The sequence below is a fragment of the Bacillus sp. SH5-2 genome, from assembly GCF_008368905.1.
Classification (GTDB): domain Bacteria; phylum Bacillota; class Bacilli; order Bacillales; family Bacillaceae_G; genus Bacillus_A; species Bacillus_A luti.
In genome coordinates, this window is sequence record NZ_QOSD01000031.1 from 1 (window position 1) to 52,072 (window position 52,072).

A 52,072-nucleotide genomic window follows, 5' to 3' on the forward strand; every position below is an offset into this window, starting at 1 on the left:
TCAAAGGTTCTCCTTCGTCTGTTTAACCTCCTACAGCACAACGGACGAAAATCTCATCGATATGAGAAAAAGACAGTCTTTGATATTTTGGGTGTTGTTTATGAGTATACCACTTCTACTCATCAGGTAGCATAGTAAAAAAATTGAGGCCCGTCAGGGTTTATTTGATATGCCCACTTTTATAAAATCTATAAAAGATAATAAAAAACTATATGGAAAGACCGCATTTTGTATAAAAATATACCTTAAGTTGATGGATGTGTGGCGCTACCCCATTAAGACAAGAATAGGAGAGAATTAAAATGTACCCTATAGAATAGACACTTAAAAAAATCTATTCTATAGGGTACAGATTAATCTATCGCCTTTTTTATTTTTTATCAAAAAATAAATTTAAATCAGTTTTATCCGTATCATAAGCTAAGGCTTCAGCAATACAATCTTGAATAATTTCCAATTTAGCTTTTTCAAAGAATGGTACTGAAAAAATATAATCCGATCCTGCCCTTTGAATAATCAATACATTTTGCAAACCACTACCTAAAATACCAATTCCGATTAATAGTAAAATAAGTCCGAATATAAAGTTACTTCCTATGGTATTAAAGGAAAAAAGAAGAATAATCAATCCTAATATAATGGGTTTTATTCTATACTGAGAAGAAATCATTGTAGAACTAATATTTTTTAAAGGAATGTTTTGATTATCTTTTCCAGCAGGAATAAACCCTAATATAGTGTTTCCGGTGGATACTTTTACAAATCTTGAATCAACTGAAACAAATCCTTTAATCCAAAAAAACAAAAGTGACAAAGAAAAATCTGTTTTTTTCTCCATTTTATCCTCCTAAAATGTAAAATATTCAATTTATGAAAATAGTATATCAAATTTTCCGTAAATTGGGAATGGTGCAATTTATTCTTTGTAGGTAACACTTTTTTCTTTGTTGCTGGTTCCTTCAACCTTTTCACTGTTTGTTTTTTTGTTAATATTCTATTTATGAAAAAGATTATATTTAATAGAATTCTTCCAACGAAAACGGAAACTTCTTTTATCTTCCAATTATTTATTAGGATTGCATAAAGGATTGGAAGTAGTATAAGGGCCAAAATTCTGATTTTTTTCTATCTCTCCGTCTCAAAAAACTCAATCCACTCTCCATCAGGACCAGCGAAGAATATGTAACGTGTTCCATCTGGTAATGTTTCGATTTCTTCTCCTAGTAAAAAGGTTACGCCGTGTTTCTGTAGTCTTTTAATTTCATCTTCTAACGAATCTACTTTAAAGCAAATGTGATGTACTTTTCCTTCTGCCGGAAGGGAAGAGTTGTAGCCTTCAATTAATTCGAGTATCGTCTCTTTTGATTCTTCCACACCTAAAAAAGCGAGTTTTAAGTCTGGATTCGGGTGCCCCATTCGCTTAATGAGCTGTAAGCCGACTACTTCTTCATAAAATGAGATGGATGTTTCTAAGTTTGCGACCATAAGTCCTACGTGTTCAATCCTTCTAACTGGCATGTAGATTCCTTCTTTCTGAAAATTATATATAAAATAATATTGAAAATTAAGAAAATAAGCAAGATATAATTGTTACAATTTTTAGGGCGTTATATGGTATAGTGAGAAAGTATGTTTGGGGAGAAGGAAGGAGATTATACGATGAATACACCTACTCAAACTCCTTCATTATCGGAAACGATGAAAGAGTGGCATTATGCATTAGCGTATGAAATTAAACATTGGAAAACGATAGGTGGTAGTAAGATTTCTATCATGAACGGTCGTTTTTTATATACAGATTATGAGAATACAGTATACGTATTTCAGCTTATTTCGGAAGTAAGCTTACCTGAAGGTTCACCAATTCGAATTGAGTTCGATGGTGAGGAAGCGACAGGGGAAGTATTATCTGTACATGGATTAGAAATTGAACTGAAATTAAATGATTATATACAAGGTGAAATACGAGAAGCGGTTTTATATAGTGAACCGTGGCAATTGCTTGAACAGCTGCAAGAGCGATTAAAAGAAGCGCGTCAAGATAAGCAAAGACGTCAAAGAATTAAACGTTTAGTAGACGGGACGAGTAGTCCGAAGCATCTTGAAAAAATGAAAAATACGAAAAATGAATTGGCGTATCGTTCATTTTACAATCCGACAACGTACGTGTGGGGACCACCTGGAACAGGGAAGTCTTACAATTTATCACGTATTATTTCGGCTCATTATCAAAAAGGGAAATCGGTACTTGTGTTAGCTCATAGTAACGCAGCTGTTGACGTATTAATGAGTGAAGTAACGAAGCAAATTGAAAAGAAAAAGAAATGGACGCCTGGTGAAATTGTTCGTTACGGTTATAGTCAACATGAACATATACGAAATCATGAAACGTTACTTGCGTCGAAGTTAGTAGAAACGACGAACGGATCATGGGGAGAAGAAAGACTTTATTTAGAAGAAACACGCCAAGAGCTTCGTGAAAAGATTTTATCATATAAAGCGACGTCTGCTGATAAGAAGCGTATACAAGAGATTGAAAGTGATCTTCGAAAGCAGAAAGCAAAAATTAAAGAAGTAGAAAAAGAATACATTGAAAATGCGAAAGTAATCGGCGCGACTTTATCGAAATGTGCTATTGATGCGCTTATTTATGAGCGTACATTTGATTTAGTTGTCGTAGATGAAGTGAGTATGGCGTTCGTTCCACAAATCGCATTAGCTGCTTCACTTGGAAAACGTATTGTCGTTTGTGGTGACTTTTTACAGTTACCTCCAATTGCGATGGCAAACCATGAACTCGTTCGCAAATGGCTTGGCGAAGATATGTTTTACCATGCCGGGATTGTTGAGTCTGTTAATAAATCAGAAGCACATCCGAACCTTTTTATGTTGCAGGAACAAAGACGTATGCATGCGGATATATCTAAGTTTACAAACTCATTTATTTATAAAAATAGAGTATACGATCATCCGTCAGTTTCAGAACGGAAAGAACTTGCGCGATTGCAGCCGTTCGCAAATGAAGCAAGTGTTTTATTTGATACGAGTTTAATGGGAGCATTTTCATTAAAAGACGCTGCTTCTGGTTCTCGTTTTAATATTATGTCTGGTTTAGTAGCGATGCAAATGATGTTAATCGGACTGTTAGACGGTGTTCAATCGATCGGTGTCGTTACACCTTACAGAGCACAGTCTCGTTTTTTATCAACGTGTATTAGAGAAATGTTGCAGAAAACGAAGTATCGACACATACCAGTTTTAGCGGCGACAGTTCATAAGTTCCAAGGTTCTGAAAGAGATATGATGATCTTTGATACGGTGGATAGTTATCCGCAAGAACGACCTGGCGTGTTATTCTTTGACCATAAAAACCATCGTCTCGTTAATGTAGCAGTAACGAGAGCGAGAGGGAAGTTCATTCAATTATCAGATTGCCACTACATGCGTAAAAACTTATCGAGAAAACAAGCGTTGTCACAATTAACAGCTCATATAGAACGTCACGGAGATGTGTATGATCGCACGACATCAAGACAATTGTGGGAACGGAAAATCTCGAAACGATTACGCTGGTTTATGGAAATGAATCTTGAAGAACCGAAAGGGTTATTGAAAGATATTTTATCTGCGAAACGAAAAATCGTTATTTCACTTCCAAGCACAAAGCAAGTGGATAAACGAGTATGGCAAGCGTTAATGCGTACAAATGCGCAAATAACAGTGTATAGTGATGGACCAGTTCCATTGAAGAATGTAAAGTTACAAAGACAAAATAAAGCATTCCCGTTTATCGTAATTGATGATGAAATCTTCTGGGCAGGCGCACCGCTCACATCTCAAATGATGTTTGAAGGTAGTACGGAATTTCCGTACGTATGTGCAAGACTGCAAGCACCAGAAACAATCGGTGTATTAAAAGGATTTTTAGATATTCGGTAAATTCGGATAGGAATTCCTTGACTTTTGCTTGGAATGAACTTAGAATGAAAATAATTTAATATAATTTTATGAAAATTCTTATCACGAGAGGTGGAGGGACTGGCCCTACGAGACCTCGGCAGCGGATTCTTTATGAATACTGTGCCAATTCCAGCAAGGTAACTTGAAAGATAAGAAAGAAGCTCATTTTGACTGTATATGCAGAAGCCTCTTTCTATCTTTTAGAAAGAGGCTTTTTTACGTGAAAATAAAAGGAGGAAGAAAAATGGGAGCGACTGGAGTAACGTCACAAAGAAAAACAATTGAAGAGAGTATAGAAAGAAATAAGGAAAAGTACATAGAAACGAGTCATAATATTCATGCGAATCCGGAGATTGGTAATCAAGAGTTTTACGCATCAAGAACGTTAAGTTTATTGCTAGGAAGTGCAGGATTCCAATTGCAGCACAATATTGCTGGACATGAAACAGGATTTATCGCGCGAAAAAGCTCAGGAAAACAAGGGCCAGTTATCGCATTTTTAGCGGAGTATGACGCTTTACCAGGAATCGGCCATGCGTGTGGTCACAATTTAATTGGGACAATTAGCGTAGCGGCAGCAATTGCATTATCAGAAACGCTTGAAGAAATCGGCGGGGAAGTTGTCGTATTCGGAACACCGGCTGAAGAAGGAGGACCAAACGGTAGTGCGAAAGCGAGCTATGTAAAAGCAGGTTTATTTAAAAATATTGATGCGGCGCTTATGATTCATCCGAGCGGAAAAACAGCGACAACGAGTCCATCACTAGCAGTCGATCCACTTGATTTTCATTTTTACGGAAAAACAGCTCACGCCGCAGCTTCACCAGAAGAAGGGATTAATGCATTAGATGCGGTGATTCAGCTGTACAACAGTATTAACGCACTTCGCCAACAACTTCCGTCAGATGTAAGAATTCATGGTGTTATTACAGAGGGCGGAAAAGCACCTAACATTATTCCTGACTACGCCGCAGCAAGATTCTTCATCCGCGCAGCAACGAGAAAAAGATGTGCGGAAGTAACAGAAAAAGTAAGAAATATCGCACAGGGAGCAGCATTAGCAACAGGTACGAAAGTAAAAATTCATCAATTCCAAAATGAAATCGATGAACTACTCGTAACAAAAACATATAACGACGTCGTAGCAGAAGAATTAGAATTACAAGGTGAAGACGTAAACCGTAAAGAAAGAGTGGGCATTGGTTCAACAGACGCAGGAAACGTAAGCCAAGTCGTACCGACCATTCATCCGTACATTAAAATCGGCCCAGATGACTTAATTGCGCATACGAATGAATTTAGAGAAGCAGCGCGTTCAGAACTAGGAGATAAAGCATTAATTACATCGGCAAAAGCATTAGCGAATACAGCGTATCGATTAATTACAGAAGAAGGGTTGTTAGAGAAGGTGAAGGAGGAGTTTAAGGAGGCGCAGAGGAATCAGGGGTAGATGGTTAAAGGGAGTGGGGGATCCACTCCCTTTTCTTTTTTGAGTAAATCTGATGCCTATTGATTTAAATAAAGTGTTCATTTTCACATTGAGATGCCAATTCTCTTATTCCTTTATCAGAACGACAATTTCTCCTCAAACTCACTCTTTAAAACAATTAAAGGAGACGATAATCCGAATTGCATTAAAGAGTCTAAAAATGTAGCGAGAGAATCCATCGAATCGCTCATGACCTTCATCATATAATTAAATTCCCCGCTAATTCGATATAAATCAGTTACTTCAGGAGCGGCATTACAAAATTGGATAAAATCAGAGCATTGGCTCGTTTTAAACATGATAAATGCTTGAATGTTTTTATTAATTTTGGAAGGCTCAAATTTCGTTCGGTAAGCTGCTATAACTCCTTGATCTTCAAGTTTATTTATACGCTCTTTTACAGCAGGTTGCGTCATGGATATAATTCGTCCTATTTCTGAAACAGAAATTCTCGCATTTTCATACAACAAGTTCATAATTTTATGATCGATTTCATCCAGTTTTACTGCGTTTTGCATTGTGTAGCCTCCTTATTTTATTTTTTTAAGTAAATCACAGATTATAACTATAATATCATAAGTGAATGAACTAAATTACCTATAAATCTATATTTAAAATTATTGGTGTTTGCATGAAAATATAAGTATAGCATTCATCAAACGGAAATTTAGGAAGGATGGAAAAAATGAAGAATCTTGATGGGAAAGTAGCGTTAGTAACAGGGGCGAGTCGCGGTATTGGTCGGGCGATTGCGATGAGATTGGCAAAAGACGGTGCATTAGTTGCGATTCACTACGGCCGAAATAAGGCAGCTGCAGAGGAAACAATTAGTGAGATTGAATCTAATGGAGGAAAGGCATTCTTAATTGAAGCTGATCTCAATTCAATTGATGGTGTCAAAAAGTTAGTAGTACAATTAAAGAATGAATTGCACATAAGAATTGGTACATCAGAGATTGATATTTTAGTAAACAATGCAGGGATAGGTACACAAGGAACAATTGAAAATACGACAGAAGAAGTTTTTGATGAAATTATGTCTGTAAATATTAAAGCACCATTCTTCCTAATTCAGCAAACATTACCGTTACTACGAGCAGAGGGGCGCGTTATTAACATTTCATCAGCTGAAGTAAGACTTGGTTTTACAGGGTCTATTGCATATGGTTTAAGTAAAGGTGCACTAAATACGATGACACTTCCTCTAGCTAAACATCTCGGAGAAAGAGGTATAACAGTGAATACAATTATGCCTGGATATACGAAGACAGATATTAATGCGAAATTGCTAGATAATCCAGAAATACGAAATTTTGCTACGAATTCATCTGTTTTCGGGCGAATAGGGCAAGTTGAAGATATTGCAGATGCAGTAGCATTCCTTGCTTCTTCTGATAGCCGCTGGGTAACAGGGCAGATTTTAGATGTTTCTGGTGGGTTTTGTTTGTAGGGGCACTACTCAATACCCATCAAGCTAATCAAGTAAATTACTAGTTATGAAATGATCCTTGTTTCATATCTGGTAATTTATAGAAAGGTAGGCGTGCTAAAGAAACCTATTAAAACGTGATTTTTTTGCTAGGAAACTTGAATAAGGGAGCTATTTTTAATTATTCGTAATCTAAAATAATCAAATTTTATTTTACAGTAACAATAAAACAAAATTATTGACCATGCGGTACAAAAAAGAGTATTCTATTAATGTTATCTTTAAAATGAGAGGAGGATACGATTGAATAAACGCGGCAGACCCCGAGAGTTTGATTATTCCTCAATTGTAGATGTTGCAATGAAAACATTTTGGTTAAGAGGATATGAAGGGTGTTCTACACAAGATTTATGCAGTGATACAGGACTTGGAAAAGGAAGTTTATACAATACTTTCGGTAGTAAACATGAACTGTATAAACAAGTATTAGAACGCTACCATGAAATTGGGATTAGGGAACAAAAGAAATTGTTAGATACTCCAATTCCAGTTAAAGAACGATTAAGTAATTTTTTTGAATGGGCATTGAAAGAAGACTTTGAGAATATTGATCAAAAAGGATGTTTATTGATTAATGCCAGTATAGAACGTGCCAAAAACGATTTAATGGTACAAGAAATTTTCTCGAAGCATGTTGAACTTCTTAAACAAGCTATTGAAACAGTGATGGAGGAAGGATTGCAAACAGGTGAAATTTCAAAGAAGCAATCAGCTGAGGAATTAGCTAGTCTACTTTTAAGCAGTTATTACGGATTCCGTGTTCTTAATGTATCGATGCAAAATCGGATGTTGTCTGAACAAGTTATCAAAGGAACAATTGAGTCTATTTGTGGCGCTTAGTGCGCTCTTTTTTTACACCATTTTTGTACCGGTCATTACAATAATGAATAAGGAGTGTTTTTATGCCATCGATTATTTATTTATTAGCTTTAGCAATCTTTTGTATGACTACATCAGAATTTATGGTTGCAGGTATGATGAATGAACTTGCTCTTGCATTCCAGGTTTCTGTATCATCTATTGGATATTTAATTTCAGCTTATGCAGGAGCAATGGTAATAGGAGGCCCCATTTTAACTGCAATCCTCTTACGAATGCGCAGCAAACAAGCATTATTGTTTTTAATTTTCGTATTTTTAATTGGTCAATCGCTCGGAGCTATTGCTTGGAACTATGATATTATGATGATTTCACGTATTATAACTGGTATTGCTTCAGCTTCAGCTTTTGGAGTTGCGATTTCCTTTTCTGCAACATTGGTTCACTCTGATTCAAGGGGAAAAGCTGCATCAATTGTACTTGCAGGTTTAATGTTCGCAACTGTATTAGGTTTACCTATAACAACCGTTATTTCGCAATATTTTGGCTGGCGTATTAGTTTTGGGGCTGTTTCTGTTCTTGTGCTAGTATCAGGGATTATGATTCAACGGTTGTTACCATCATCTTCAAATAAAGAGCAATTAAATTGGAAAGACGAACTTCTGCGATTTAAGAATATTCATCTTTGGGCAGCGTACGTAACAAGTATGTTCATTATTGGTGGTACGTTTGCAGCATTTAGTTATTTCACTCCGATCTTTACAAATGTCACAGGCTTTTCAAGTGCAAGTATCCCATATTTACTTGCTCTCTATGGTAGTGCGACGGTAATTGGCAATATAATAATTGGCAAGTTCGCTGATAAATTTACAATGAAAATACTTATGGGTGGATTAATTATATTAATCATAGCATTGTCTTTATTTGCTTTAAGTGCAGAGAATAAATACATTGCAGTTATTTCTACGATTTTTATTGGTTTAACTGGTGTAGCATTGAATCCAGCTATGGTTGCGAGGGTGATGAAAACAGCTAGTAATGGAATAATGATAAATACCGTTCATAGTTCTTTTATTACGCTAGGTATTGTTATTGGTTCGTCACTAGGTGGTCTTGGGATCAGTAAAGGATATGGTTTTGTATCTCCGCTATGGATTGGAGCTTGTTTAGCTATCCTTGGGGTAATTTCGTTATTCCCATATTTACATAAAGGAAAGGCAGATTAAGATGTTTAAAATTTCTTTATATGGGGGAGCACCACATCACCATCAAGCTAATATTTTCATATCCCCCTAAATTAAAATTTTCTTTCTCTACAGATAGTTATTCTGAGAAGTCGCTCATTTTTTCGTTTTGGGGCATTTCTTTTTCTTAAGTTGATGGGCATGGTCCACATGGACAGCTTATTTACATAATTCTCGTTATAGGAAGGAAATATCAATCACTGAGCATTAACATTCTTTAACTAAGTAACAGTTCCAAAACTGATTTTTAATAGAAAAAAAGGGTTACAGATTCAATTGTAACCCTTTTTCCAAATGTTTTTTGTTTTATACGATTTCTATAATGATTATAGGACTGAAGTATGGTTCGAAATAGCGTTGATTATATGATCCCAATCGTCACAGTGAATCTCGTGACCTGATCCTTCTAGGGTTAGTAACAAAGCATGCGAAATTTCATTAACAAGAGCAAGAGCATGCTCGTATGGAAGTACTGTATCTTCTGTACCATGAATAACCAAAGTAGGTGTATTTATCCCTTTTAACTTCCCCTCATAAGAATCATCGCCTTTAAGAAGGGAATGATTAAACATACTGAGTAGGTTATTTGCTCGTTTTATTTCTTTTTCTACTTGCTTATAAACCCTCTTCTCATCGAATTTATGCTTTGAACCACAGAGTAAAGCTGATCCTGCAACCAAATAATTTGCAACAGATTCTTCATGCGACCAATTTAGTTTGGTCGCATTAGCATGGTAAGCGAGTATCTTCTCATCGATCGGAGGCAAATTTCGATTGTTGTCTTCAGAACCAAAAATACCTGATGCAATCAAAGTTATACTTAGAACTCTCTGAGGGTTCCTTAAAGCTAGAATTTGAGCAATCATTCCGCCCAATGACATTCCAACAATATGTGCTTCGTCAATATGATATGCATCGAGTACCCCAATCGCATCATCAGCCATATCTACCACAGTATAGTGGGAACTCCCTGGCTCATAAGTAGTTGACCGTCCGACATCTCTATTATCATAACGAATAACATATCGGCCTGTATCAGCTAATTGTTGACAAAATTCCTCATCCCAATAAACCATTGAACACATGGCTCCCATAATCAGTAAGACTGTTGGATTTGCTGAATTGCCAAAGCTCTCTGTACATATATCAATTTCATTAATTTTAATAATCTTTTCAGTCATGATTAACTCCTCATTTCATTCGTATTTTGTTAATAAAAAAAGACACAATCAAATAAACCCATATATTTTGAAAAAAAAGTTGGGCATAACGAATTGTGTTTTAAAATTAACGTAAACGAATGAACTTGATAATCATGTTAAACACTCTCCTATAAAAAGGGAATAAGGGTAAAACCCTTATTTTGATTATAACATAGCTCTATCAGTAGTAATATAGGTTCACTTTTTCTTATTTTATAATTTAAAAAATAATTCTTATTGTATGAATTTGCACTCTTAGTTGAAGAAAAGACGATGTATACAATATCCAAACCTAATTAACATAACGTATCATTATCGGTAGCAAGTTTTTCATAGAATCCTTGTTTTTACTAAATTTTTTGTCTCTATTTCTATCTATCTCTTATACAAGATTTTATACATCATTGATATAGCGGGGATTCTAGGGATCTTCGCTATTCTTTTTTGCATAAAATCTTGTATAAAAAAGTAGTTAGACTAATGTGTTTTACTCTGGTTCATTTCAAAATATAATTGAAAATTCATCTTTAAATTAAAAAAGAAGGTATTACCTTTATATATTAATAACTTCGAAATATTGTATAACATCTAATTTTTATGCATTATTGATTAGCATTGCTTATTGTGCTAACGGATCAGGATTGTGTGGCGACCGACCGACTAAATAGTTGCTTATCCTCAATTATTAGAAGGAAAGTTCTATCATTTCGCGAATTTATTAGACATAGACGAATGCTATAATTTTCTATATCTCCATAAAGAGGTGACAACGCATGAATCAAAGACCGTCAGAAGAAGAATACGCCGGGAGCTCCGGCGTATATATCCGTTTGGTGCCGGAAGGTAACATCATCGACATTCTGCTCGCCCAGGAAAAGCAAATGACCGAGCTCCTGGCATCGTTGACCGAAAGCCAGGCCGCGTATCGGTATGCGGAAGGAAAATGGACGCTGAAAGAAGTCGTGGGCCACATCGCAGACGCGGAACGCGTCATGACCTACCGCCTGCTCCGGTTCGCAAGAGGGGACCAGACGCCTCTGACCGGTTTCGATCAGGAATTGTTCATGCCGCCTTTTGGAAGCTGGACAACCGCACAATTGGCCGAAGACTATCGGGCCGTACGGCAATCAACGATCACATTGCTGAGCGGGCTACCGGCGGAGGCGTGGACCCGCAAGGGCACAGCCAACAACCTAAGCATTACGGCGCGCGCCCTCGCGTACGGCATCGCGGGACACGAACTTCATCACATGGGGGTCATCCGAAATCGGTACTTGAGTTAATCGTCGGCTGAGGCCTTTGGAATTGAACTAACGGGTAACTTTAACAAAATAAGGAATACAATTAAATAGCCTAAAATATGCAAATTTTTATACATAACTGCTTGTGTATTATGGAGTGAATCCAAATGCTATTAAAGCAATGAATGAAGTGAATATCGATATAACAAATCAAACATCAGATATGATTGATGCAAACATTTTAAATAGTGTTGATTTAGTCGTTACTCTTTGTAATTATACGGGTTATATGTGCCCAACTATACCCTCACAAGTGATGATCCGATAGGAAAAAGAGTGGTCTGAGTTTCAATGTATGAAACAATTTTTATAAATAAAGGAAAGAGCCAATCTTCTATTGCATAGGAGATTGGCTCTTTTTTACTATACATAAGCAAGACTGCATTGATTTACAAAAACTACCGAAATAAATAGAGAATATTCTGATAAAATGATAAAATGATAAAGTTAGAATAGAGTGGTTTCAGAAAGGTGGTTTAACTTATGATTTCTGAATTAAGCAAGAATGATTTTTATAAATGTAGCGGTTTAATAAATGAACACGGTCAATTAGAAGTCAAAGCTGTAATTGCAGGAGTGAATCCTGGTCGTATATTTGTAGATAATGTGACTTCTCCTAATTCGGGACTCATTTGGTTAGGTAATAATGATGGCTTCTTCTTTATTGGAGATGCCAAAAATACAGAATTTAATAATGCAATAAATGATTTTATCGATAAAATGATAGTACCTGAAGCAAAGAAGGTTGGACTCAATTGTTTTGAAGCAATTGGTAATCATTCAAAGTGGAACAAAACAATTGAAAGAATATTTCAGCACCGTAACTTAAAGAGTTGGAATCAAAGAGTGTATACGCTAAGAAAAGAGGATTATGAAAATCATCATGAGCCCAAATTTGAACAGGGATATACTGTGCTGAAAATGAGTAAAGCTCTCTATGAAAATAATAATAATACATTTAAGAACATTGATTTTTTACAATCAAAAATTTTAGAGTTTTGGTCTTCACCGGATTGTTTTTTCAATGAGGGAATCGGTTATTGCATTGTTTATGACGATTTAATTGTGAGTGTTTGTTTTTCAGGGTTTGTATTTGAAAATATACACTGTATAGATATTGAAACAATAGAGGGGCACCAAGGGAGAAAATTAGCTCAAAAGATAGCTCATAGTTTGGTGAAAGATTGTTTGGAGAATGACATTATTCCATATTGGGACTGTATGGAATTGAACAAGCCTTCTGTTGCAGTTGTGGAAAATGTAGGGTTTACAAATGTTTTTAATTATGTAGGATATTATTTTCTATTTGAATAATTTGTTGAATATAGAAGTGGCTTTCTGAATTCGTACACCTAAGAAAGGAGAATATTATGAAGTACATACCGATACAAGGATTGGATACTATTACGATTACAGAAGCGATTGAATCTCATCATTGGGATTATTCAGCGGAACTCATTTCTAGTGATATAGAATTTATTAACACGAAAGAATTAGTTATGATAAAGAATCCAAAAATAAATAGTATACATGCTAATAAAGTAGTGCGTTTTAAGTTTCAAAATAATTTAGAGGAAGCACTGAAAAGGATATATCAATTTTACGGTGAATTATCTTTTTCATGGTGGGTTCCATCAACAAATGCACTGCTTATAAATCGACTAAATCAATCGGGATTTCAAACGATAGATGAATATACTGGACTCGCACTATCTTTAACTACCTTTGAAATCCCATCATGTAATCATAAGTTTTCGTACGATGAAGTAGAAACAGATGAACAGATTAGACAACTTGTTCAAGTCAGTTCTAAAATTTGGGGTTATGATCCTTCTTTAGAAGAAGAACTCTTTAAGCAAAGAAAAGATTACATAAAAGCAGGTAAAGGTACGTCTGGATATATTGTCTGTTATGAGGAAGAAAAAGCAGTAGGATACGCTAATTTTAGATATAGCTCCGATGGTACGACTGTATATTTGCATGGATCCGGAGTTTTACCAGAATACCGTCACAAGAGGATTTATTCCAATCTAGTATATAAAAGGTTACAGATTGCTAAGGAGAGAGGTATTACGTTAGCGACTTGCCAAGCAAGAAAAGGACATTCAGATCCGATTTTACGAAAAATAGGTTTCCAAGTATATGAAACCTATTGTCATATGGTGAAAAATCTAACGACTTAAAATTCATACGAGGTGAAAATAATGGTAATAAAACAAGACGAAATAAAAGTAGTAGTGGCAGCTGGTGCATTTAATAACAATCCGGGCTGGATTCAAACGCAAGAAGATGATCTTAACTTATTAGTTGAAACAATGTGGGAAGAAAGATTTGAACAGAACTCCATTTCAGCTATTTTAGCAGAGCATGTATGGGAGCATCTTACTTTTGAAGAAGGGGTAAAAGCAGCTAGCATTTGTTATAAATTCTTAAAACCATCAGGTCATATTCGGTGCGGTGTCCCTGATGCATTTTTCCGAGATGAAACATATCAAAATATAGTGCAAGTAGGCGGACCTGGCCCGAAAGACCATCCAGCTGCAAGTCATAAAATCGTTTATAATTATAAAACATTAACGAAAATGTTTGAAACAGCTGGATTTGAAGTAGTTTTACTGGAATATTGCAATGAAAATGGGCAATTTTATTACAAAGAATGGGACGCAAATGATGGCGTTATTTTCCGATCAAAAAGATATGACCCTAGAAATCAAGGAGATAAACTTGGTTGCCCATCGTTAATTGTGGATGCAATTAAACGGTAAGGCATGCGTTAGTTAAATAAGTTTATGAGCCGCAAATGCGGCTTTTTTGTTTGTATTGTAATTATTTCTGAGGTTCTTTTTCGAAAAATTGAATGATTTTTTTAGAATTATCTTCACGTAGATCATAACCTTCACCGTGTGTTTCATCGCTCGCTTTTGCTATTACGATGTCACCATCAGACTCTATCCAAACAAAGAATTCTTGTATAGAATTATCTTGATAAGTAACCTTCATTTTTGAATGCATATGGTTTTTGGCATCTTGATCTAGAAGTAGTGTTTTTTTCTCTGCGCTTTCCATACTTGTGAAAATTGTTTTCATATTTTCTTTGTTTACTACTTGATTACTACTTTTTGAATTCACAGGACTAATCTCAAGTTTTTTCACTTCTTTTTGTTCAAACATAAAGTTTTCATATACAATTTCTTTTTCTTTCACTGCTGTAGATGCTACTTTATTGGAAGCTTTCGTTTCATTTGAATTACTTGTACATCCAATTAATAAGGTAATACTTAATGCTCCAATTATACCGAATTTTAAGGTCTTCAATAATATGCCTCCCATCTCCTGTTTTCTATAATTCTATTTCCTATTTGAAATATCCTAGCTATGCTTAATTAAGTGAAATACATTTTGTTATGGGGAATAGGATGAATTGCATGTAACCTAATTTTTTGGATGGAAGGAGAGCATCTTACACACTGCACAGAATCTATTGCAGAATCGTTTGGAAAGAAGGCAAGAAAGATACATGATATTTCTAGTACGTTTCAAAGCTCAATTTTTCAAAGAAAATCTCATTTGGATGGGTATGCCCAGTTTATTAGTATGTTAGAAAGTATGGTAAGCGCATGTAAAGAAGTACGGGAGTAAATAAATCTAGCTAAATATTATATAGAGTGCGCATATACGAGTGAATTAGAGTTTATCGTACAAACAGACTTAGATCCTTTGAATGTTTTATGGGATTCAAATCAACAGGTAAAAGGAATTGTAGATTTTGAATCAATTGGATATGTAGAACGCATTGAAGGACTAGCCTTTTTAATAAAATGGTATTCTCGAACAGAAGGAATACAGTCTCATGAAGTATGTTCAAGTGTTGCTAGTTCATTTTTAGAAGGGTATAAGGCTCATAATATTTTAGCACCAAATGATTATAAGAGACTTTCTTCATTGTTATGGTTATCCAGTAGTTTGAATTGGAATTTTGTGAAGAAAACGCTAAGTGTATTAGATGATGCACGGCGGTTAGAGGAACATTTGAAAGTTTATAGAGTAAGGGGAGAAAGATTGTCTGCGCTAATAAGTAAGAAAAGAGCTAACTCGTGCGAGTAGGCTCTTTCGTTTATAGCCTATTTTACAATTGTTTTCTTAGTTTCTCAGGAATGTTCTTTTCAGAAATAATTTCGTAAGATTAGACATATTACGTGTGTTAGTTTCTACTGCGTATTCTTCCGTATCTCCAGATTCATCACCACCTTTTTCCTTCGATAAGTGGATGAAATCTGTCCAAATCCCCGTGTAACATGAAAGGTAGTAAGTATACAAGGTGGCCTATTCCTATTAAGTAAAATGAAATTCCTATAAAATGACTTTCGGAAGAGCGTGAGTCACATACAATAAGAATTATTGTTTCGTTATATGCAGAAAAAACACAAAAAAGCTATCCTTTCCTATGATTTTACAGAAAGAATAGCGTATTTAGAGAGTATTTTATTTTGTTAGCGTGATAGTGACGGTACCCCATGTATGGCTAGTTTCTTTTATAAACTCTATATTTACCAGACTGGTCTTACTCCCGATAAAAATTTATCTTCTCTTGCTCCATAAACTATTTTTGTTAAATCATCTCTAAGCATTTGCATTCGTTCAGCACCTATTTTTTCACTCCAGCGCTGTTCTATCTCAGCTAGTATTTCCCCTTTTGCTTTCACTACTAGCCAACCTCGTTTAGTCAAAACAATAGTTTTCCCTCTCTTATTAGTGTGATGAATTTGACGCATTACATAACCACTATCCTCAAGATAATCCAACATTTTACTCACAGCTTGCTTTGTAATTCCTAAATATTTGGCTATGTCTATACCTGTTGTTCCATCAATACTGACACATTTAAGTATAAAACCATGTGCAGGTTTAATATCGTCAAATCCTAATTCACTCAATCTGTCGTGTAGTTCATTAATCGATGCATTAAAAGACAATGACAAAAGAGTTGTAAGATCTAATTCACTAAAGACTTGATGATTCATACATAAAACCTCCTTGGAAAAGTCAATAAATTTTACTGTAATTATTCCTTATTTTACTATGGGGATAACAGTCAATCAAATTTACTTATTATATACTTATTTCACTGAGGTTATAACAGTCAATTAAGTTGACTTTGAATTAACATCATTGTAATATATGAATTGAAGTCAATTTGGTTGACTGGTTGTTTGTATTGTGAAAGAAAGGAGAATTGTTAAAAAAGAAAAAATGTTAGGATTCAAAGCTTATAACGGAAAGGACGAATGATAGAAGTGAATGAATTTAATCACGGTATAAATAAACCTGTAAAAGCAAACAGGTTATGGATAATTCTTGTATTAGGGACACTTACGGCAATTGGACCATTGGCTATTGATTTGTACTTGCCTTCTTTACCAAAAATAACGGATGATTTACAAACAAGCGCCTCTTTTACTCAGCTTACATTAACAGCATTTTTACTTGGGCTTGCGTTGGGACAATTATTCGTTGGTTCTATTAGTGATATTTATGGGCGACGCAAACCTTTAATTATTGCTCTTATTATTCTTGTTGTATCTTCTTTACTTTGCGCGGTAGCGCCATCTATTTGGAGTTTAATTCTTTTACGATTTTTACAAGGGGCTTCAGGTTCCGCAGGTATTGTTATATCACGTGCTATGGTACGTGATATGTACTCAGGTTCTGAAATGACAAAGTTTTTCTCACTGCTTATGTTAGTAAACGGAGCAGCACCGATTTTAGGTCCTATGATTGGAGGACAATTGTTAAAGGTTACATCATGGCATGGTGTCTTCGTTGTTCTTGGAGCAATATGTGTCTTTATGTTAGTATCCGTTATTTTTCTCTTACCTGAGACATTACCTCCAGAAGAGAGAGCGACAGGTGGCTTAACAGGAACATTATCAACATATAAGAGATTACTGAAAGATCGTTTGTTTATGGGGTATGCTTTATCCCAAGGGTTAGTAATAGGAGCGATGTTTGCTTATATCTCGGGATCACCGTTTGTGTTGCAAAATATATATGGAGCATCACCGCAAGAATTTAGTATGTTTTTTGCTCTTAATGGGATTGGTATCATTATTGCCACCCACATTACCGGCCGTTTAGCAGGGAAGGTAAGTGAGAAAACATTATTCGTATCTGGTATTGGGATTGCAGTTGTTGGTGGTATTTCCTTACTTCTCACGATTGTATTAGAAATTGGGTTAATTGGTGTTTTATGTTCATTATTCCTTATCGGATCAAGTGTTGGGGTTGTATCAACACCAGGTTTTTCTCTAGCAATGAAAAATCAAAAACAAGCTGCTGGCACAGCTGCAGCGCTGCTTGGGTTGTTCCAGTATATTTCTGGAGCGCTTGTTGCACCTTTAGTTGGGATTGGAGGTAGTAACACAGCACTTCCTATGGGAATTGTAATTGCCTTATGTGAAGTGGGAGCAGTAATATGTTATATATTTATGGCAAAGCGTAGTGAAAAACAATTGGCACTACGAGAAAAACAAGATATATCAGCATAAATGAAAGAGCCTACTCATAAGAGTAGGCTCTTTCATTTATATACTATTGTACAATCTTTTTCTTACTTTCTCTGGAATGTTCTTTTCAGAAATAACTTCGTAAGAATAGACATATTTTCCTTTTATATGAATTTTCAAGTAAGTTTTTCTCTGAATTACTCGCCACTTAGCAAAGTTTGAAGTGGGGATTCTCAGGTCCACGACGAGAGTAACTTTTCGTCTCCCTGAGCGTTACTTTGGGGGCTAGATGTCCAACGCTTGGAAGTTCTCTTGGTACGGTTGATATTTTACGCAGGAACCGAATCGCTTGGTTTTCGTACTCTATTTTCTTTCTGCAGCATCATATATCAAGTTATCAAAATTTGTTGGCTATACCGAACCGAAATGCATCTCCCACCGACCGCTTTACTATTGCCCTTTACACGCTGGAGGAAGGAGAATTCTTTCGATAAATATAAAGTTTCTTTTAATTGAACTGTTTGTAGAAAAACCATAAAGTTGTTTTGTATCGAACTTGTAAAATAGAATATTTCTCTATCAATCTCATTGGAAATTTGTAACAGAACTAATGAAACCAACTGCTTCTGCTACAAGGGTTGTTATGGTCGGCCAATCCCAATATAATGTAGTCCGTTTTTTACTATTTCATTTTGTTCAAGACAATTGCGGCCATCAATGATTTTACATCCTCGCATTAATTTTTGTACTCGTTGCCAATCAAGTGTTTTAAATTCATCCCATTCTGTGGCAATAACTATACAATCTGAATCTATAATAGAGGACTCCAATTCAGTATGTTGTGTAACTTGTTTTTTTACATGAGAAGGGCTATTGGATCATAAGTATGAATCTCGTAACCGAGAGGGTATTTCTCTATTTTAGTAGCGCAGCCTATGTCAGAAGGCGCAGCGTTAGCAATCGTGTGGTGGTATATATGGAGTATAGAACGTGCCTTTCGTACAAAACGTTTTCAAACTTAATTCTGGCCAATTCTCTTCTTTGCGCTACTAATGGGTATAAGGTTATCCTACGCACCGTTTGGAATTGTGCTTATTTTATTATTATGGCAACAATGGCATGAAGAGAAATGGCGATTTATAATCTTATTTTGTACAGCTATCCTTTCGCAACTAGTTTGGGTCAGTGCCCTTATTTGGAACATTGGTGGCATCAAGGGTTTGTGGGAAATTTCTTTTGGATTTGTAGAAGGGCATTTTACCGAATGGGGTGGAGCAGTTACAGATACGAGTGAACCACTCATTTCACGCCTCTATCGTCTACTTTCTGAAAACATCATCTTTGCAGGAATAGGTATCCACTCTTATTATTTGGTAGGTTTCTTTTTGTTCTTTTTGTTTCTGTTTGCTTTACAATGGAAAAATATACGTTGCTATCCAAAGGTTTTGATTGCTCTTGTAGTTTTCTATTTTCTTTGGAATTTATTTGGACAAAATATTGATAAACCTCGTCACTCTTATCCGATTGTAGCAATGTTACTTTGCATACTTGCTATTTCATGGTTAAAAAACAATCGTGGTATTATCTTGCTTTTGTTTGCAACCAGTCAACTTATGATGAGTATACCGCTCATGAAAGAACAACATGCGGAGGTACCAGCAACATATCAACTCGCGTCATATTTGGAGGGAAAAAAAGAGCCGTTTATTGTATACACTTGGGAAGAGACGAGGGTTATGGAATATTTACAAATGCCGTATGAACATAAACGTTTTTACACATATTCATATTTTTTACAAGATAAAAAGTATCATAAAAATGATAATATATATGTTACCAATCATCTCATTAAAGGATTTCAAAAACAAGGAATTCATATAGAAGACCAAGTTGAAAAGGAAGCCGTCTTTTATTCAAACCCATTATTTGATCCTGTTTATCATGAAATAGTTTTATACAAATGGAAAAAGGATTCTGTTGTAAAGTAAGTTAAAACGCAAGGAATATTGTCATAATTTATACTTTCATTAAGTGTGGGCCAGTATTTTTACCTGTATCGTTTATACTATTTGTTTTCAGAACGATAAATAAATATTGAACGGAACATTAAAATTCAACTTAAAAGAAATCCATCCCTCTTCTATTACAAAAAGGGATGGATTTCTTTTATAACTTATTAATATATCCTGCCCTTTAACTTAATAAAAGTCATTTCAAAGTTCTATAATCTGGGCAATTATATTATTCCGATGTATGGCCGATTGTTGAATAGAATGACTGAGAGTTTTTATCTTTATCATCATGAAACAGTTAATAACAAAAATTTATCGCTACTTTTTGTTACGGTGGTATTGAAGTTGAAAATCATATTATTAAACTAGTAAAGTACATGTAACATTATTATTTTTCTGTGGCTTTTGATACGATATATAGTAAAAGAGAGAACCTTACGCCTTATATCTTATTGATCAAGAGATGAGCTGCAAGGATGCTGAGGAGAAAGCCAAAATCTCCAAAATGACATTGTATCGGAAATTAAAAGATAATGGGGATACCCAATAATCTATTGGGGAAAAGTAACTAAAATCTCAATAGATTACTTTCTCCCTGGTTGCATGGATACTAGTATTACCCTAACTTGGAGAAACTTCAAGATCTATAGTTGTACAAGCAAGGACATTACAGTTCTATGCCAATTCGTTTTTTTGATATAATAGATGCGTGGCAGGAAATAGATAGAAAGATACTGCTAGTAATTTATACTTAAAATGTAGGGAGATTGAACAGAGTTATGGGGACAGAAAAAGAAATTAGTTCCGCTAAATTAATATGGAAGATGACACGCCCGCATACATTAACGGCGACGTTTTCTCCTGTAATTTTAGGGACAGTGGCATCACTTTATGTTGCCAAAATTGATTGGCTTTTATTTATTGCGATGATGCTTGCATGTTTAGCATTGCAAATAGCAACGAATTTATTTAATGAATACTATGATTTCAAACGTGGATTAGATACAGCTGATTCAGTTGGAATTGGTGGCGGAATTGTCCGTCATGGATTGAAACCAAAAAACGTTTTAACAGTTGCGCTTCTATTGTATGTCGTAGCAGCATTTATTGGCATTTATATTTGTATGAATAGTAGCTGGTGGTTAGTGGTCATTGGTTTAATTGGGATGGCGGTTGGCTATTTATATACAGGTGGTCCATTACCAATTGCGTACACCCCGTTTGGAGAATTAGTTTCTGGTTTGTTAATGGGGACATGTTTTGTGCTCATTGCTTTCTTTATTCAAACGAATACTGTAACAGTTGAAAGTGTATTGATTTCTATTCCAATTGGAATTTTAGTCGGTGCAATTAACATGTCGAATAACATCCGAGATATCGATGAAGATATTAAAGGTGGAAGAAAGACGTTAGCTATCCTTCTTGGGAGAAAGAAAGCAGTAGTAACACTAGCTGTAGCCTTTTTTGTTGCTTATTTATGGATCGCCGTGATTGTAATGATGAGTTATATAAGCCCTTGGGCATTAGTTATGTTCCTAGGTTTGAGAAAGCCAATCTCTGCAATTCGAAGTTTCCAAAAAGGGGAAAAAGAACCTGGATATATGCGCATCGCAATGAAATCAACAGCGATGACAAATACAATTTTTGGTTTCTTATTATCAGCAGGATTATTAATTAGTTATCTGTTTTAAATAACTTAGCCCCAATTTCTCAATTTTAATATGGAGAGATTGGGGTTTTATTTTTGAATGTCACTAACAGATTATTCGACAATTATAGTAATGATAATTTAAAGTATAAAATATACACATCTCAGGGAGGTCACATATGTGAAGAAGTGGATGAAAATTGTTCTGTACTCTTTATTAGGTATTTTACTTATGGGAAGTATTACATTTTTTGTTTGGTCTCAGTTTACTTATAAACCAACGAAAGAGGCTTTGTCGTTAGTGGATGATAAAAAAGATGAAGGTGATATAGTATTCGGACAGAAAGATGCTAAAATTGGAGTTGTTTTTTATCAAGGAGCTAAAGTAGAAGTTGAGGCTTATAGTTACTTAGGAGAAACTCTTGCGAAGGATGGACATTTTGTAGTAATGCCAAAGTTACCATTAAACTTAGCGATACTTGGAATAAATGAGGTAGACAGTGTAATTGAAAAGTATCCTGAAGTTCAAAAATGGTATGTTGCTGGGCATTCAATGGGCGGAGCTATGATTTCTAAGTATGCCTTTCAACATGAAGAAAAGGTAGATGGGATCATTTTCTTAGGTTCTTATCCTGCAGATGATTTCTCTACTAAACAGATTCCAATGTTATCAATTTACGGAGAAGTAGATGCTTTAGCAACTGTCGAAAAAATAGAGAACAATAAAAAGTTAATGTCAAAGAATACAACTATGCACATGATAAAAGGGGGAAACCATGCTAATTTTGGCATGTATGGTGAGCAAAAGGGAGATAATGCGAGCTTAATTACGCCAAAAGCGCAACGTGATGAAACAGTGAAAGTAATTGAACAATGGTTATTAAAACAATGAATTTGATAAATTTATCAAAAGAATGCCTCTCCCTTAAGATAGTCCAATGATAGACGAGTAGGCTCTTTGAGTTATTTACTATTTTCAATTGTCCTCTTATTTTCTCCGGTACGTCCTTTGCAGAGATAACATCGTAAGAATAGACATACTTTCCTTTTACATGAATTTTTAAGTAAGTTTTTCTTATAAAATCATTAGGGGTGTTCGTTCCTACTGTATATTCTTTCTCATTGCTTAATTCATCAACACCTTTTAGTGAGTAAATAGCCCGGCCTTTATGATGATAATCGGGAACGCCATATCTTTTCGCAACGGCGTATACATTTTTCTCTTCAGCAATCGGATTAAATCTGTCCAAATCCCCGCGTAATATGAAAGGTAGTAAGTATACAGGAAGGCCGATTCCTATTATGCAAATTATAAATTTCTTCATGAGTACAGGTTTTTAAAGGAGGGATAACATTGTATGGTTATTCTCTCGGGCAAATCGTATTATTCTTTATGTATATTTTCGTGGCTTTTATGAAAAATACACCATTTCTAGATAAATTATGATCTCCTTCTTTATAGACATATTGTGAAATGTGATTCTGCGAATTAATTATGAATATATTTTATTTTTAAAAATATCCCTTGATAAATACACAGAATTATTGTAAAGTGGTGATAATTAAAATGTATACTGTTTGAAAGCGATGAAAGGAAGTAGTAACAAGTATTTTTTCTTTTAGAGAGTCGGTGGATGGTGTAAACCGATAGAAGGAACTTGTGAATCCGTCCTTGAGCGAAATGTGGAACACTTCAATGTGAAGTTAGTAATCGTTTCCGGCTAAAAGCCGTTAATAATTTAAGTGGATGGCGTATATTTTCTGCGCTTTCAACTAGGGTGGCAACGCGGGTTAACTCTCGTCCCTTTTATAGGGACGGGAGTTTTTTGTATTTCATCTAGTTAAAGCCCTAATTTTTAAAAGATTAATTACTTAATTAAGGGGGAAATAAGACATGTTAGATGTAAAAGTATTACGTACAAATTTGGAAGAAGTAAAGAAAAAATTAATTAATCGTGGTGGGGAATTTTTAGAATTAGATACATTAAAAAAACTAGATCAAAAGCGTCTGAAACTGTTAGTGGAAGTTGAAGAGTTAAAAAGTAAACGTAATGAAGTATCTGAACGTATTGCGAATTTAAAGCGTGAAAAACAAGATGCCGATGAACTTATTAGTGAAATGCGTGAAGTAGGAGACAATATTAAAACGTTAGATGATGAATTGTGTTATGTAGAAGAAGAGGTAAATACAATATTGTTAGCATTACCAAATCTACCTAATGAGACAGTGCCTGTTGGGGAATCAGAAGATGATAATGTTGAAATACGTAAGTGGGGAGAAATAAGTGAATTTTCATTTGAAGCAAAACCACATTGGGAAGTTGCTGAAAAATTAGGATTACTAGATTTTGAGCGTGCAGCAAAAGTAACGGGAAGCCGCTTCGTCTATTACAATGGATTGGGAGCACGTTTAGAGCGAGCAGTAGCCAACTTTATGCTAGATTTACATGTTGAAGAACATGGATATACAGAAGTGATTCCGCCATTTATCGTAAATAGTGATAGTTTATTAGGGACGGGACAATTTCCGAAATTTAAAGAAGATGTATTCACATTAGAGGACACTGATTACTCTTTAATTCCAACGGCAGAAGTCCCGTTAGCAAACTATTATCGTGATGAGATTTTAAATGGTGACGATTTACCTATTAATTTTACAGCACATACTCCATGTTTTCGTTCTGAAGCTGGTAGTGCAGGACGTGATACGAGAGGGTTAATTCGTCAGCACCAATTTAGTAAAGTTGAAATGGTTAAATATACAAAACCTGAAGATTCATACGATGAGTTAGAAAAATTAACAGCAAATGCCGAAAGGGTACTGCAATTGTTACAATTACCTTATCGGGTAATCGTATTATGTACTGCTGATATGGCATTTCCAGCTGCAAAAACATATGACATTGAAGTTTGGTTACCAAGTTATGGCGTATATCGTGAAATTTCTTCTTGCTCAAATTGTGAAGATTTCCAAGCGCGTCGTGCCAGTATACGTTTCCGTCGTACAAATGGAGCTAAACCAGAATTGGTGCATACACTAAATGGCTCTGGATTGGCTATTGGACGTACAGTAGCAGCTATTTTAGAAAATTACCAACAAGAAGATGGCTCTGTTATAGTTCCAGAAGTATTGCGTCCATACATGAGAGGAATAGAAATTATTAAATGAGAAAGACATTGATTTGAGATAAAGTTTAATAGCTTATAAAAGTTTTGGGGAATAAAGAATTATTTAAGATGATGAAGACGGGAAGGGATTCTTTTAGAAAGTCACATATCAAGATTAAATAATTTTACTGAGTAAATACTTTTCCATAATAAATATAAAAGGTTAAGGAGATATTATTAATGGATAATCGATATAGATTAATAGAAGAATTTAATAATGTGGAATTTGATAAAAGTTTAAAATGGTTTTCTCCTCCTAAAGATTGGGAGATTAATAGTAATAAATCGAAGTTAATAATCAAACCTGATAAAGAGACAGATTTCTGGCAAAAAACACACTATGAATTTCAAGTTGATAATGGTCATTTTTTATACTATGAACTAAATGGAGATTTTAGATTGATCACGAAAGTAAACTCTAAATCAGCAAACAGATATGATCAAGCAGGTTTAATGGTTCGCTTTTCAAAAGATACGTGGTTGAAGACATCTGTTGAGTATATACCGGATGACAATAGTAAATTAGGTGTTGTTGTAACAAAAAATGGATACTCTGATTGGTCTAGTCAGGAATTTTTGGAAGATTTGAATTCCCTTTACTATCGAATAACAAAAAAAGGTAATAATTACTATGTTGATTATTCAATAGACGGCGTTTCATGGAAGCAAATGAGGATGACTCACCTTTTTGAGGAAAAAGATTATATGAAAGTTGGCATTTATACTTGCAGTCCACAAGGAGAGGGATATGAAGCAGAGTTTGAATTTATTAGGATTGAGAATGTAGATGATAATACAAAAGTTTATTAAAAATATAATGTTATCCTAACTGTGATTTAAGACCAAAAAATAGATGAAACAAATGGTTATCGCTATAATAAAATCCGATTTTAAGGATAGCTACTTATTAGAATAGACCGAATAATAAAGTTTGTTAGTGTAAAAAACACAGTTATATTGAATTAGTTGCTCTATTTTTTATCTAAAAAACTATTGGGCTTCACACAGTATGAAGCTTTATAATGTTACTTATTCATCATAATTTTTTTTTAGGTAGTATCTCACTAATATATTTAGTTAATAAAAGTCAAAATTGACGTAGAGATTACTAAAATTAAGCGTATGAAGCCATGAAAAAAGTTAGAAAAAAAATTATAAAGTAATAGAGGAAATGTGATGTTTTAAATTGATTTTCAATTATGAGAAGGGAAAAAGTGTGCCTGTAATTTCATATACAATAACCTAACTATTAGAATTCAAGATTTTTAAATGGAATTGTTATCTATAGTGATAGAATGTTCACTGTGACTATCAACTCTGATTTGAGTGAAAACAGATGGGGCATGTTACTGGAAAAAGTTTAGTGTATAGGAAAGATGCAGCATAACTATTAAGACTGTATAAACTAAAAGAGCCAACTCATACGAGTAGGCTCTTTTAGTTATCTACTATTTTCAATTGTCCTCTTATTTTCTCCGGAATATCCTTTTCAGCAATAATATCGTAAGAATACACATACTTTCCTTTCACATGAATTTTTAAGTAAGTTTTTCTTATAAAATCATTAGGGGTGTTCGTTCCTACTGTATATTCTTTCTCATTGCTTAATTCATCAACACCTTTTAGTGAGTACATAGCTCTTCCTTTATGGTGATAATCAGGAACGCCATATCCTTTCGCAACGGCGTATACATTTTTTTCTTCAGCAATCGGATTAAATCTGTCCAAATCCCCGCGTAATATGAAAGGTAGTAAGTATATAGGAAGGCCTATTCCTATTATGCAAATTATAAATTTCTTCATGATTATTTCTCCTTTTGTTCATTTACATGATTCAGTATAGAAAAAAATTCTTATGAATAAAGGGAGATTTTCTTAAGTTTTTCTTAAAAAGAGTTTTAAGGTTATTTTAACCAAACATTATTTTACTAGAACATACAGAATAGAAAAGAAAAACTATCATCAACATGTTAAACATGTACTTTTATAGGGGAGCGAATATAGGAGAATTTACGCAATTTAGATTCACGATTAGTAGTCGTTAGGAAAGAGAGTGTGTTTAGAGTTTTAGATGTGTGTTAGTTACAATTGAAAAGTTACATCAACAACAAGAGGGAATACATAAATAAAAAAGATAGGGAGAAATGTATCTAATGTCTTAAAAGTGTAATTGTAGGAACTATTAGGATATTTTCCCTTAATATATGCATACTAAACATACTATAAAAAGTACATAGAAAGTGAGAGAATCATGGCTAAATTTTTGAGGCGTTTAAAATATAGAGATAATCCTAAGTCATTTCCAATACTAGACAATACTCATTTTCAGGAAAAAAATACTGAAGACGCCCTCTTAGACGCTGATTTAACCAAAAACATAGTTGATATTCAGAATATATTTCGTCAAGCGCCTGATTTAGTAATTCGGCGGTTTCAAGTAACAGTAGATGGATTAGAAGCAGCTTTAGTATATTTGTCTGGATTAACAGATAAAGAACTGATTCAAAATCATGTTCTAAGTCCTTTGATGAATAGTGATTTTGATACCAATACAGAACTTCCAATTCCATTAGGTCAAATTAAGATTATTAATACATTGAGTCAGATTGAAAATGCTATTTTTGAGGGAGATAGTATTTTATTAATTCACAGTCGAACAACAGCACATCAATTGGATACAAAAGGATGGCCACAAAGAAGTGTTGAAGACGCACATAACGAAATAGCTCTAAAAGGCGCACACCAAGCATTCATAGAAACTGGAAGTCAAAATATCGCAATGATTCGAAGATATATTCCTCATCGTGAATTAGCGATAAAAGAAATAGTAGTTGGTGTACGGAGCAAAACCAAAATTTCTATTTTATATTTGAAAGATGTAGCTTCTGAAGATGTGCTGAAGGAATTAGAAACACGAATTCAAAATATTACAGTCGACGCTGTGGCTAGTAATGGCGAACTTATAGAATTCATTGAAGATCACCCTTACTCACCGTTTCCGCAATTTATATTAACTGAAAGACCTGATTTGGCTGTATCTCACATTTTACAGGGCAGATTTGTAACTGTAATGGATCATTCACCTAATGTGTTAATTACTCCAACAAATTTTATTTCCTTTTTTCAAGGAGTCGATGATTACGGTACAAGGTGGTTAGTTGCTTCGTCTATTCGGGTTCTTCGTTTTATCGCCTTTATGGTTGCTTTATTTCTGCCGGCGAGTTATGTTGCGTTTATTTCCTTTAATTTTGAAGTTATTCCTGTAGAGCTATATTTATCTATTGCTGAATCAAGAACGCGCGTACCCTTTTCTCCAGTTATGGAAGCATTACTTATGGAAATAACATTGGAAACGATGAGAGAAGGGGCTTTACGGATACCTACTCCGATTGGTCAGACAGTTGGAATTGTAGGGGGTATTGTCATTGGCCAGGCGGCTGTTCAGGCGGGAATTGTAAGCAATATTATGATTATTGTTGTCGCAGTTACCGCTATCTCTTCTTTTGTTATCCCTAACTATGATATGGGAGCGGCAGTAAGACTTTTACGTTTTCCAATGATGCTAGCAGCTGCCTTATTTGGAATTGTAGGACTTGTTATCGGGTGGATGACTTTAATTGGGCATCTAAGTAGTCTTAAATCGCTAGGTACTTCTTACGGAACACCATTAGCACCATTTCGTTTTGCAGATATGAAAGATGTTTTTGTACGCTTCCCTTTATGGACAATAAGAAGGCGTCCTAAGGGGAATGGAACCACTCAATCTATTCGACAAGGAAAGAATCGTAATAAAAGGTGAAATTATGAAAAAGTATGCCTATAATGAAATCACTCTTATGCAGTATATTATTTTAATCAATGGAGTGCAGGTGGGAACTGGCGTTTTATCGCTTCCACGTGTGCTTGCAGAAAAGGCTGGAACAGATGGATGGATAGCTATATTGATTGGTTGGATATTCTCCACAATATCAGGTGTGTTTATAGTGAAAATAGCTGCAAGATATCCTGAGGACACGATTTACGATATTCTTATACGATTGTTTGGAAAAATAGTAGGGAAAGCATTCGTTGTTATTTACATGATGTACTTCGCTTTTTATTCTTGTATCGTTCTTATAAACGCTATGCTTTACCTTAAGGGATGGCTTCTCCCGAAAACGCCTGACTATATCGTTATCTTTTTGTTTTCGATTCCTACCTATTTTGTTGCACGTAACGGTCCTAGCATTCTAGGGCGATACTCAGAACTTTTTTTTTATATGGCACTTTGGATTCCGATATTTTTTTTGATCCCTCTTAAAGGAGACGGAAGTTGGATGACCTTATTTCCGCTCTTAAAAGAAGGATGGATACCTATATTAAAGGCCGTACCAAGCACCGTTTTTGCTTATTTAGGGTTTGATATTGCTTTCTTTTTATATCCGTTTTTACAAAAAAAACAGTATGCAGTCCATGGAATGGTTATAGCAAACACCTTAACGATGTTATTTTATTTATTTGCTACTATTGTTTGCTTTGCCTATTTTAGTCCTGATAGTATTACACAATATAATCAACCGGTACTAAATTTACTGAAAGTAATTGAATTTCGTTTTTTAGAACGTTTTGACATGATTTTATTGGCTGTTTACTTAACCATCGTTTCCACATCATGGATTCCTGCCCTATACTGTTCTGTATTTTGTTCAAGCCAATTACTTGGAAAACAAGATCACAGCTCTCATGTAGTTGTTCTTTTATTGCTTATTATCGGATTCACATTTTGGACTCATCCTAGTTGGAATGAATCCGAAATTTGGCAACAGATATTATCGAATGCTGGATTAGGATTAACCTATATATCACCTATTATTTTATGGCTGTATTGCTGTCTATATGAGAAGTTTCGCCAGGGGAGGATACATTGAAAAGAAAAGTACTATGTTGTATTTTGTTATTGGTGTTCTTGATGACTGGATGCTTCGATCAAAGAAATGTTGAAGATGTTTCTCTTACTCTTATTCTTGGTATCGATTTAGATCCTAATGATAATTTATTAGTGTATATATCAAGCCCTGTTTTCAATAAAGAAGCAAAAATAAAAGAAGAAACTACTGGTGTGAAATCTGCTACGGTTCGAAAAGCTAGAGACCAATTTGATGCTACGGTTATGGCGCTTACCGCCGGAAGTAAAACACAGGTTATTTTAGTTGGAAAAAGGCTACTGAAACAAAAAAACTGGGAAATTTACCTTGATCCATTTTACCGTGATCCCAAAAATACAGTTACCGCAAGGGTTGTCGCTGTAGATGGACCTGTTTCAGACGTCATCTTCTATAGTCCAAAAGATAAACCGCGACTTCCTATATATTTAACAAAACTAGTTGATACCGCTTTTTTAAGAAATATCACGGTGAAAACAACACTTCAAGAATTATATGAACAAAGAGCAGACAAAGGGCTAACAGCAAATATTACTGAAGTGAAAAAAAAGAATAAAATATGGGTGACAGGTACAGCTTTGTTGGATGAAAAAGGAAAATATAAATTAACGCTAAAACATGATGAAAACAAGCTTTTACGCATTTTGCAACAAGGAACTGCAGGGGAGTTACCATTTACAGTTCCAATTAAGCTAAATTCAGATAGTCAAGATAAAGATTTGATAAGTTTTACTGCCTATGGTATTAAAGTAAAGACAAAGGCAAGATATGATGATCGTTTTATATTTAATGTAGATGTAAAGATGAGAATCGGTATTACAGAACGACTTTTTTCGTTTAACACTAGAAAGGACGCAGCAAAATTACAAAAGGCAATTGAAACCAAGTTGGAAGCTGATTTCAAGCAATTAATACAAAAAATACAAACCGCCAAAATTGATCCTATTGGGCTTGGAGGATATGCAAGAACATACACATATGCGGAATGGAAAAAAACACAAAATAATTGGGGTAACGAATTAGCAAAAGGCGATGTAAACGTCAAGGTTAAGATTAAAATTGCCGGAATGGGTACGATTAAGTAATATGAATTCAACTGTGATTCGTACTAAGATTGCAAGTACTGTCTACTTTAGAAGGAGAAATGCCTTTAATAGGAGTACCGTCACATCGCTATGAACCTTAAATTTTATAGTACCCCCAGAACGAAATTTTGTGTTAACTTGTAACAAAAACGCTCATTTTTTCGTCTTGGGGTAATTCTGAATTCTTAAGTTGATGGCGATGGGGTAGTACCATATCCCCATCAAGTTAAAGTTTTGATGTCCCCGCAATGATAAAAATGGTGAATATTTATATGAAAGGTTAGAGCTCTCCTTCTTGTAGGAGAGCTCTAATCTTTGTTTAAAAACTATATCATATACATGGGGGGCAGACTCATCATCTGAAATTTGTCCGGATCCAATTTAGAATATGGCAAAAGAGAACTTGCGATTAAAAACAAGCTCTCTTTAAAAGAAATAACGTAATTGAGATACTTATATATTAACAATTGTTGTCTTCTAATTCCATATGTCTTATGTTGAGAAATAAATTATAAGTGGCTTGATAAAGCTAAAATGAATGATTGACATAATATTTTGACGATAATATAATGAATCTCGAATTCAAGATAAGTTGTAAAGGATTGGGAATTATGAGCGTGATTAGCGATGAGAGCTTATCTTTAAAGTTATTTGTTATATTATCAAGGGAAATACAGTCAATCACTAAACGTATTGAAAAGGATACAAAAATTTATGGACTTAATCCAACTGAATTTGCAGTGCTTGAGTTACTATACAGTAAAGCCGATCAGCCTATAAAAAAATTGGGTACAAAATCTTTCTTGCAAGTAGTAGTATCACGGATGTAGTGGATAGGTCGGAAAAGAAGAGGTGAAAACCATGTCCTAAAGACCGCCGTGTCACGTATCCATCAATTACTTCAGAAGGTATTGAATTGGTGATACTAATTTTTCCTCAGCATAAAGAGGGGATTCAGCAAATATTTGGTAGTTTGGACTATATTGAGAAAAAATGATAATTAAACAGTTGATAAAGTTAGGATATTACGCACAGAAATTGTAAGTTTTTAGAGGTTATTTCTGTTTAGTAATATCCTAATTAAATATAAATTAAATAAATAGGAGGAAAAATTAATAAGTGGTAGTAAATGTATTATAATACAAAATGAATAAATCGTATAATTCCAATTATTATAGTAGGAAATAAAGTTGTTATGTTAACGTATACATATCGTCCTTTTCATTATAAATCTTTCATAAAGCGGAGAGTGGGAGTGGGTATCAAGAATGGAATTACGTCATTTAGAGTATTTTATTCAAGTTTGTAATAATAATAGTTTTACTAAAGCTGCGGAAGTTCTAGGTATTTCACAGCCGACTTTAAGCCAACAAATCCGTGTGTTAGAAGGTGAACTTGATACACCCTTGTTTCATCGAGTTGGAAGAGGTATCAAAATGACAGAAGCGGGTAAGCTGCTATTTGATAAAGGAAAATTTATCATGCAACAATTTGATGACGTTTATAATGAAATTTTTGAATTAAAGGGTGTAAAAAGAGGTGTGATTACTATAGGAGGTCTATTAGAGGATCTCACTTATTTAACACCTTATATTATGAAGTTTCAACAACATTATCCCAACATCGTTGTAAAAATTATAGAGTCCGAAGTTGCTATAAATCAAATCGTTGACAAAAATATTGATATAGGGATTACACGTAGTGCTCAAATTCCAGACACATTAACAAGCACCCTTTTGTATAGTGAAGAGCTTGTCCTTGTCATTCCAAAAAATCATCCTTTGAATGAAACATCATTTGTTTCTTTTCGAGAATTAGTAGGACTGAGTAGAATAATGGTTTCATGTAGTTGTCGTGAATCTATTAAACTATATTGTGAGAGTTTAGGGTTATCTTTATCTGAAGCAAATATAGAAACAAAATCTTCTATTTCTCTATTGAGCCTTGTATATAATGGACATGGGGTTGCCATAATACCTCTTTCGCTGGTTGACTTTGTTAATAATGATACCTTGAGCATAGTTCGTATTATTGATCCGACACCAAGGCAAGATATTAATCTTATTCACTTTGGTGATAAATTTTTAAGTTTTGCAGCACGTATCTTTATGCAGAAGTTAAATGAACCTGAAAAAGTATTAGTATAATAGAAATAATAATGATTATAGTGTGAGAATTAAAAATGATACATAATTCTTAGGATAAGACCTAAATTACAGTCAAAGGGCAAATAGATTTATCCCGCTTTAACGGGCAGTAAGACCCCCACCTCAAAATTCAGTGGAAGCAAAGAAGTTAGGTGGGGGATCAACTGTCCGTTAAAGTCCGATTGGTTCAACTAATAATTAGTGGGGGATGAACAAAACCCCCACTGATTAAAGTTTCACTTTATATGTGTGGTGTTGTCGCTTCAAAAGGGAATATCATGGACTTTTACTTAAGGGAAAAAGGGCAGACTTTGCAAGGAGAGAAGGCTGTTAAAAACAAGTCAAGTTAATCAATAATTTCTTCGGTCTTATCGCATAGTAATAGATTCCATTAGGGATATACTGCTATTTCTTTCTACATATCCTTATTGTATAAAGAAAACCACCGGCATTATACTGGTGGTTTTGACTTAGAAAGCAAAGCAAGTACAACCAATACCCCATTTAGTTCCATCTTTTCCTATTACGGTATGAGTGTGTTGATGGAGAGGGTTACTGCAACTATGTAACTTGTGATCATGGGCATCGTGAGAAAGTATAGTGTGGGCTAGATTAGCACCACCATAACCATAAACTCCCGTCGGTGACCAATCAGGTAATGCTGGCGGCAATTCAGGTGATAAATTTTTAAATTCATCATTTCCATAAACAACCTGCCCACCCATAATGGTGAGTAATGATTCAAGGTTCTTGATTTCTTCTTCTGGCACAGTAAAGTAGTCAGCAGACAATACAGCAATATCAGCAAACTGACCTACTGCAAGGGTTCCCTTTTTACCTTCATCACCAGAGAACCACGCACTTCCTTTTGAATATAATTCCAGGGCTACTTTTCTATCAAGTTTATTTTTTTCATCGTATATCGAAAGCCCACCAATGGTTTTTCCGGCAACCATCCAGTATAGAGCAACCCAAGGGTTATAGCTGGAAACCCTAGTTGCATCACTACCAGCGCCAACAGGTATACCTAGGTCTAACATACGGTAAATCGGGGGAGTACGCTTTGCAGCTTCCTTTCCGTATAAATCAACAAAGTATTCACCTTGAAAAGCCATACGGTCTTGAATGGCAATACCGCCATTTAAAGCCTTAACACGTTCCATACTACGATCTGAGATTGTTTCTGCATGGTCAAACCACCATCGTAGACCATTAAAAGGAATTTCTTTGTTGACTTCCTCAAATACATTTAAGAATCGTGTAATTGACTCGTCATAAGTTGCATGTAAACGGAATGGCCAACGGTTTTCTACCAATAGAGAAATCACTTTCTTTAAGTCAGCTTCCATCATCGTAGCTAGTTCGGGCCGTGGCATTTGAAATTTTTCAAAATCGGCTGCCGAGAATACTAACATTTCTCCGGCACCATTCATTTTATACTTATCATTTCCTTGACCTGGAGAAACAATTTTTGCCCATGAAGCAAAGTCTTCATATTCATGATTAGGATTTTGCGTAAATAGATTATAAGCAATACGCAAAGTTAATTGTTCCTTCTCGGCTAAATATTCAACAACTTTGTAGTCGTCAGGATAATTTTGGAAACCGCCACCTGCGTCAATGGCACTTGTAATACCTAATCGATTTAATTCGCGCATAAAATGGCGAGTTGAGTTAATCTGGTCGTCAAAATTAAGTATTGGAGCTTTACCCAAACTTGAATAAAGAATAGAAGCGTTAGGATTGGCAATTAAAAGGCCCGTTGGATTACCTCGTTTATCCCGCTCAATTAAACAACCTGGAGGGTCTGGGGTATCTCTTGTGTATCCCAGTGCACGCAGCCCTGCACGATTTACAAGTGCTCTATCATAAAGATGTAGGACAAAGACAGGTGTGTCTTCAGAAACAGCATTAATCTCTTCCAAAGTTGGCATCCGTCTCTCTTTAAATTGAAATTCAGACCAACCTCCAACTACTCTTACCCACTGAGGAGCAGGTGTATGCCTTGCCTGTTCTTTGAGCATTTCAAGAGCAATGGCAATTGAAGGCACACCTTCCCAGCGTAATTCCATATTATAATGAAGACCGCCACGAATAACGTGTATATGAGAGTCATTCAGGCCTGGAATAGCTCTTTTTCTTTTAAGGTCTATTTTTTTTGTTTTTTCTGTAGCACTATTAAGAAGCTCATCTCCACCTAATGCAGTTATTAAACCATCAGTTATGGCGATAGCAGATACCTCAGGTTGAGAGGGATCAAGGGTAGTAATTTTTCCATTATATAAGATCATATCCGGTACATTCATATTCACACCTCGTCTACTTCCTATTATTTTGTAACCATGGATGAAATAATTTACCGAAAATAGGCATAACTACCCATGATAGCAAGGACACTATACATACAGAAACAAAAAAAGCCGACATAATAGGATTCATATGTTTTATAATAGGTCCTATCAATTTAGGAACTAACATGCTAAGAGGCCATACCCCCAGAAGGGTAACGATAGACATTTTCCATTTTGGCGGTGGAACTGGTGTTTTCGGAGTAACAAACCAATAAGCCAAACTGCTTTCAGTTTTGTAAGTTGGATTAGTAACTTGAAATTGTTCTGCCGTTTTTAACAAATCTCGGCGAACATCTGATTCTTGCCAAGCACGTAGATGCTCATACGTATCAAAGCGAAAAATAACAGTATACTCTCTGGATTCGTTATTGGGGACTATTAGGTTTACGCCTAAATGCCCTGGGAATTTAGTAGCGGCAGCTTCGATTTCATGTCTCCATGTTTCAAACTGTTTTTCTTTCCCTTGTTGAATTTCCCATGTAACAATCGTTGTTACTGGATCAGCAGTATCCATCGTGTTCCCTGTATAAGTCTCTTCGACAGCTACTCCTTCTTGTTTCATAGTTTCCTGCTTGGAAGCGCGCCATGCACCATAGTATATGCGTATTCTACACCTTGGCCATAAGCACCAGTGTGTTCCTTTACAATCTCCATTACAGCATCATAAGTGTCTTTGTGTGCCCAGTCACGTTGGTATTCAAGTAAAACTTGAATTGCTGTCACTGGAATTGCACCAGCTTGTTCTACACGGCGCATAGCAGCGTTATGTGCCGTCAAACTAGTACCACCTGAAGCATCGTCAACTGCATACACTTCATAGCCAGCTTTAATTGCTTCAAGCACAGGGAATGCAAGGCAAACTTCAGTCCAAAGTGCTGCAAATATTAATTTCTTTCTACCGGTTGCTTTAACCGCTTCAACAAATTTTTGATCTTCCCAAGAGTTCATTGAACTGCGTTCTATAATTTCATGGTTTGGGAATATGTCAAGAATTTGTGGCCAAAAATAACCAGAAAAGCTGCGTGTCTCAACTGTAGTAAGAATAGTAGGTACGTTAAAAGTTTTTGCTGATTTAGCAAGCAACATAACGTTATTAATCAATGTTTGTCTATCAATACTTGCAACTCCAAAAGTCATTTGAGGTTGAAAATCAATCAAAATTAAGGCACTGTTCTCCGGATTTAACAATTCTAAATTACTCATAATAAAACGCTCCTTTTTTAATTGTTTATTGAAAGTAATGTATCTTCTTTCAATTGAAGCTCTGCTATACTTTTTAATTTAAATTTAGTGCTGATTTAATCAGCACTAAATTTATACTATCTACTTTAAAAAAGGTGATTTAAAGCTATTTCCTTGAGATACATTTATGCATTTTGTTTACTAAGATCTCGCTGCGCGCCCATATAGCTTCCAATTATATTTTGATAGCCTGGAAGATTGCTAGCAAGCAAATTGCCAAAACCTTCGACATCGTTGCGCCAATCGCGTTGTAATTCACAAGCTACGCTAAACCAGTTCATAAGTTGCACACCACTATGTGCCATACGCGTATTGGCAGCATCTGCAACTTGTTTACTGAAAGTTCCTGAAGCATCAGTAACAGCAAATACTTCATATCCAGCTTTTATAGCGGAAAGTGCAGGGAAAGCAACACAAACGTCCGTAACTACGCCCGCGATGATAAGTTGCTTTTTTCCAGTTTCTTCGATTGCTTTTACAAAATCATCATTATCCCATGCGTTAATTTGTCCAGGTCGAGCTATTTTTGGTGCATGAGGAAAGAGATCAACCAATTCTTGCATTAAAGGTCCGTTAGGCCCGTTTTCAAAACTTGTTGTTAAAATAACTGGTAAATCAAAAAACTTAGCAGTATGAGCAAGAGCTAAAACATTGTTCTTGAATTCATCAACACCATAGTCACGTACTAGTCCGGACATAAGACCAGTTTGATGATCTACTAAAAGCACAACAGCATCATCTTTGTTAATACGAGAATAGAGATCAGTCATTATGTATTCCTCCTAAAAATTAAGTAATCGAAAAAAGTTTAAACAGTGGAATATTACCCCAAATTTCTTCGTTTGTTACGATTAGTTTGTAACGAAACTGACCGTTAATATGAGTTATAGCAGCATTCACGGAACATGAAGCGCTATACAAATTTATAGTATTTGAAAACGAATGGGTTAATCAATTCTAAATTATCTATAATTTGTATAGGTCGTAACTATAGTTGTTTTCACTATAAAATAGATTGATTTTACCTATACATTCTATAGATAGAACGATATTGATAGTCACCTATTTTTGTTATTAGAATTGAATAGGAGGAATTTTCAGCAAATACTTCGTGATGAAAAAGGTAGGAGATGGGGAATTGTCCATAAACAGAAAATGAATTCATCGGAACAGTAGAGTTTCAGGCATAGAGTTCACAATATAAATGTGTATAAATAGGTTATGAGATTCATCCGGATTATTGAAGAAAAGGATATATATTAAAGGAGGTAGGAGAATGGCGAAAATTACTGTAGGAACCGAAAATCAAGCACCAATTGAGATATATTATGAGGATTATGGTGTAGGAAAACCAGTTGTACTAATTCATGGTTGGCCATTAAGTGGTCGATCTTGGGAATACCAAGTTCCCGCTCTTGTTGAGGCTGGATACAGAGTTATAACATATGATCGTCGAGGTTTTGGAAAATCATCTCAGCCGTGGGAAGGGTATGAATATGATACCTTTACTTCTGATTTACATCAACTATTAGAACAGTTAGAGCTTCAAAATGTCACACTTGTTGGTTTTTCTATGGGTGGAGGCGAGGTAGCCCGGTATATTGGGAAATATGGAACCAATAGAGTAGAGAAGGCTGTATTTGCAGGAGCTGTACCACCATTCCTTTACAAGTCAGCAGATCATCCTGAGGGTGTATTAGATGATGTAGCAATTCAAGAATTTGAAAATGGAGTAAAAAGTGATCGCCTAGCATTCCTTGATGAGTTTACGAAAGGATTTTTTGCTGCTGGAGATCGAACTGACTTAGTTAGTGAACCATTTCGACTTTACAATAGGGATATCGCTGCGGGTGCATCACCTAAAGGAACACTAGATTGTATCGCTGCTTTCAGCAAAACAGACTTCAGAGGCGATTTAGCCAAGGTTAATATACCTACCCTTGTTATTCATGGTGATTCAGATGCAACTGTACCATATGAATATAGTGGGAAATTAACACATGAAGCAATTCCTAATTCTAAAGTAGCATTAATAAAGGGTGGTCCACATGGGCTAAATGCAACGCATGCTAAAGAATTTAATGAAGCACTCCTATTATTTTTAAAGAACTGATTACAACTATGTAATTGTTAACTGAAAAATTATAAACAAGTAAAAAATAAAGCTTTATAAAAGATGCTCTTGGATAAATCCAGGAGCATCTTTTTAAATGCGGCGTAGTGCACCACTGTAATCAATTTAAAGAATCGAAATCTTCCATAACGAAATTTTTATTCATTTTTAAATGGTGATATTGAGTTAGGTTTATAAATCTCCATTAGTTTCGGATTGAATATTCTTCTTAACAGCTAACATGTATTGATTAGAGTTTTTTAGTCTCTTAGAAGTATTGTTATATTACTATCAAGATAATATTTTGAATAATCCTCAAAACAAAGAAATGTACATTTTCTTGTTTGTGTAGTGAAGTTTCTTAAGTTTAGAGGGGGCCTTTATATCCTAATCCAAAATTGTAGACTACAGCCTACAAATAATCATCTTCCTCTTAAAATTGTCGTTTTACATCTTCAAATTTTTGAAGAAGGAGTGTTTTGTTGGGAAATGATAAAATCTTATTAATTTTTATAATTAGTAGAATTTTTATAGAAATAATCCTCTTAATATATTAAAATAACATTGTATTATGTAAGATTTTAATTAGGGGAGAGAAATTTTATGTTGAAAAAAATCATTCCAGTTGCTTTAGCATTAGGTACAGTTACTTTTACTAGTGTATTTGCTATGCCTTCAGCCCAAGCAAGTACAGAACCAAACCGCTACATAGATGTACAAATGCTCGGTATTAACGATTTTCATGGGCAACTAGACACTGTAAAAAAAATTAACAATAAAGATGCAGGGGGAATCGAGTACTTAGGGGCTTATTTACGTGATCGTGAAAAACAAACTCCAAATACATTAAAAGTACATGCTGGTGATGTTGTTGGAGCAAGTACTCCTGTTTCAGCATTATTACAAGACGAACCTACGATTGAATTTCTAAATGATTTGAAATTCGATGTTGGAACTATAGGAAATCATGAATTTGATGAAGGTGTTGAGGAAATGAACCGCCTTATTTATGGTGGATACCATGAGAAAACAGGGAATTTTAAAGGAGCAAAATTCCCATATGTTGCCGCAAATTTCTATAATAAATCCACCAGTCGTTTATTTTTACCACCATTCACTATAAAAAAGGTACAAGGAGTTCCTGTTGGATTTATCGGAGTCGTAACAACGGATGTTCCTAACCTTGTTATGCCTACTATGCTAAAGAATGTAGAAATTACAGATGAAGTTGAAGCTATTAACAAATCCGTAAAGCAATTAAAAAAACTAGGCGTTAAATCTATCGTTGTTCTTGCGCATAACGGAGGTACAACAGATGGGAACGGCGTAACAAATGGTGATATCGTCCGATTAGCAAATGAGACTGATCCAGAAGTCGATGTTATTTTTGGTGGGCATAGCCACACCTATGTAAATGGAACTGTCAATAATAAACTTGTCGTACAAGCAAATTCTTATGGTATGGCTTTTGCTGATGTTGATGTAAAGATTGATCGTAAAACACAAGATATTGTTGAGAAAAAAGCAGAAATTGTTACAACTTACCATGAAGGCATGGAGCCTGATAAAAAAATAAAGAGGAAGATGGAGAAATATCAAGCAAAAATCGCACCTCTTGTCAATGAAGTTGTAGGTAAGTCTATTGCTCCACTAGATCGCAAACTAAATACAGCTGGTGAATCTACTCTCGGAAATTTAGTTGCTGATGCTCAGCGTGCAACAATGCAATCCCAAATTGCACTTATGAATCCTGGTGGTATTCGTAATGACTTAGATGCTGGTGATATTACATGGGGAGAGATATATGGTATTCAACCATTCGGAAATCAATTAATAAAAGTAAATTTAACAGGTCAAGACATTGGTGATATTTTAAATCAACAATGGCAAAAAGACATAACAAGAATGCTTCAAATTTCAGGGATCCAATACACTTGGGATGCAAACAAACCTAATGGAGAAAAAGTAACAAGTATTCGCCTAACAAATGGAGAAGAAATTATTCCTTCTAAAACTTACAGCGTCGTTGCTAACGCATTTCTAGCTTCAGGTGGAGACGGATTTGTATCCTTTAAAAACGGTAAAGATGCTGAAACAGGACCAACTGATTTTGAAGCATTAGTAGATTATATAAAAAAATCAAAAGAACCAATTCAGTCTGTTATTGATGGAAGAATTCAAAAAACAAATTAGGTTTTTATTAATCTCAAAAAAAAATAGATTACCTGTGCGCTATACTTTTTAGTGTGCAGGTAATCTTTTTTTTGATTTGAAATAGAGCCTTACCGTGGCCAATGGATATACCATCTAGATGCAGAGTGCAGAAAAAAATGAAGTAAACAAAAATACCTCCTAAACGAACCCTATGATGAAGAGAATACATTGCAAATAATCAAAATTTGGAACTTCATATTAGCCCGATATTAACTACACTACAATGAATTGAAGCTTATTTAGTTTTATATTCGTATAAGGGAATTAAGAATTTCTTAAGAACCTATTAAGAAATAAGTGAGTTTTAGGAACTAGAATAAATGTATCTTAACAGTAATAAGAAAATGAATGTTTTAAACGGAAGTTGGCAGAGTATGTCAAAAAGCTATAAGTAAATATTTTAGGAGGTTTTTTATGAAAAAGAAAATAATTATTGCAATTGTTGCTTCTGCTATAACAATGACTCATTTTGTAGGAAATACTTATGCAGATTCGAAAACAGAGGTTTCTGTTACAGCTCCCTACAATACAAATCAAATAGCGAAATGGTTAGAAGCACATGCAAAGCCTTTAAAAACAACTAATCCAACTGCATCTCTTAATGATTTGAAACCACTTAAGAATATGGTAGGTTCAGCTTCAATTGTAGGTTTAGGTGAAGCTACGCATGGGGCTCATGAAGTTTTTACGATGAAACACCGTATTGTTAATTATTTAGTATCTGAAAAGGGCTTTACCAATCTAGTTTTAGAAGAGGGATGGGACAGGGCCTTGGAACTTGATCGATATGTTCTTACTGGTAAGGGAAACCCAAGCCAACATCTATCACCTGTATTTAAAACGAAAGAAATGTTAGATTTACTTGATTGGATTCGGCAATATAATGCTAATCCAAAACATAAATCTAAAGTACGTATCATCGGGATGGACATTCAATCAGTAAACGAAAATGTTTATAATAATATAATAGAATATATTAAAGCGAACAATTCAAACCTGTTGCCTAGAGTAGAAGAGAAGATAAAAGGTCTTATTTCTGTAACAAAGGATATGAATACTTTTGAAAGCCTTACGAAAGAAGAAAAAGAAAAGTATGTTTTAGATGCTAAACAAATTAGTGCTTTATTAGAGGAAAATAAAAGCTATTCAAATGGAAAATCTAAAGAGTTCGCATGGATAAAACAAAATGCTCGTATTATTGAACAGTTTACTACAATGTTAGCGTCACCTCCTGATAAACCATCGGATTTTTATTTGAAACATGATATTGCAATGTATGAAAATGCGAAGTGGACTGAAGAACATTTAGGAAAAACCATTGTATGGGGACATAATGGACACGTTTCGAAAACAAATATGCTTCCTTTTATATACCCTAAAGTAGCTGGGCAGCATTTGGCAGAATATTATGGGAAACGGTACGTAACTATTGGAACATCAGTTTATGAAGGACAATACAATGTCAATAATAGCGATGGTGAATTTGGCCCATATGGAATATTAAAATCGGATGATCCAAACAGTTATAACTACATTTTTGGACAGGTCAAAAAAGATCAATATTTTATTGATTTACGTAAGGTGAACGGTGTGACAAAAACTTGGTTAAACGAACAACATCCAATTTTCGCTGGAATAACTACCGAAGGGCCTCATATACCAAAAACTGTTGATATATCATTAGGTAAAACGTTTGATATACTTGTTCAAATTCAAAAAGTGAGTCCATCTCAACTACATCAATAAATTTAGAATAATGTGCCTTAATGACAACGGGATAAGTGTTTCATATAGCACTATGAAATTTTGTTATATAGCAAGAAAAATAATCACATTAGAAAAAAATTAGCAATGTAACCTGTTAATAGTAAAATGAATCTTCAATATTTAAAGTGTAAAAAAACACCGGAGCGACAAAAATCGGTGTTTTTTTGTGCTTTCGGGCACAGATGCTACTTCAATCCTGTCATTATAGAAACGATTTTGAATGTAAGGAATTTGTAAGGAATAGGTAAGAAAAAAGAGATTTTCATTGTATAGGATAAAAATATAAGGAGGCGTGAAAGGGGGAGTAAGTACGGCCTACATATAAAACAAACAATCAGTAACAAGAGTGTTTTGTGAAAATAATGAGTACAATGATTGCAAATGCATTGTTGCCTTTTCATCATTGGGAGAATTGATAGCTGTGTGGTTCGTATATGACACTGCTATCAACTATCTATACAATTTTAATAGAAGAGAGGAATGCTTTATGAAAACACGCAGTAAAATTACATGTGCAAGTCTAGCACTTTTAATAGCTGGAAGTTCCCTGTTATACATAACACCAGCCTCAATTGTAAAAGCAGAACCCGCGCAAAATGTATCTAGTTCGTTACAAACAAGTACGCAAAGCGATCGTACTTCCGTTAAGAAAGCAATGCGAGATGAACTGCAACTTGGATACCCGGGAATACTCGCTCAAATTTCTAAGGGTGGTAAAACTTGGAGTTATACCGCTGGGATAGCGGATCTGAGAACTAAGAAACCAATGAAAGCAGATTTTCGCTTTCGCATTGGCAGTGTGACGAAAACGTTCATTGCAACAGTTCTACTTCAATTATCTGGAGAGAACCGTTTGAATCTAGATGACTCCATTGAAAAATGGTTGCCTGGTGTCATTCAAGGAAACGGATATGATGGTAACCAGATTACAATCCGGCAAATATTGAATCATACAAGTGGTATTGCTGACTATATAAATTCAAAGGACTTTGATATTACGGATATAAAAAAATCGTATACGGCTGAAGAATTTGTAAAGATGGGGATTTCTCTTCCTCCAAACTTTGCTCCAGGGAAGGGTTGGTCTTATTCAAACACAGGATACGTAATACTGGGGATCCTTATTGAAAAAGTAACAGGAAACAGCTATGCGGAAGAGGTTGAAAATCGGATTATTGAACCGCTTGATTTGTCAAATACATTCTTACCTGGTAATTCAAGCGTGATTCCAGGCACCAAGCATGCCCGTGGCTATTTGCAACTAGACGGAGCAAGTGAGCTAAAAGACGTTACTTATATTAACCCAGGTAGCTCGGATGGAGATATGATTTCCACTGCTGACGACTTAAACAAATTCTTCTCTTACTTACTCAGTGGCAAATTACTGAAGGAACAGCAACTAAAACAAATGCTTACTACAGTTCCTACAGAAAGAGAGGGAACTGGATATGGTCTTGGAATCCTTGAAATTAAGCTTCCGAACGGTGTCTCGGTATGGGGACACAGGGGTGCCGTTCCAGGGTTTTCCACTTTTGCTGGTGGAACACTTGGAGGCAAACGTACAATTGCTATCAATTCGAACAGTTTAAACATTAATAATCCGGAATTTTTTAAAAACATTTTACTTGCTGAATTTAGCAAGTAGGCAAAAAGGAAAAACGGAAAAACGGATAAATTTTGTCATTTGTAATTTCAATCGGAATGGATTACCGCTTGAAATGAGTATAAAGGGGGATTAAGTATCTAGAAACAATCAAACCAATCATGAGAGATGGTTAAGTAAAAGGAGTGGTTTATACATTGGCCGATTAAAAGAGCAACACATATAATGAGTGATTATTATATATATAGTATTTTTGTTGTATTTCTTTAAACATACCTATATTAAAACCCAAATTTCTCAATTTAATGCTGAGATATTTGGGTTTTTCTAAAGTAATCAATTTTTTAAAAACTTTTTAGAAATTTAAAGATAAAGTAGTGTATACATGTAAGTATGATTAAAAATGAAAAGTTGTAAATGCTAAATTTAATTAAATACGCCTTACTCTCTTTACCATTGGCCTGAATGAATAGTTTATAGGAGATTACACTGGCTAAAGATGCGATAATTGTTCCAAGCCCTCCAATATTTACTCCTAGTAATAAAGCTTTCCAATCAGAAGTAAAGTTTGATAGAAGAATTGAAGTAGGAAAATTGCTAATCAATTGACTCAAAAATATGGAACTAAAGAAGACTGAAGTATCTCCTCTTAAATTAGCGCGAGCAAATGTCTCCAGCGCATCGGAATGGGAAATGTTTCCGATAAAAATAAAAAAACAGACAAAAGTTAGTAGAAGAAAGTAATCGATCTTAAATAGTAAGTTTCTATCTAAAGTAAATGCTGCCATCAATGTTACTATTAGCGCAATGTAATAATTAATGACACCAAAAATAGATGCAATGATAGTGATAAGTATCAAAATCCAGATGGTAGCTTTTTTTCGATTCTTCACGGTAATAACAGGTAGTTCTATTTTCAAATCTGTTTTTTGAAGTTTTTGAGTAAATATAAATAACAAACTAATTCCAAGTACAGCTAAAAGCAGGATTGAACCTAAAAATGGGATGAGCTTAATTCCATAGTAAGAATATAGGTATAAATTTTGTGGGTTTCCCATAGGCATCAAGCTACTGCCGATGTTTGCCGCAATTGTCTGCAGGATGATTGTATCCATCATGTTCATTTGTGTTTTTTTACTAATGACAAGTGTTATTGGTACAAAAGTGAGGAGAGCAACATCATTTGTTACAAACATGGAGCAAATAAAGCATAACAAAATTAGAATAATAGATATTGACCTGCTGTTATTGCATTTATTTAAAATAGCAACGGCAAGTTTGTCTAATATCTTTAGCTGTTCAAAGGCCTTAATGGCCACCATTAGATTAAATAAGCTAATCAACACTTCAAAGTTAATATATTCGATCTTTGGCGAATGTATTAAGCAGCTTACAATTGCTAGTATCAGTGAAATGGTAAGTACTAAATCCTTTTTTAAAAATTCGAATTTCATAAGGAGTCTTTTTTTATTTTGAACGAATACGATTTCTTTCACAATACACCACCTGTAATCTATGTTAGTAAATATACATTTTTTTGGATAACACAATATTGCTAGAAAAGAGGATGTTATAAGGTCCTAAATAAGAGATTTGTAATGTTTCATCCATTCAACAGAATCCTTTTTTGCTTAGTGTCTTTAATGTTGTAAATATGTGCAATATAGACGAATCCAACTAGGGGGATTAATTGAGAAAACAAATGTTTTTTGTATGATACCATAAATAAATTAAATGTTTTATTTTTGAAATATTCTTATAATATCCTATCGATTCTTGATTTCAAATACTTTATATGAAGTTCTAAAAGAGAAAAAGTATGCATGTTTTTATCCCGCTTTAACGGGCAGTAAGACCCCCACCTCAAAATTCAGCGGAAGCAAAGAAGTTAGGTGGGGGATCAACTGTCCGTAAAAGTCCGATTGGTGAGGGCTGATAATCAGTGGGGGATGAACAAAACCCCCACTGATTAAAGTTTCACTTTATGAAGAAAAAAGAGGCTTGTCAAAGGTTAGGTAGAACGGAATCCGCGACATTTGGATACTGTATAAAATTCACAAAATCTCAGTGTTTTTTAGATGAAAAAACCTTAAAATATTTTTTGTTTTTATAAAAATCTGTACTTTTTCGTAACATTCTGTACTTTTAATTATAAATTAAAGACAAGGTTCTCTTAGTTGAAGATTGAAAGCGCTTCATAGTTTTTCTGTGAATTTTTTACCTAGCCTATTTTTGAGATTAGTAGTGAGAAAGGAGATATTTCCATGTTCTTGAGAAATTTAACCAAAAACCAATTAATCACTATTGATTATTATGATTTAAATGTAGATCACCGGTAAACGAAACAAACATAATAGTACAACAACATTAGTGGATAAGAATATTAGTTTTACAGAAGGGGATAGAGCACCGTGTGTATAAACGTTAAGTTCTTCAAAATTCCAGTTTTACGGTTACATGTTGTGATGTTTGCTTAAACAGGCCAATCCTATTAATATAGAAAATTTTTATCCTTGTTGTATTTGAATATGAATGAGGTATTTATGCCAGGAAATATAGGTGATTTTATATAGATTATGAAATATAAATTTTGGTATGGAGTGATAATATGGAAAAGTTTTTTGTAGATTTAGTCGGATCAACGAATGATTTTTTATGGTCTAAATTGTTAATTATTATGCTTGTTATTTGCGGAATTTATTTTACATTTAAATTAAATTTTGTACAGTTTCGAATGTTAAAAGAGATGGTCCGTGTATTAATGGAGGGGAAAAGTGGTTCTAAAGATCAAATCTCTCCTTTTCAAGCGTTTTGTATTGGTATGGCAGCTCGCGTTGGAACAGGGAATATTACAGGAATTGCGATTGCGATTGCATTAGGAGGTCCTGGAGCTGTATTTTGGATGTGGATTATTTCTATTATTAGCTCGGCATCCAGTTTTGTTGAAAGCACATTAGCACAGATATATAAAGTAAAAGATAAAACTGGCTTCCGCGGTGGTCCATCCTATTATATGGAAAAAGGGTTGAATAAACGTTGGATGGGAGTATTATTCTCTATTTTAATCACAATTACTTTTGGTCTTGTATTCAATTCAGTACAATCAAATACAGTTACAATTGCTTTTCAAAACTCATTTGGTACAGATCGTCTAACAGTCGGGATAATCATGGCCATTGCTTTCGCTGCGATTATCTTTGGTGGTGTACAACGTATTGCAAAAATGGCTGAATACAAAGTGGTATTTTTAGCGGTATTATACATTGGAGTTGCATTATTTGTTGTAATTACCAACATATCAAAAATGCCGGAAGTTCTTTCTCTTATTGTTCAAAACGCATTTGGTTTTAAACAAATAGCAGGAGGTTCAATTGGTGCAGCACTTATGAATGGAGTTAAACGTGGTTTATTTTCAAATGAAGCTGGTATGGGAAGTGCACCAAACGTTGCCGCAACAGCAACAACAAGTCATCCGGTGAAACAAGGACTGATTCAAGCATTTGGTGTATTAACGGATACACTGATTATTTGTACTAGCACTGCCTTTATTATTTTGCTTTCTGATGCATATAAACAACCGGGGTTAAATGGTATTGCACTTACACAAGCAGCATTAAGTGAACACATCGGTTCTTGGGCATCGGGTTGTCTTGCTATCTTTGTTTTTTTATTTGGATTTGGTGCGTTAATTGGCAACTATTATTATGGTGAAACAAACATTCGATTCTTACATACAAGTAAAGTGTGGTTAATGATATACAGAATAAGTGTGTTGGCTATGATTGTATTTGGTTCTGTTGCAAAGGTTCAAATTGTATGGGATTTAGCGGACTTATTTATGGGCTTTATGGTTATTATTAATTTAATTGCTATTACCTTACTTTCAAAAGTAGCATTTGCGGCGTTACAAGATTATATAAACCAGAAAAAAGCTGGTAAAGATCCTATTTTTTATAAAGAAAATATTAAAGGGCTTGAAAATATTGAATGTTGGGATAGTTATGAGAAAACTTCAAAAAAGAAAAGTGTGTAATAAGAAAGATATTCAGACTGCAATATGTCTGAATATCTTTCTTGGTTCTAATGCAAATATTATTGATGATAGTAAAGAAAAAATTATTCTATATAAAGTTAATAGTACGGGGGAATATTGTTAAATGATAAAGGATTCTAGCGTTCAAGTTGAGGGTCAAGAAAAAGTTTGCTTAGATCAATGGGTAGCTCATTATCGAACGTATGCAGCTAAGGGACGAAGCGCCAGTTATATTCCCGCTCTGGGGGAAATAAATGTATCGCAGTTAGGTATTTGTATAGTAAAGCCAGATGGAACAATGATAAAGTCAGGAGATTGGGAGGTACCTTTCACATTACAAAGTATATCAAAAGTAATTGGTTTTATAGCCGCTTGTTTAAGTCGTGGTATTTCTTATGTATTAGAACGAGTTGACGTAGAGCCAACTGGAGATGCCTTCAATTCAATTATTCGTTTAGAGATACATAAACCAGGAAAACCTTTTAATCCTATGATTAATGCTGGAGCGATTACGATAGCTTCACTTTTGCCAGGGACATCGGTGCAAGAAAAATTAGAATCTCTATATGTATTAATTGAAAAAATGATAGAGAAGCGTCCTGCTATTAATGAAATAGTATTTCAATCAGAATGGGAAACGGCTCATCGTAATAGAGCTTTAGCATACTATTTAAAGGAGAATGGTTTTCTAGAATCAGATGTGGAGGAGACACTAGAGGTTTACCTAAAACAATGTTCGATTGAAATAAATACAGAAGATATTGCCTTAATAGGGCTTATACTAGCACATGATGGATATCATCCTATTCGCAAAGAACAAGTGCTCCCTAAAGAAGTAGCTAGGTTAACAAAAGCTTTAATGCTTACTTGTGGAATGTACAACGCTTCTGGAAAATTTGCTGCTTTCATTGGATTACCAGCTAAAAGTGGGGTGTCCGGCGGAATTATGACACTTGTTCCCTCAAAGCCTAGGAAGGATTTACCGTTCCAAGATGGATGTGGTATTGGTATTTACGGACCAGCCATTGATGAATATGGGAATAGTTTACCAGGAATTATGTTGTTAGAACATATTGCAAAAGAATGGGATTTAAGTATATTTTAAAAAGGAGCACAGATATTTTGGTGTTAGAGCGAGTCCAAAAGTGTTCAGACCTTATATTGTGTCTGAACATTTTTGAGTTATAAAGTATCTTTCTAAAGTAGAAGAGTGTAATGAATACTCACAATCTATAATGCTTTCGTTTATATCTTATTTATCAGTTTTTGAAAAAAATAGAGTAAGTGTTGTATTAATGCAAATAGGTTTGTATACTGACTGTTAGGCGAAAGTGAGAAGTGATTATTTTGAATCTTAGTAATTTAGTAAAAAAAGACATCTATATTCTCGTTTTAATGATACTTACAGTACCCTTAGTAGGTGAAATAAAGTCATTTCCTTTAAATGAAACATTTAGAATGAGCTTTGGTGCACCAACCTTTTTCTTTTTTTTGTTATTGTTTCGAAGAGTCCCAGCATTTTTACCAGGTTTTTTAACAGCGATAGTCGTTGTAGTATTTCGTATCTCAATGGATGTCATTATAAAGGGAAATATGGATTGGCTAGCCGCTTTTCATACTCACTATCCTAGTTTTTTCTTTTATTTTACGTATTCGTATCTCTTTCATTTAGCAAAAATCAAACGTTTTCATCATCAACCACTAATAATTGGTTTTATTGGTTGCATTATTGAAATATTGTCAGACTGTGTGGAATTAATGATTCAATATTTCGTATTAAAAACATCGATCACATCCGAGGCAATAAATGAGATCATTGTTATCGCATGTTCCCATAGTTTTATAGTTCTAAGCTTTTTCAATATGATGAAATTGTATGAAGCGCAATCAAGGGAGAGACACATAAAGAAACAAAATGAACATATGCTTATGCTCATCTCTAATTTATATGAAGATGCTGTTCATTTAAAAAAAACATTACAAGATGCTGAGAATATAACAAAAAAATCCTATGATTTATATAAAACCTTAGACTCTTTTGAGTACAAACAGATGAATTTTCAGTTTGAGGATTTAAGACAACAGGCATTACAAATTGCTGGTGAGGTCCATGACGTTAAAAAGGATAACCAACGTATTTTTGCGGGGCTTTCAAAACTAATTTCTGATGAAAGTTTTACAGATTATATGTCTGTACATGAACTGGTAAATATCATTATACAGGCGAATACGAAATATGCACAGTTACTAGAGAAAGACATTCAATTTGTGTATAAAATTGATGGTGTGCATCCTCATTATCATATTTACACAATCTTATCTATTATAAATAATATCGTTACAAACGCTGTAGAAGCTATCCAAGGTATGGGAACCATCACAATTGACATTAATAAAGACCACCATTTTGTTGAATTTCAAATAGGCGATAATGGTCCCGGTATTTCTTCAAAATATAAAGATTCAATTTTTGAGCCTGGGTTTACTTCTAAATATGATGATTTAGGTAATCCATCGACAGGCATCGGATTATCGTATGTTAAAGAAATGGTCGAACAACTTGAAGGTGATGTTACGCTTGAGGACAGAACCGAAGGAAAAGGATCAATTTTTATAATTAGATTAGGGATTGATCATATAATTTCGAAAGGGTGATTCTATGTATTTTTATATAGTAGATGATGAAAAAGCGGTTCGCTCAATGTTGGCTCAAATTATCGAGGATGAAGATCTTGGGGAGGTTATTGGAGAAGCTGAGGATGGTTTATCTTTAGAGCAACAAATGCCAATCCTTAAAAATATAGACATTTTATTTATCGATTTGTTAATGCCGATTCAAGATGGAATAAAAACAATTCGTCAAATAAAACCTTCGTTTAAAGGGAAAATCATCATGGTCTCTCAAGTAGAATCAAAAGAATTAATTGCTGAAGCTTATTCGCTTGGCGTTGAATACTATATTATTAAGCCAATTAACCGGATTGAAGTATTAACAGTTGTTCGGAAAGTCATTGAACGAATTCGTTTGGAAAAATCGATAAAAAATATTCAAGAATCGCTTAATATGGTACTAAAATTGGATAGTAATTCAAGTGCGCAAGAAAAATACCGTAATGAAAAACATTTAAATACTTTTAATCATTTTCAAAATTCCATTCATTTTCTTTTGTCTGAATTAGGAATAGCCAGTGAAAGTGGAAGTAAAGATTTAATGGATATGCTAGATTATTTATATAAATATGAACAAGATAACACGTTGGAACAAGGTTTTCCCTCACTAAAAGAGATTTTTATGAATTTGGCTCAAAAAAAACTTGGGGATTCAGTTGAAGATGCTGAATTAAAAAGGTTCATAGAAGCTTCCAAACAACGGATTCGGAGAGCAATTTATCAATCATTAAACCATTTAGCATCTCTTGGACTTACTGATTTTTTAAACCCGAAGTTCGAAAATTATGCTTCTAGATTTTTTGATTTTACTACCGTAAGGAGAAAGATGACAGAATTGAATAATGAACCAACATTACCTGCTCGTATTGATACGAAAAAATTTATTCAAGTTCTTTATTTTGAAGCAAAACGAATACACTTGGAATTAAGATGATAAACTCTTGCTAATTATTATTTTCAATTGATAGATTGATAATTGTTTTAATGTTATTTGTTTTATATAGTTTTTCTAAGAGAGTATTTTCTTTTATTTCATATTGGTTTTAAAATCAGAAAATTCCGTATCGATTCGGTAGAAGTATATTAACTT

39 protein-coding genes, 7 pseudogenes, 1 riboswitch and 1 other annotated feature are annotated in these 52,072 nt (G+C 34.5%); of the genes and pseudogenes, 31 read left to right on the plus strand and 15 right to left on the minus strand.

Annotated elements, in window-relative coordinates; genetic code table 11:
• Positions 1–370 precede the first annotated feature (370 nt).
• A complete protein-coding gene (locus DN410_RS24245; RefSeq protein WP_000412698.1) occupies positions 371–838 on the minus strand; it encodes a hypothetical protein in 468 nt (155 codons plus the stop codon).
• A gap of 287 nt (positions 839–1,125) precedes the next feature.
• A complete protein-coding gene (locus DN410_RS24255) occupies positions 1,126–1,518 on the minus strand; it encodes a VOC family protein (RefSeq protein ID WP_149178359.1) in 393 nt (130 codons plus the stop codon).
• A gap of 111 nt (positions 1,519–1,629) precedes the next feature.
• Here DN410_RS24255 and DN410_RS24260 point away from each other — a divergent pair, with 111 nt between their 5' ends.
• Together DN410_RS24260 and DN410_RS24265 are read left to right on the plus strand one after the other, a co-directional pair.
• Positions 1,630–3,939, plus strand: coding sequence for an AAA domain-containing protein (locus DN410_RS24260; RefSeq protein ID WP_149178360.1), 2,310 nt, complete (start codon positions 1,630–1,632; stop codon positions 3,937–3,939).
• Between the two features lie 75 nt (positions 3,940–4,014).
• Positions 4,015–4,116: riboswitch (SAM riboswitch) on the plus strand.
• Between the two features lie 88 nt (positions 4,117–4,204).
• On the plus strand, positions 4,205–5,410 hold the full coding sequence (locus DN410_RS24265; protein WP_149178361.1) for a M20 family metallopeptidase: 1,206 nt from the start codon (positions 4,205–4,207) through the stop codon (positions 5,408–5,410).
• 116 nt (positions 5,411–5,526) lie between these two features.
• Here DN410_RS24265 and DN410_RS24270 read toward each other — a convergent pair whose 3' ends face one another.
• On the minus strand, positions 5,527–5,967 hold the full coding sequence (locus DN410_RS24270; protein WP_001178566.1) for an Lrp/AsnC family transcriptional regulator: 441 nt from the start codon (positions 5,965–5,967) through the stop codon (positions 5,527–5,529).
• A gap of 167 nt (positions 5,968–6,134) precedes the next feature.
• Here DN410_RS24270 and DN410_RS24275 point away from each other — a divergent pair, with 167 nt between their 5' ends.
• From DN410_RS24275 to DN410_RS24285, 3 genes are all read left to right on the plus strand, one after another.
• Positions 6,135–6,899: an SDR family oxidoreductase gene (locus tag DN410_RS24275; RefSeq protein ID WP_149178362.1), complete on the plus strand. Its 765-nt coding sequence runs from the start codon at positions 6,135–6,137 to the stop codon at positions 6,897–6,899.
• Between the two features lie 282 nt (positions 6,900–7,181).
• Complete coding sequence (locus DN410_RS24280) at positions 7,182–7,778, plus strand: TetR/AcrR family transcriptional regulator (RefSeq protein WP_149178363.1); 597 nt, start codon at positions 7,182–7,184, stop codon at positions 7,776–7,778.
• Between the two features lie 62 nt (positions 7,779–7,840).
• Positions 7,841–8,983, plus strand: coding sequence for an MFS transporter (locus tag DN410_RS24285; protein WP_149178364.1), 1,143 nt, complete (start codon positions 7,841–7,843; stop codon positions 8,981–8,983).
• A 344-nt stretch (positions 8,984–9,327) separates the two neighbouring features.
• On the opposite strand, the gene mle is transcribed toward DN410_RS24285, so the two are convergent.
• Positions 9,328–10,182 carry an alpha/beta fold macrolide esterase gene (gene mle / locus DN410_RS24290; RefSeq protein ID WP_149178365.1) on the minus strand — a complete coding sequence of 285 codons (855 nt, stop codon included), beginning with the start codon at positions 10,180–10,182 and terminating at the stop codon, positions 9,328–9,330.
• 794 nt (positions 10,183–10,976) lie between these two features.
• Here mle and DN410_RS24295 point away from each other — a divergent pair.
• The 5 genes and pseudogenes from DN410_RS24295 to DN410_RS24315 all read left to right on the plus strand — a co-directional run bounded on the left by DN410_RS24295 (position 10,977) and on the right by DN410_RS24315 (position 14,269).
• Positions 10,977–11,486, plus strand: coding sequence for a DinB family protein (locus tag DN410_RS24295; protein ID WP_149178366.1), 510 nt, complete (start codon positions 10,977–10,979; stop codon positions 11,484–11,486).
• A 109-nt stretch (positions 11,487–11,595) separates the two neighbouring features.
• Positions 11,596–11,760: pseudogene (locus DN410_RS24300) on the plus strand (low molecular weight phosphatase family protein); the annotation flags it as partial.
• Between the two features lie 227 nt (positions 11,761–11,987).
• Positions 11,988–12,818, plus strand: coding sequence for a GNAT family N-acetyltransferase (locus DN410_RS24305; protein ID WP_149178367.1), 831 nt, complete (start codon positions 11,988–11,990; stop codon positions 12,816–12,818).
• A gap of 56 nt (positions 12,819–12,874) precedes the next feature.
• On the plus strand, positions 12,875–13,687 hold the full coding sequence (locus tag DN410_RS24310; RefSeq protein WP_149178368.1) for a GNAT family N-acetyltransferase: 813 nt from the start codon (positions 12,875–12,877) through the stop codon (positions 13,685–13,687).
• A gap of 21 nt (positions 13,688–13,708) precedes the next feature.
• A complete protein-coding gene (locus DN410_RS24315; RefSeq protein WP_149178369.1) occupies positions 13,709–14,269 on the plus strand; it encodes a class I SAM-dependent methyltransferase in 561 nt (186 codons plus the stop codon).
• 61 nt (positions 14,270–14,330) lie between these two features.
• On the opposite strand, the gene DN410_RS24320 is transcribed toward DN410_RS24315, so the two are convergent.
• A complete protein-coding gene (locus DN410_RS24320) occupies positions 14,331–14,819 on the minus strand; it encodes a hypothetical protein (protein WP_149178370.1) in 489 nt (162 codons plus the stop codon).
• 126 nt (positions 14,820–14,945) lie between these two features.
• On the opposite strand from DN410_RS24320, the pseudogene DN410_RS24325 reads away from it, so the two are divergent.
• A pseudogene (locus DN410_RS24325) lies at positions 14,946–15,608 on the plus strand (phosphotransferase); the annotation flags it as partial.
• 443 nt (positions 15,609–16,051) lie between these two features.
• Here the strand turns inward: DN410_RS24325 and DN410_RS24330 are convergent.
• Positions 16,052–16,525, minus strand: a complete 474-nt coding sequence (locus tag DN410_RS24330; RefSeq protein WP_149178371.1) for a MarR family winged helix-turn-helix transcriptional regulator — start codon at positions 16,523–16,525, stop codon at positions 16,052–16,054.
• A gap of 264 nt (positions 16,526–16,789) precedes the next feature.
• Here DN410_RS24330 and DN410_RS24335 point away from each other — a divergent pair, with 264 nt between their 5' ends.
• A complete protein-coding gene (locus DN410_RS24335) occupies positions 16,790–18,049 on the plus strand; it encodes a multidrug effflux MFS transporter (protein WP_149178372.1) in 1,260 nt (419 codons plus the stop codon).
• 36 nt (positions 18,050–18,085) lie between these two features.
• Here the strand turns inward: DN410_RS24335 and DN410_RS28925 are convergent.
• Together DN410_RS28925 and DN410_RS24345 are read right to left on the minus strand one after the other, a co-directional pair.
• Positions 18,086–18,202: pseudogene (locus DN410_RS28925) on the minus strand (YxeA family protein); the annotation flags it as partial.
• 446 nt (positions 18,203–18,648) lie between these two features.
• Positions 18,649–18,914: pseudogene (locus DN410_RS24345) on the minus strand (UDP binding domain-containing protein); the annotation flags it as partial.
• 145 nt (positions 18,915–19,059) lie between these two features.
• On the opposite strand from DN410_RS24345, the gene DN410_RS24350 reads away from it, so the two are divergent.
• From DN410_RS24350 to DN410_RS24365, 4 genes and pseudogenes are all read left to right on the plus strand, one after another.
• Entirely contained in the window at positions 19,060–19,995 is a 936-nt protein-coding gene (locus DN410_RS24350; protein WP_255446829.1) for a hypothetical protein, read from the plus strand.
• A gap of 460 nt (positions 19,996–20,455) precedes the next feature.
• Positions 20,456–20,569, plus strand: a pseudogene (locus DN410_RS28840) (recombinase family protein); the annotation flags it as partial.
• A 229-nt stretch (positions 20,570–20,798) separates the two neighbouring features.
• Complete coding sequence (gene menA / locus DN410_RS24360; RefSeq protein WP_149178373.1) at positions 20,799–21,710, plus strand: 1,4-dihydroxy-2-naphthoate polyprenyltransferase; 912 nt, start codon at positions 20,799–20,801, stop codon at positions 21,708–21,710.
• Positions 21,711–21,848: 138 nt separating this feature from the next.
• Entirely contained in the window at positions 21,849–22,559 is a 711-nt protein-coding gene (locus tag DN410_RS24365) for an alpha/beta hydrolase (protein WP_149178374.1), read from the plus strand.
• Between the two features lie 73 nt (positions 22,560–22,632).
• On the opposite strand, the pseudogene DN410_RS24370 reads toward DN410_RS24365, so the two are convergent.
• Positions 22,633–22,992: pseudogene (locus DN410_RS24370) on the minus strand (YxeA family protein); the annotation flags it as partial.
• A gap of 253 nt (positions 22,993–23,245) precedes the next feature.
• Positions 23,246–23,476: a binding site (T-box leader), on the plus strand.
• Between the two features lie 85 nt (positions 23,477–23,561).
• On the opposite strand from DN410_RS24370, the gene serS reads away from it, so the two are divergent.
• Both serS and DN410_RS24380 read left to right on the plus strand, forming a co-directional pair.
• Positions 23,562–24,836, plus strand: a complete 1,275-nt coding sequence (gene serS / locus DN410_RS24375) for a serine--tRNA ligase (protein ID WP_149178375.1) — start codon at positions 23,562–23,564, stop codon at positions 24,834–24,836.
• A gap of 179 nt (positions 24,837–25,015) precedes the next feature.
• Positions 25,016–25,645 carry a DUF1349 domain-containing protein gene (locus tag DN410_RS24380; RefSeq protein WP_149178376.1) on the plus strand — a complete coding sequence of 210 codons (630 nt, stop codon included), beginning with the start codon at positions 25,016–25,018 and terminating at the stop codon, positions 25,643–25,645.
• Between the two features lie 627 nt (positions 25,646–26,272).
• Here the strand turns inward: DN410_RS24380 and DN410_RS24385 are convergent.
• On the minus strand, positions 26,273–26,638 hold the full coding sequence (locus DN410_RS24385; RefSeq protein ID WP_149178377.1) for a YxeA family protein: 366 nt from the start codon (positions 26,636–26,638) through the stop codon (positions 26,273–26,275).
• Between the two features lie 448 nt (positions 26,639–27,086).
• Between DN410_RS24385 and DN410_RS24390 the strand changes: the two genes are divergently transcribed.
• The 5 genes and pseudogenes from DN410_RS24390 to DN410_RS24415 all read left to right on the plus strand — a co-directional run bounded on the left by DN410_RS24390 (position 27,087) and on the right by DN410_RS24415 (position 32,989).
• Positions 27,087–28,634, plus strand: coding sequence for a spore germination protein (locus DN410_RS24390; protein ID WP_149178378.1), 1,548 nt, complete (start codon positions 27,087–27,089; stop codon positions 28,632–28,634).
• Positions 28,635–28,638: 4 nt separating this feature from the next.
• Positions 28,639–29,742 (plus strand): GerAB/ArcD/ProY family transporter, encoded by a 1,104-nt coding sequence (locus DN410_RS24395; RefSeq protein ID WP_149178379.1) that lies wholly within the window; start codon positions 28,639–28,641, stop codon positions 29,740–29,742.
• Positions 29,739–30,842, plus strand: coding sequence for a Ger(x)C family spore germination protein (locus tag DN410_RS24400; RefSeq protein ID WP_149178380.1), 1,104 nt, complete (start codon positions 29,739–29,741; stop codon positions 30,840–30,842). The genes DN410_RS24395 and DN410_RS24400 overlap by 4 nt, the downstream gene beginning before the upstream one ends.
• Before the next feature lie 611 nt (positions 30,843–31,453).
• A pseudogene (locus DN410_RS28585) lies at positions 31,454–31,886 on the plus strand (MarR family winged helix-turn-helix transcriptional regulator).
• Positions 31,887–32,110: 224 nt separating this feature from the next.
• A complete protein-coding gene (locus DN410_RS24415; protein ID WP_149178381.1) occupies positions 32,111–32,989 on the plus strand; it encodes a LysR family transcriptional regulator in 879 nt (292 codons plus the stop codon).
• A gap of 470 nt (positions 32,990–33,459) precedes the next feature.
• Here the strand turns inward: DN410_RS24415 and DN410_RS24420 are convergent, their stop codons facing one another.
• The 4 genes from DN410_RS24420 to ycaC all read right to left on the minus strand — a co-directional run bounded on the left by DN410_RS24420 (position 33,460) and on the right by ycaC (position 37,352).
• Entirely contained in the window at positions 33,460–35,295 is a 1,836-nt protein-coding gene (locus DN410_RS24420) for an amidohydrolase (RefSeq protein WP_149178382.1), read from the minus strand.
• A gap of 13 nt (positions 35,296–35,308) precedes the next feature.
• Entirely contained in the window at positions 35,309–35,902 is a 594-nt protein-coding gene (locus DN410_RS24425) for an antibiotic biosynthesis monooxygenase (RefSeq protein ID WP_149178383.1), read from the minus strand.
• Entirely contained in the window at positions 35,899–36,543 is a 645-nt protein-coding gene (locus DN410_RS24430; protein WP_149178384.1) for a hydrolase, read from the minus strand. The genes DN410_RS24425 and DN410_RS24430 overlap by 4 nt, the downstream gene beginning before the upstream one ends.
• A 164-nt stretch (positions 36,544–36,707) precedes the next feature.
• Positions 36,708–37,352 (minus strand): isochorismate family cysteine hydrolase YcaC, encoded by a 645-nt coding sequence (gene ycaC / locus DN410_RS24435; RefSeq protein WP_000131213.1) that lies wholly within the window; start codon positions 37,350–37,352, stop codon positions 36,708–36,710.
• 506 nt (positions 37,353–37,858) lie between these two features.
• Between ycaC and DN410_RS24440 the strand changes: the two genes are divergently transcribed.
• The 4 genes from DN410_RS24440 to DN410_RS24455 all read left to right on the plus strand — a co-directional run bounded on the left by DN410_RS24440 (position 37,859) and on the right by DN410_RS24455 (position 44,321).
• The gene (locus DN410_RS24440) at positions 37,859–38,695 is read left to right on the plus strand and encodes an alpha/beta fold hydrolase (RefSeq protein WP_149178385.1); all 837 of its coding nucleotides are present in this window, start codon (positions 37,859–37,861) and stop codon (positions 38,693–38,695) included.
• 603 nt (positions 38,696–39,298) lie between these two features.
• Complete coding sequence (locus DN410_RS24445) at positions 39,299–40,888, plus strand: bifunctional metallophosphatase/5'-nucleotidase (RefSeq protein WP_149178386.1); 1,590 nt, start codon at positions 39,299–39,301, stop codon at positions 40,886–40,888.
• Between the two features lie 435 nt (positions 40,889–41,323).
• Complete coding sequence (locus DN410_RS24450; protein WP_149178387.1) at positions 41,324–42,655, plus strand: erythromycin esterase family protein; 1,332 nt, start codon at positions 41,324–41,326, stop codon at positions 42,653–42,655.
• A 508-nt stretch (positions 42,656–43,163) separates the two neighbouring features.
• The gene (locus DN410_RS24455; RefSeq protein WP_149178388.1) at positions 43,164–44,321 is read left to right on the plus strand and encodes a serine hydrolase domain-containing protein; all 1,158 of its coding nucleotides are present in this window, start codon (positions 43,164–43,166) and stop codon (positions 44,319–44,321) included.
• Between the two features lie 302 nt (positions 44,322–44,623).
• Here DN410_RS24455 and DN410_RS24460 read toward each other — a convergent pair whose 3' ends face one another.
• Positions 44,624–45,775 carry an anion transporter gene (locus tag DN410_RS24460; RefSeq protein WP_149178389.1) on the minus strand — a complete coding sequence of 384 codons (1,152 nt, stop codon included), beginning with the start codon at positions 45,773–45,775 and terminating at the stop codon, positions 44,624–44,626.
• 1,112 nt (positions 45,776–46,887) lie between these two features.
• Between DN410_RS24460 and DN410_RS24465 the strand changes: the two genes are divergently transcribed.
• The 4 genes from DN410_RS24465 (at position 46,888) to DN410_RS24480 (ending at position 51,916) form a co-directional block, all read left to right on the plus strand.
• On the plus strand, positions 46,888–48,312 hold the full coding sequence (locus DN410_RS24465; protein WP_087956765.1) for an alanine/glycine:cation symporter family protein: 1,425 nt from the start codon (positions 46,888–46,890) through the stop codon (positions 48,310–48,312).
• A gap of 124 nt (positions 48,313–48,436) precedes the next feature.
• Positions 48,437–49,417, plus strand: coding sequence for a glutaminase GlsA (gene glsA, locus DN410_RS24470; RefSeq protein WP_149178390.1), 981 nt, complete (start codon positions 48,437–48,439; stop codon positions 49,415–49,417).
• A gap of 233 nt (positions 49,418–49,650) precedes the next feature.
• Positions 49,651–50,967 carry a sensor histidine kinase gene (locus tag DN410_RS24475; protein ID WP_149178391.1) on the plus strand — a complete coding sequence of 439 codons (1,317 nt, stop codon included), beginning with the start codon at positions 49,651–49,653 and terminating at the stop codon, positions 50,965–50,967.
• A gap of 4 nt (positions 50,968–50,971) precedes the next feature.
• Positions 50,972–51,916 carry a response regulator gene (locus DN410_RS24480; protein WP_000274081.1) on the plus strand — a complete coding sequence of 315 codons (945 nt, stop codon included), beginning with the start codon at positions 50,972–50,974 and terminating at the stop codon, positions 51,914–51,916.
• Positions 51,917–52,072 lie beyond the last annotated feature (156 nt).

Bases quoted from the DNA above. Each gene is read 5' to 3' on its own strand.
- DN410_RS24310 (WP_149178368.1), top strand. From the start codon at position 12,875: ATGAAGTACATACCGATACAAGGATTGGATACTATTACGATTACAGAA.
- DN410_RS24275 (WP_149178362.1), top strand. From the start codon at position 6,135: ATGAAGAATCTTGATGGGAAAGTAGCGTTAGTAACAGGGGCGAGTCGC.
- DN410_RS24445 (WP_149178386.1), top strand. From the start codon at position 39,299: ATGTTGAAAAAAATCATTCCAGTTGCTTTAGCATTAGGTACAGTTACT.
- glsA (WP_149178390.1), top strand. From the start codon at position 48,437: ATGATAAAGGATTCTAGCGTTCAAGTTGAGGGTCAAGAAAAAGTTTGC.
- DN410_RS24385 (WP_149178377.1), bottom strand. From the start codon at position 26,638: ATGAAGAAATTTATAATTTGCATAATAGGAATAGGCCTTCCTATATAC.
- DN410_RS24255 (WP_149178359.1), bottom strand. From the start codon at position 1,518: ATGCCAGTTAGAAGGATTGAACACGTAGGACTTATGGTCGCAAACTTA.
- DN410_RS24425 (WP_149178383.1), bottom strand. From the start codon at position 35,902: ATGAAACAAGAAGGAGTAGCTGTCGAAGAGACTTATACAGGGAACACG.
- DN410_RS24295 (WP_149178366.1), top strand. From the start codon at position 10,977: ATGAATCAAAGACCGTCAGAAGAAGAATACGCCGGGAGCTCCGGCGTA.
- DN410_RS24440 (WP_149178385.1), top strand. From the start codon at position 37,859: ATGGCGAAAATTACTGTAGGAACCGAAAATCAAGCACCAATTGAGATA.
- DN410_RS24350 (WP_255446829.1), top strand. From the start codon at position 19,060: ATGGGTATAAGGTTATCCTACGCACCGTTTGGAATTGTGCTTATTTTA.
- DN410_RS24465 (WP_087956765.1), top strand. From the start codon at position 46,888: ATGGAAAAGTTTTTTGTAGATTTAGTCGGATCAACGAATGATTTTTTA.
- DN410_RS24305 (WP_149178367.1), top strand. From the start codon at position 11,988: ATGATTTCTGAATTAAGCAAGAATGATTTTTATAAATGTAGCGGTTTA.
- menA (WP_149178373.1), top strand. From the start codon at position 20,799: ATGGGGACAGAAAAAGAAATTAGTTCCGCTAAATTAATATGGAAGATG.
- DN410_RS24420 (WP_149178382.1), bottom strand. From the start codon at position 35,295: ATGAATGTACCGGATATGATCTTATATAATGGAAAAATTACTACCCTT.
- DN410_RS24415 (WP_149178381.1), top strand. From the start codon at position 32,111: ATGGAATTACGTCATTTAGAGTATTTTATTCAAGTTTGTAATAATAAT.
- DN410_RS24260 (WP_149178360.1), top strand. From the start codon at position 1,630: ATGTTTGGGGAGAAGGAAGGAGATTATACGATGAATACACCTACTCAA.
- DN410_RS24480 (WP_000274081.1), top strand. From the start codon at position 50,972: ATGTATTTTTATATAGTAGATGATGAAAAAGCGGTTCGCTCAATGTTG.
- DN410_RS24430 (WP_149178384.1), bottom strand. From the start codon at position 36,543: ATGAGTAATTTAGAATTGTTAAATCCGGAGAACAGTGCCTTAATTTTG.
- DN410_RS24285 (WP_149178364.1), top strand. From the start codon at position 7,841: ATGCCATCGATTATTTATTTATTAGCTTTAGCAATCTTTTGTATGACT.
- DN410_RS24245 (WP_000412698.1), bottom strand. From the start codon at position 838: ATGGAGAAAAAAACAGATTTTTCTTTGTCACTTTTGTTTTTTTGGATT.
- DN410_RS24330 (WP_149178371.1), bottom strand. From the start codon at position 16,525: ATGAATCATCAAGTCTTTAGTGAATTAGATCTTACAACTCTTTTGTCA.
- DN410_RS24395 (WP_149178379.1), top strand. From the start codon at position 28,639: ATGAAAAAGTATGCCTATAATGAAATCACTCTTATGCAGTATATTATT.
- DN410_RS24450 (WP_149178387.1), top strand. From the start codon at position 41,324: ATGAAAAAGAAAATAATTATTGCAATTGTTGCTTCTGCTATAACAATG.
- DN410_RS24455 (WP_149178388.1), top strand. From the start codon at position 43,164: ATGAAAACACGCAGTAAAATTACATGTGCAAGTCTAGCACTTTTAATA.
- DN410_RS24335 (WP_149178372.1), top strand. From the start codon at position 16,790: ATGATAGAAGTGAATGAATTTAATCACGGTATAAATAAACCTGTAAAA.
- ycaC (WP_000131213.1), bottom strand. From the start codon at position 37,352: ATGACTGATCTCTATTCTCGTATTAACAAAGATGATGCTGTTGTGCTT.
- DN410_RS24270 (WP_001178566.1), bottom strand. From the start codon at position 5,967: ATGCAAAACGCAGTAAAACTGGATGAAATCGATCATAAAATTATGAAC.
- DN410_RS24380 (WP_149178376.1), top strand. From the start codon at position 25,016: ATGGATAATCGATATAGATTAATAGAAGAATTTAATAATGTGGAATTT.
- DN410_RS24390 (WP_149178378.1), top strand. From the start codon at position 27,087: ATGGCTAAATTTTTGAGGCGTTTAAAATATAGAGATAATCCTAAGTCA.
- DN410_RS24265 (WP_149178361.1), top strand. From the start codon at position 4,205: ATGGGAGCGACTGGAGTAACGTCACAAAGAAAAACAATTGAAGAGAGT.
- mle (WP_149178365.1), bottom strand. From the start codon at position 10,182: ATGACTGAAAAGATTATTAAAATTAATGAAATTGATATATGTACAGAG.
- DN410_RS24315 (WP_149178369.1), top strand. From the start codon at position 13,709: ATGGTAATAAAACAAGACGAAATAAAAGTAGTAGTGGCAGCTGGTGCA.
- serS (WP_149178375.1), top strand. From the start codon at position 23,562: ATGTTAGATGTAAAAGTATTACGTACAAATTTGGAAGAAGTAAAGAAA.